Origin of the sequence: Paenibacillus auburnensis (assembly GCF_927798115.1) — a bacterium.
Taxonomy (GTDB): Bacteria; Bacillota; Bacilli; order Paenibacillales; family Paenibacillaceae; genus Paenibacillus_AQ; species Paenibacillus_AQ auburnensis.
In genome coordinates, this window is sequence record NZ_CAKMMG010000001.1 from 1,728,809 (window position 1) to 1,786,479 (window position 57,671).

The 57,671-nt window shown below is 49.8% G+C and carries 53 protein-coding genes, 1 pseudogene, 2 riboswitches and 1 other annotated feature (1 of these 57 cut by a window edge); of the genes and pseudogenes, 11 read left to right on the forward strand and 43 right to left on the reverse strand.

Annotated elements, in window-relative coordinates:
- The 9 genes from rpsA to L6H70_RS08090 form a co-directional block, all read right to left on the reverse strand.
- Positions 1-276, reverse strand: partial view of a 30S ribosomal protein S1 gene (gene rpsA / locus L6H70_RS08050; RefSeq protein WP_236331690.1) — the beginning only. 1,038 nt of this gene lie to the left of the window's left edge; only the first 276 of its 1,314 coding nucleotides appear in the window; its start codon is at positions 274-276; the stop codon falls past the left edge of the window.
- 169 nt (positions 277-445) lie between these two features.
- Positions 446-1,033: a lysophospholipid acyltransferase family protein gene (locus L6H70_RS08055; RefSeq protein ID WP_054941376.1), complete on the reverse strand. Its 588-nt coding sequence runs from the start codon at positions 1,031-1,033 to the stop codon at positions 446-448.
- A complete protein-coding gene (gene cmk / locus L6H70_RS08060; RefSeq protein ID WP_236331693.1) occupies positions 1,030-1,740 on the reverse strand; it encodes a (d)CMP kinase in 711 nt (236 codons plus the stop codon). Before cmk ends, L6H70_RS08055 begins: the two co-directional genes overlap by 4 nt.
- A 186-nt stretch (positions 1,741-1,926) precedes the next feature.
- Positions 1,927-2,580 carry a flagellar brake protein gene (locus L6H70_RS08065; protein ID WP_236331695.1) on the reverse strand — a complete coding sequence of 218 codons (654 nt, stop codon included), beginning with the start codon at positions 2,578-2,580 and terminating at the stop codon, positions 1,927-1,929.
- A 152-nt stretch (positions 2,581-2,732) separates the two neighbouring features.
- Positions 2,733-4,091, reverse strand: a complete 1,359-nt coding sequence (gene ypeB, locus L6H70_RS08070) for a germination protein YpeB (protein ID WP_236331697.1) — start codon at positions 4,089-4,091, stop codon at positions 2,733-2,735.
- A 113-nt stretch (positions 4,092-4,204) separates the two neighbouring features.
- Positions 4,205-4,351, reverse strand: a complete 147-nt coding sequence (locus L6H70_RS08075) for a hypothetical protein (RefSeq protein WP_206100857.1) — start codon at positions 4,349-4,351, stop codon at positions 4,205-4,207.
- A gap of 75 nt (positions 4,352-4,426) precedes the next feature.
- Positions 4,427-5,122 (reverse strand): glutamic-type intramembrane protease PrsW, encoded by a 696-nt coding sequence (prsW, locus tag L6H70_RS08080; protein WP_236331699.1) that lies wholly within the window; start codon positions 5,120-5,122, stop codon positions 4,427-4,429.
- A 123-nt stretch (positions 5,123-5,245) separates the two neighbouring features.
- On the reverse strand, positions 5,246-5,860 hold the full coding sequence (locus L6H70_RS08085) for a genetic competence negative regulator (RefSeq protein ID WP_054941380.1): 615 nt from the start codon (positions 5,858-5,860) through the stop codon (positions 5,246-5,248).
- 220 nt (positions 5,861-6,080) lie between these two features.
- Positions 6,081-6,449, reverse strand: coding sequence for a hypothetical protein (locus tag L6H70_RS08090; RefSeq protein ID WP_236331701.1), 369 nt, complete (start codon positions 6,447-6,449; stop codon positions 6,081-6,083).
- 85 nt (positions 6,450-6,534) lie between these two features.
- On the opposite strand from L6H70_RS08090, the gene L6H70_RS08095 reads away from it, so the two are divergent.
- Positions 6,535-7,479, forward strand: a complete 945-nt coding sequence (locus L6H70_RS08095) for a polysaccharide deacetylase family protein (RefSeq protein ID WP_423802779.1) — start codon at positions 6,535-6,537, stop codon at positions 7,477-7,479.
- A 151-nt stretch (positions 7,480-7,630) separates the two neighbouring features.
- Here the strand turns inward: L6H70_RS08095 and L6H70_RS08100 are convergent, their stop codons facing one another.
- The 3 genes from L6H70_RS08100 to L6H70_RS08110 all read right to left on the reverse strand — a co-directional run bounded on the left by L6H70_RS08100 (position 7,631) and on the right by L6H70_RS08110 (position 9,428).
- Positions 7,631-8,404, reverse strand: coding sequence for a metallophosphoesterase (locus tag L6H70_RS08100; RefSeq protein WP_236331703.1), 774 nt, complete (start codon positions 8,402-8,404; stop codon positions 7,631-7,633).
- Between the two features lie 62 nt (positions 8,405-8,466).
- Positions 8,467-8,838, reverse strand: a complete 372-nt coding sequence (locus L6H70_RS08105; RefSeq protein WP_236331705.1) for a hypothetical protein — start codon at positions 8,836-8,838, stop codon at positions 8,467-8,469.
- On the reverse strand, positions 8,835-9,428 hold the full coding sequence (locus tag L6H70_RS08110) for a CPBP family intramembrane glutamic endopeptidase (protein ID WP_236331707.1): 594 nt from the start codon (positions 9,426-9,428) through the stop codon (positions 8,835-8,837). Before L6H70_RS08110 ends, L6H70_RS08105 begins: the two co-directional genes overlap by 4 nt.
- A 65-nt stretch (positions 9,429-9,493) precedes the next feature.
- Here L6H70_RS08110 and L6H70_RS08115 point away from each other — a divergent pair, with 65 nt between their 5' ends.
- Both L6H70_RS08115 and serA read left to right on the forward strand, forming a co-directional pair.
- Positions 9,494-10,402 (forward strand): hypothetical protein, encoded by a 909-nt coding sequence (locus tag L6H70_RS08115; RefSeq protein ID WP_236331709.1) that lies wholly within the window; start codon positions 9,494-9,496, stop codon positions 10,400-10,402.
- 110 nt (positions 10,403-10,512) lie between these two features.
- Positions 10,513-10,739 (forward strand) — a binding site (T-box leader).
- Positions 10,740-10,981: 242 nt separating this feature from the next.
- A complete protein-coding gene (gene serA / locus L6H70_RS08120; RefSeq protein WP_236331711.1) occupies positions 10,982-12,574 on the forward strand; it encodes a phosphoglycerate dehydrogenase in 1,593 nt (530 codons plus the stop codon).
- A gap of 76 nt (positions 12,575-12,650) precedes the next feature.
- Here the strand turns inward: serA and L6H70_RS08125 are convergent, their stop codons facing one another.
- Positions 12,651-13,496 (reverse strand): SDR family NAD(P)-dependent oxidoreductase, encoded by an 846-nt coding sequence (locus L6H70_RS08125; protein ID WP_236331713.1) that lies wholly within the window; start codon positions 13,494-13,496, stop codon positions 12,651-12,653.
- 143 nt (positions 13,497-13,639) lie between these two features.
- On the opposite strand from L6H70_RS08125, the gene L6H70_RS08130 reads away from it, so the two are divergent.
- The 6 genes from L6H70_RS08130 (at position 13,640) to L6H70_RS08155 (ending at position 20,289) form a co-directional block, all read left to right on the forward strand.
- Positions 13,640-14,611 (forward strand): helix-turn-helix transcriptional regulator, encoded by a 972-nt coding sequence (locus tag L6H70_RS08130; protein WP_236331715.1) that lies wholly within the window; start codon positions 13,640-13,642, stop codon positions 14,609-14,611.
- A 105-nt stretch (positions 14,612-14,716) separates the two neighbouring features.
- Positions 14,717-15,967 carry a methyl-accepting chemotaxis protein gene (locus tag L6H70_RS08135; RefSeq protein WP_236331717.1) on the forward strand — a complete coding sequence of 417 codons (1,251 nt, stop codon included), beginning with the start codon at positions 14,717-14,719 and terminating at the stop codon, positions 15,965-15,967.
- Positions 15,968-16,413: 446 nt separating this feature from the next.
- A riboswitch (cyclic di-GMP riboswitch) is annotated at positions 16,414-16,507 on the forward strand.
- 110 nt (positions 16,508-16,617) lie between these two features.
- On the forward strand, positions 16,618-18,261 hold the full coding sequence (locus L6H70_RS08140) for a thiamine pyrophosphate-binding protein (RefSeq protein ID WP_236331719.1): 1,644 nt from the start codon (positions 16,618-16,620) through the stop codon (positions 18,259-18,261).
- Positions 18,262-18,333: 72 nt separating this feature from the next.
- The gene (locus tag L6H70_RS08145; protein WP_236331721.1) at positions 18,334-18,702 is read left to right on the forward strand and encodes a carboxymuconolactone decarboxylase family protein; all 369 of its coding nucleotides are present in this window, start codon (positions 18,334-18,336) and stop codon (positions 18,700-18,702) included.
- A 214-nt stretch (positions 18,703-18,916) separates the two neighbouring features.
- Positions 18,917-19,261, forward strand: coding sequence for a hypothetical protein (locus tag L6H70_RS08150; protein WP_236331723.1), 345 nt, complete (start codon positions 18,917-18,919; stop codon positions 19,259-19,261).
- A 35-nt stretch (positions 19,262-19,296) separates the two neighbouring features.
- Positions 19,297-20,289, forward strand: coding sequence for a 3-oxoacyl-[acyl-carrier-protein] synthase III C-terminal domain-containing protein (locus L6H70_RS08155; RefSeq protein WP_236331725.1), 993 nt, complete (start codon positions 19,297-19,299; stop codon positions 20,287-20,289).
- A gap of 117 nt (positions 20,290-20,406) precedes the next feature.
- Here L6H70_RS08155 and glpK read toward each other — a convergent pair whose 3' ends face one another.
- From glpK to L6H70_RS08285, 26 genes and pseudogenes are all read right to left on the reverse strand, one after another.
- On the reverse strand, positions 20,407-21,900 hold the full coding sequence (glpK, locus tag L6H70_RS08160) for a glycerol kinase GlpK (protein ID WP_236331727.1): 1,494 nt from the start codon (positions 21,898-21,900) through the stop codon (positions 20,407-20,409).
- A 102-nt stretch (positions 21,901-22,002) separates the two neighbouring features.
- Entirely contained in the window at positions 22,003-23,448 is a 1,446-nt protein-coding gene (locus L6H70_RS08165; protein WP_236331729.1) for an ATP-binding protein, read from the reverse strand.
- Positions 23,449-24,165: a response regulator transcription factor gene (locus tag L6H70_RS08170; protein WP_020427515.1), complete on the reverse strand. Its 717-nt coding sequence runs from the start codon at positions 24,163-24,165 to the stop codon at positions 23,449-23,451.
- Positions 24,166-24,250: 85 nt separating this feature from the next.
- The gene (gene ccsA / locus L6H70_RS08175) at positions 24,251-25,513 is read right to left on the reverse strand and encodes a cytochrome c biogenesis protein CcsA (protein WP_236331730.1); all 1,263 of its coding nucleotides are present in this window, start codon (positions 25,511-25,513) and stop codon (positions 24,251-24,253) included.
- Entirely contained in the window at positions 25,510-27,198 is a 1,689-nt protein-coding gene (resB, locus tag L6H70_RS08180; protein WP_236331732.1) for a cytochrome c biogenesis protein ResB, read from the reverse strand. The genes ccsA and resB overlap by 4 nt, the downstream gene beginning before the upstream one ends.
- The gene (resA, locus tag L6H70_RS08185; RefSeq protein WP_236331734.1) at positions 27,195-27,719 is read right to left on the reverse strand and encodes a thiol-disulfide oxidoreductase ResA; all 525 of its coding nucleotides are present in this window, start codon (positions 27,717-27,719) and stop codon (positions 27,195-27,197) included. Before resA ends, resB begins: the two co-directional genes overlap by 4 nt.
- Before the next feature lie 110 nt (positions 27,720-27,829).
- Positions 27,830-28,588: a pseudouridine synthase gene (locus L6H70_RS08190; RefSeq protein WP_236331736.1), complete on the reverse strand. Its 759-nt coding sequence runs from the start codon at positions 28,586-28,588 to the stop codon at positions 27,830-27,832.
- 20 nt (positions 28,589-28,608) lie between these two features.
- A complete protein-coding gene (locus L6H70_RS08195; RefSeq protein ID WP_236331738.1) occupies positions 28,609-28,953 on the reverse strand; it encodes a peptidoglycan recognition protein family protein in 345 nt (114 codons plus the stop codon).
- Between the two features lie 588 nt (positions 28,954-29,541).
- On the reverse strand, positions 29,542-29,937 hold the full coding sequence (locus L6H70_RS08200; RefSeq protein WP_236331740.1) for a hypothetical protein: 396 nt from the start codon (positions 29,935-29,937) through the stop codon (positions 29,542-29,544).
- 185 nt (positions 29,938-30,122) lie between these two features.
- Positions 30,123-30,397, reverse strand: a pseudogene (locus tag L6H70_RS08205) (HPr family phosphocarrier protein).
- A 33-nt stretch (positions 30,398-30,430) separates the two neighbouring features.
- The gene (locus L6H70_RS08210; RefSeq protein WP_236331742.1) at positions 30,431-32,341 is read right to left on the reverse strand and encodes a beta-glucoside-specific PTS transporter subunit IIABC; all 1,911 of its coding nucleotides are present in this window, start codon (positions 32,339-32,341) and stop codon (positions 30,431-30,433) included.
- A 132-nt stretch (positions 32,342-32,473) separates the two neighbouring features.
- Positions 32,474-33,325 (reverse strand): BglG family transcription antiterminator LicT, encoded by an 852-nt coding sequence (gene licT, locus L6H70_RS08215; protein WP_236331744.1) that lies wholly within the window; start codon positions 33,323-33,325, stop codon positions 32,474-32,476.
- A 167-nt stretch (positions 33,326-33,492) separates the two neighbouring features.
- Positions 33,493-34,950 (reverse strand): glycoside hydrolase family 1 protein, encoded by a 1,458-nt coding sequence (locus tag L6H70_RS08220; protein WP_236331746.1) that lies wholly within the window; start codon positions 34,948-34,950, stop codon positions 33,493-33,495.
- A 238-nt stretch (positions 34,951-35,188) separates the two neighbouring features.
- The gene (locus L6H70_RS08225) at positions 35,189-35,677 is read right to left on the reverse strand and encodes a spore maturation protein (protein WP_236333198.1); all 489 of its coding nucleotides are present in this window, start codon (positions 35,675-35,677) and stop codon (positions 35,189-35,191) included.
- Between the two features lie 52 nt (positions 35,678-35,729).
- Complete coding sequence (locus L6H70_RS08230; RefSeq protein WP_236331748.1) at positions 35,730-36,395, reverse strand: nucleoside recognition domain-containing protein; 666 nt, start codon at positions 36,393-36,395, stop codon at positions 35,730-35,732.
- Between the two features lie 33 nt (positions 36,396-36,428).
- Entirely contained in the window at positions 36,429-37,628 is a 1,200-nt protein-coding gene (locus L6H70_RS08235) for a D-alanyl-D-alanine carboxypeptidase family protein (RefSeq protein WP_236331750.1), read from the reverse strand.
- A 165-nt stretch (positions 37,629-37,793) separates the two neighbouring features.
- Positions 37,794-38,282 carry a GerW family sporulation protein gene (gene ytfJ, locus L6H70_RS08240; protein ID WP_236331752.1) on the reverse strand — a complete coding sequence of 163 codons (489 nt, stop codon included), beginning with the start codon at positions 38,280-38,282 and terminating at the stop codon, positions 37,794-37,796.
- Positions 38,283-38,400: 118 nt separating this feature from the next.
- Positions 38,401-39,087 carry a DUF2953 domain-containing protein gene (locus tag L6H70_RS08245; protein ID WP_236331754.1) on the reverse strand — a complete coding sequence of 229 codons (687 nt, stop codon included), beginning with the start codon at positions 39,085-39,087 and terminating at the stop codon, positions 38,401-38,403.
- A gap of 224 nt (positions 39,088-39,311) precedes the next feature.
- A complete protein-coding gene (gene scpB / locus L6H70_RS08250) occupies positions 39,312-39,914 on the reverse strand; it encodes an SMC-Scp complex subunit ScpB (protein ID WP_206100881.1) in 603 nt (200 codons plus the stop codon).
- Positions 39,883-40,674 (reverse strand): segregation and condensation protein A, encoded by a 792-nt coding sequence (locus L6H70_RS08255; protein WP_206100882.1) that lies wholly within the window; start codon positions 40,672-40,674, stop codon positions 39,883-39,885. Before L6H70_RS08255 ends, scpB begins: the two co-directional genes overlap by 32 nt.
- A 140-nt stretch (positions 40,675-40,814) precedes the next feature.
- A complete protein-coding gene (gene ribH, locus L6H70_RS08260) occupies positions 40,815-41,282 on the reverse strand; it encodes a 6,7-dimethyl-8-ribityllumazine synthase (protein ID WP_054941407.1) in 468 nt (155 codons plus the stop codon).
- Positions 41,283-41,329: 47 nt separating this feature from the next.
- Complete coding sequence (locus L6H70_RS08265) at positions 41,330-42,583, reverse strand: bifunctional 3,4-dihydroxy-2-butanone-4-phosphate synthase/GTP cyclohydrolase II (RefSeq protein WP_236331755.1); 1,254 nt, start codon at positions 42,581-42,583, stop codon at positions 41,330-41,332.
- 60 nt (positions 42,584-42,643) lie between these two features.
- Positions 42,644-43,309: a riboflavin synthase gene (locus tag L6H70_RS08270; RefSeq protein ID WP_236331757.1), complete on the reverse strand. Its 666-nt coding sequence runs from the start codon at positions 43,307-43,309 to the stop codon at positions 42,644-42,646.
- A gap of 211 nt (positions 43,310-43,520) precedes the next feature.
- A complete protein-coding gene (ribD, locus tag L6H70_RS08275; protein ID WP_236331759.1) occupies positions 43,521-44,621 on the reverse strand; it encodes a bifunctional diaminohydroxyphosphoribosylaminopyrimidine deaminase/5-amino-6-(5-phosphoribosylamino)uracil reductase RibD in 1,101 nt (366 codons plus the stop codon).
- Between the two features lie 220 nt (positions 44,622-44,841).
- Positions 44,842-45,012: riboswitch (FMN riboswitch) on the reverse strand.
- Positions 45,013-45,153: 141 nt separating this feature from the next.
- Positions 45,154-45,549, reverse strand: a complete 396-nt coding sequence (gene mscL / locus L6H70_RS08280) for a large conductance mechanosensitive channel protein MscL (RefSeq protein WP_236331762.1) — start codon at positions 45,547-45,549, stop codon at positions 45,154-45,156.
- An 88-nt stretch (positions 45,550-45,637) separates the two neighbouring features.
- Positions 45,638-46,846, reverse strand: a complete 1,209-nt coding sequence (locus L6H70_RS08285) for a helix-turn-helix domain-containing protein (protein ID WP_236331764.1) — start codon at positions 46,844-46,846, stop codon at positions 45,638-45,640.
- 163 nt (positions 46,847-47,009) lie between these two features.
- Between L6H70_RS08285 and L6H70_RS08290 the strand changes: the two genes are divergently transcribed.
- Positions 47,010-48,344, forward strand: coding sequence for an MFS transporter (locus L6H70_RS08290; RefSeq protein WP_236333200.1), 1,335 nt, complete (start codon positions 47,010-47,012; stop codon positions 48,342-48,344).
- 117 nt (positions 48,345-48,461) lie between these two features.
- On the opposite strand, the gene L6H70_RS08295 is transcribed toward L6H70_RS08290, so the two are convergent.
- Positions 48,462-51,929: a collagen binding domain-containing protein gene (locus tag L6H70_RS08295; protein ID WP_236331765.1), complete on the reverse strand. Its 3,468-nt coding sequence runs from the start codon at positions 51,927-51,929 to the stop codon at positions 48,462-48,464.
- A gap of 231 nt (positions 51,930-52,160) precedes the next feature.
- Here L6H70_RS08295 and L6H70_RS08300 point away from each other — a divergent pair, with 231 nt between their 5' ends.
- Positions 52,161-52,916: a YwaF family protein gene (locus L6H70_RS08300; protein ID WP_236331767.1), complete on the forward strand. Its 756-nt coding sequence runs from the start codon at positions 52,161-52,163 to the stop codon at positions 52,914-52,916.
- Between the two features lie 92 nt (positions 52,917-53,008).
- On the opposite strand, the gene L6H70_RS08305 is transcribed toward L6H70_RS08300, so the two are convergent.
- The 3 genes from L6H70_RS08305 to L6H70_RS08315 all read right to left on the reverse strand — a co-directional run bounded on the left by L6H70_RS08305 (position 53,009) and on the right by L6H70_RS08315 (position 56,777).
- Positions 53,009-53,440, reverse strand: a complete 432-nt coding sequence (locus L6H70_RS08305) for a peptidylprolyl isomerase (RefSeq protein WP_054941416.1) — start codon at positions 53,438-53,440, stop codon at positions 53,009-53,011.
- A 145-nt stretch (positions 53,441-53,585) separates the two neighbouring features.
- Positions 53,586-54,920, reverse strand: coding sequence for a diaminopimelate decarboxylase (gene lysA / locus L6H70_RS08310; RefSeq protein WP_236331769.1), 1,335 nt, complete (start codon positions 54,918-54,920; stop codon positions 53,586-53,588).
- A gap of 198 nt (positions 54,921-55,118) precedes the next feature.
- Positions 55,119-56,777 (reverse strand): spore germination protein, encoded by a 1,659-nt coding sequence (locus L6H70_RS08315; protein ID WP_423802811.1) that lies wholly within the window; start codon positions 56,775-56,777, stop codon positions 55,119-55,121.
- Positions 56,778-57,671: the final 894 nt, after the last annotated feature.

Genomic DNA, 57,671 nt, shown 5'->3' on the forward strand with positions numbered 1-57,671 from the left:
GTTGTCCAGCTGTACGGAAGAAAGTTCGCGAATCGGAATCACACCGTCGTATTTATATCCAATGCTTACATAAGCTTGGTTATCTTCGATTTTGACGATTGTTCCTTTCACGGTATCGCCTTTTTTCAGAGAAATGATTTCCAAACCTTCTTGGCTAGTCACTTCTTCTTCATTGCTGGCAACAGGCACAGTGGATTCCACAGTTTCTGTTGCTTCTACGGTTTCGTTGTTCTCAACATTAGCCGCAGCTTCCTGATTTCTTGTTTCTTCAGACATGTGATTACCCTCCTCGATTCAAAACCCCATTTATTTAAACCCGCGTAGCGCAGAGTTCAAAACAATCATTACATGTAATACCACTTGTATTTTTAAGTTAGTATGTTCCAAAAAATAGCGGTTATGCCGTTATTCCTCAGCATTCGTAAAAACTTCAAGGCTAACGGATCTATTTCGTACTGGGCTTGCCGGTCTTACTCATCTCATGGATCCGTCCCATAATTACATCGGTAACTTCTTCAAGAGATTCGCTGCCTGCTCCGGCAAATGAACTGAGATCAATGGGTTCCCCATAAATAACGGTCATTCGGCGGAATGGCTTATAAGAACCGATAATAGCGGCCGGAACAACTGCTGCGCCGCTGCGAAGCGCAAAACTGGCTGCGCCTTTCTTAGCAACACCGGAATCAGAGTTACGTGTTCCTTCCGGAAAAATGCCCATAACATGTCCGCTGCGAAGCGTATTAAGGGCCGTTTTAATGGATTCTTTGCTTACGCCGCCACGTTTGACAGGAAAAGCGCCCAGTTTGTCTATGAGCCAGCCCAGCACCGGAACCTTGAACAGTTCGGCCTTGGCCATATACTTGACCTGACGTTTCAGCTTAATCCCGATGGTCATCGGATCGAGCAGGCTGATATGGTTCGCGCAGAGCAGTACCCCGCCCTCCTTTGGCACATTTTCTTTTCCCACAATCTTGAGCGGGAACAGGATGGCATAAATCAAGCGAAGCAATCCACGGCAAATAACATAAATCATGAATGATTTCTCTCCCCGTTAACATGAGATCTGCAGTGGGAGACAATAGCTTCCACGGCTTGATGGATATCCATATAGGTCGTGTCAAGAAGAATAGCATCCTCTGCACGGCGCAGCGGCGAAATCTCCCGTCCTTCATCAAGACGGTCACGGGCTGCAATATCGTGTTCAAGCTGCTGGAGAGTCACTGTTTCCGCATCTTTCAGTTCCTTGTAACGGCGGAGGGCACGTTCCTCCACACTTGCCGTCATGAAAATCTTCACTTCGGCATCCGGCAGTACGGTCGTACCGATATCGCGGCCGTCCATGACTACCCCTTTGCGGAGTGCCATCTGACGCTGCAGATGACTAAGTCTGGATCTTACACCTTCGAGTTTCGAATACTGCGAGACTTGACCGCTGACCTGAAGACTGCGGATATGGGGGGTTACGTCTTCCCCATTAATGAGCACCTTCTGTACATCTTCCTCCGGAATAAGCTCAATCACCATATCACGGACGAGTTCATCCACCTGTTCATGGGCTTCCGGCGGTATGCCTTCACGGAGCATATACCAGGTAATTGCACGGTACATAGCACCCGTATCAACATAAATGTAAGACAGCTTGCGTGCTACCAATCGGGCTACAGTACTCTTGCCTGCCCCGGCAGGTCCGTCGATGGCGACGTTAATTCTGTCGTTAGTATGTGTCCCCTGCCTATCCAACGGGGCATTCCTCCTCAAACACTCTTTCGTCCGGAAACACGGCAAAGCCGCATATTTCCAGTGACTTACTGATATTATCAAGAAAAAAGCAGGCATTGCCTGCGACTTATAAAATTATACCACAGTTTGGAACACAGTGCAAAACAGCATATGCCTCTAAATGCATACAAACATTCGTTAAAAGGGTCAGCGGTTGCGGAAATCAAACTGCCGTTCAAAGCAATAGCGGATAATTTTTTGCCGTTCAGCATCAGAAATGGACAAGAACTTCAGCATAACTAGACTACGCCCGTTCTCGAGCGGCTTCATCCGCACAATTTCCCCTTCGAAATTTGCATGCTCCATGCTGCCGTTGCGGTAAGGAAGGAGCACCCAGCAGCTGAGCTTGTCGGAAACCGAAAGCTTAACCTTGGCATCGCTGAGAAATGAAGTTCCCCCGCCCCCGATATCATCGGTCCGGACGAGAAAACGGCTGCCTAATGCATCCTTCACAGCGAGCTCGAGCTCAGCGTTAACGCGCAGAAAGCTGCGGCGCTGAATTTTGAAGATGGATTCCACTTCCGGCTTGCGAATCCGGACCATACGAATTACATCTTCTTTAAACCCGATAACATGAGTATTGAAATAATTCTTAATCCCGCCTTCAGTAATAAAATATGCGGAGAGCTCGTCCCCCATAAACAGCTTTTTCAGTCGACCCTTATCTACCTGCATCGGAATTTCAATCAGAAAAGCATCATCTTCCATATCCGCAATTCTGGATCGGTATTCGATCTCCGTTTCCACCGGATCACTGGAAGCTACCTGTATGTATAGATGTTCATTAATTTTGGGATACAAACCTGTCACCGCCACAAAGTTAGTAAGTTGATCTGTTTTTGATTATAGCATGGCCTTTTGACACCGGGTTAGTAAATATTATGAAAGCTCAGAATTTTAAATAAAAAAAGGAGGGGCTCCTCTAAGGAACTGCCCTCCTGCTAATTACACTCTTATTTATCCTGTGCTCCTGAGGAAGTCCGCACCTCTTCCACTGCCTCTTCATTTCCATCCGCAGCATTCAGATAAATCCGGTATTGTGAACCGTTGATTTTGCCCCCGAATTCATACGTAAGAAGCTCCACAGCATCTTCATTTTCAATCCAGGCCAGACGGTGATAGAGCTCTTTGAATTCCGGATTCAAGTGTTTTCTGGCCTCCGCAAGCGATAGGCCGGGTTTGGGGATTTCGCGCTTTTCCTGATGTTCTTTGACAAAGTCGCTTGCCTGGAAACCAGTAGGATCCCCTGTATCCAGTGCAACCCGCACCGTCATTTTCTCCGGATAGATCAGCACACCGTTCTGGCTGCTCACAAAAGTCAGGTTCCCGAGATTATCGTACCGGTCCGCACTGACTGCGGTCATTCCCGGATAACCCTTTTGCTTCAGGAATTCGCCCGCTTTGGCCACTGCCTGTTTCATCGAGACTTTGGCCGGACCAACCTCGCGGTTATCATTATACGAAATCAGCAGACCGCCTTCTCTTGTAAAGTCCATGCTGATCGGCTGCTGATGATCGGGGCTGGATACCATAGCCGTAAATGAAGCCCACTCGGTGCCTTTCCCGTTCTCACGTACATCTACCTTCTCATTACCGCCGATGTCGGCAAACTTCACGGCTTTTGCTTTGATTTCCTCTGCAGTAACCGGCTTGCCCCCGAGTTTCTTCACGGAACGTTTGTCATAGATGCTCGCCACGGACGGTCCCCAATCCAGTTCGGGATAGGCTGCAACCCGTTTGTCCACTGTTTTAAAACCGTCAATAATCGTATTGTCCTCGGCTTTATCCTCAGTCGCGAGCGCCGACTCCACATCCATCCAGCGCAGCTTATTGCCAATAACCTTCTGCTGCACGTCCTGCAAATCCTTGGAAATTTCACCAGAGTTCTTATAGAGCGCCTTGAGGTTCCCCAGTTCGGCTTCTGTCAGCGGCTTTTTCGTGAAGTCACGGACAGCGGCTTTGTAAGAGAAGTTGGCGATCTTCGAAAGAAATTCCTCCGTCTCACTGAACGGCAACAATGTAAGCGGAAGCTGATTGATCTCATTCTGTGCCTCACTGGTTAACCGCCATACATTGACGAGGCCTTTGCGGTGCATTCCGTTTGAGGAAGAGTTCACTGCAAGGGTGTTTCCGAGTTCACCATGAAGCCGCTCCACATGAAAAGAAAGATCATGGAAGGCTCGCTGATACTGATTCTCTGCTTTGATTAGAATTGAGTTTTTCTCCTGGTTCTCCTGATATCCCCAGACCAGCGCTCCTACCAGCAACAATGCGGTAAGCGGGAACATTATGGCACTTAATCTTTTGTACATAGGGCTGCAAGACTCCTTTCGGTAGCTTATTGCCGTTAGTTTGACAATAACTGAGAAGAGTTATGCACCTTACAGGCCCGCAAAAAAAAGAGAATACTTCCAGAGCTTCTGGTTCAGGCCCGTTCTTCAATCTCAAAACCGCTGCTGCTGCTGCACAGGCACTGCTTGAAGCCGGTCTGTATCACTCCGTGCTCCTTGTTCCCTCTTAATATGTAGGTTTCACCACACTGCTTGCAGACAATCCGCACTTTTACACGCAAAAAAGACACCTCTCTCCTCTCTGGAATTCCTTGCTTACGGAACTTTCCGGGTAAGATTAAGTGTGTCCATCTCATTTATAGGTTAACCTCTTCCTCACGCTTCAAAAAACGGAACGGCGAGCGGCTGTTGGCCAGCGCCACCTTTCCCATGCCTCCATACCACAATACAGCCATCAGAGGCACGATAAACCATATCCAGTAATTCGCTGTAGTACTTAGTATAAAGTCATAGATTCCATGCCACAGCCAAGGCAGCAGGAGCGAGACTAGTAGGATTCCCCGCGTTCTGTTCCCTTTCGAGAACTTGGCCCTGCCCATGTGATATCCCATAATAACTCCGAACATCGCATGTCCAGAGACCGGCAGCAATGCTCTCATAAACATTGAACCGATAGAAGCATGGCTGTACCAGGCATACATTATATTTTCAATTGTTGCAAAGCCTAGCGAAATCGCTACGGCATATAGTATTCCATCATATGGCTCGTCAAATTCGGTATGATTGTAAATCATATGGTACAGCACAAACCACTTTAAGCATTCCTCCACACCTGAAGAGATGAGGAAAGAATCGACATAGGGACCTCCGCTCAGCCCCAGCACCATACCTCTCTGGATAATCATAACCGGAAAAACAATCAGCAGGCCGAGCAAAAACACCTTTATGACCATATGCAGCGGTTCTTGATCATACTTATCTTTCAGATAGAAAAAAGTCAGCAGCGCAAGTCCCGGTGCCACTGCCGACGTAATGACCGATAACAAAAGCACCGAATAACCTCCCCGAGCTTATCTCTCCTATCTGTTACCGCAAAATACGGCGGAATTCAGGAAAGTCATATTTCAAAACTAGAGGAAAGGGCCGGGCCGCAGGCCCGGGCTCTCCTCAACCGCTTATTCCTGGCGCTTAAAATGAGTGCACAGTAACTGGATTGCATTCTCAGCCATTACGGTCTTTCCGTATTCATCCAGAACAGCTTCTGTAACAGGGGACGAATCCCCGAACTCCGACAATACGGCCACAATTCCCGTAAGGACATTCTCTTCATATTCCTTCGGATCGAAGTAGAGGTACCATTTATCGTTATAAGAATACAGTTTTCCCTGGGAAGTAATATTGCCGATGAGCACATGAGCCGCTTCAACCAAAACCTCAAAATCGCGGAATGCATACACAATGGAGTCGCTTTGTTCTAGAGTAACTTCCATTTCGTAAATCTCTTCAGGCATTTCTTCTTCCCCGGCTCCACCGTACTGATGGTGATCATATTTCCCCCGGGTCACAATAACGACCATACCTTGCGCGGGCAATGCGAACACTTCCACGGCAAGCGGACCTGTAGCGTCAAAACCAAGTTCACTGTACGCCTGGTCCATCATTTCCGTAAAAAGGTCATGCACCTTGGGAACTTCCTGCCACATATCTTCCTTCTGGATGCCCCGCTCGCTCAGGTCGTCAAAAGTGAGGAAAATCCGTATCTTATCTTGACCTAATCGCTCTATTCTCATGACAGGATCCTCCTTTTGCAAGCTCATTTAGTATTAATGTATGATGAGTCCCGAGTAATGAGCCAAAAATGGTTACTATGTATGTATGTTATCATTTTGGCGCTGTAAATGCACGTAAATAAATATTTTTATGACCCATTTATTCCGGCGGTTTGATAAAAAAAGAATCATTTTGCGGATGGAATCATCCCCAAAATGATTCTGCAATGTTGCTTTGCGGTTACAAACCGGGTATTGCTGTATGAGTTTCTTTAAGAATTTGCTCTACCTCATGTTTTACTTCAGGGTTGCTGCGGATGAAATCCTTCAGCATTTTAAGATTGGATTCCTTGGATTTAATCGCAGACTCCTTGTGGTCGGCATTGCCCGCAGCCTTGTGATCAGCTGTGTCATGGGCGCCGTCCGTTTGGGTGCTGCCGAATCCGGTCATCGCCATACCCATAATTTTGTCCCGTGCCTTCTCCCCTGCCCCCTGCATCTGGCCGCCCGGCTGCAGGAGCGAGGACATCATGGTACTGCGTTTTTTGGACATCATCATACTGGCGGCTGCACCCAGCATCACTCCGCATAGAAATGACGAAGTATTCATATCTCTAACCTCCTTGTATGGTAAAATCATGCTTAGTGTTCGCGGAAAGATTCCGGCTCATACAGCCAAACAACAAGAAAGCGAGATGAAAAAAGTGGGTAAAGCAATATCAGCGCTCCTGCTGGCAACCTTACTGCTGTCTGCTTGCAGCGGCGGGAACAACGGGGACACTACAGGGAGCAGTGTAACGCCATCAGCTACCGCTACCCAGGAAGCCTCAGCAGCACCAGCTGACCAGGATAAGAGCCCTGCAGCACCAAGTCCTTCACCTTCACCTTCTCCGACCTCTGAAGGCACCGGAGGAAATGAAACAGCAGCAACAACAGCTACTTCCGGAACAGGCGCAACAGCCCAGCCCAGTGAAGAACCGGCTGCAGCAGAAGTCCCGCTGCTGTACCATATGAACAAAAATTACGACATTGTCCCAAATGAAGAAGGTACGAATAAAAAAGTGGTTCTGCTTACCTTTGATGACGGTCCTAAGGAAGCGGATATGATTAATTCACTGATCGACACGCTGGATAAACATCAGGCGAAGGCAATCTTTTTCGTGAACGGCTACCGGGTGAAGGAACATCCAGAACTGCTAAAGCTGATCCACGACCGCGGCGGCATTCTAGGCAATCACAGCTGGGATCACATTGTTCTGAAAGATAAATCGTACAACGAAGTAAAGAAACAGATTGAGAATGTGCAGACTATCGTGAAGGAGGTTACCGGTGAATCCCCGGTATTCTTCCGTCCGCCGCACGGTGCAGGCGGGGATGTCGGTAAAAAGGTAGCTGCGGAGAACGGCCTGCTTTATATGACCTGGTCTGTCGGATCGCTGGATTGGGAAATGAAAGAAAAGGAACAGGGAAAAACCGATACACTGATCAAAAATGTGACAGATCAGCTCCATTCCGGCAGCAATATACTGATGCATGAGCTACCATGGACTGTGGAGGCCCTTGATAAGCTGCTTACCACACTGGAAGGTAAAGGATACAGCTTTGTCGACCCGCGAAGCATTGAGCTGAAGATGCGCTAAGCATAAAGTACTTATAGCTGTTCCAAAAAAAGGGATCTCAGGCACTATTGCCCGGGATCCCTTTTTTACGTTTACATTAGTGTATGAACAGAACCCGATGAAAGGGAATACACAATTCATCATGAGCTGTTTAAGCCTCATAGCTCCAAGTTTAGGCCCTGCTCTGTCCTTGACGTAACGTCAGGACATGAATTTCTGCAGGGCTGCGCCAGCGGATCGGGAGATGCGCCGTGCCGAAGCCGCGGCTGATCAGCAGCTTGGCATCGGCTCCTGTTCCGTCTTCCCGGGGAATGCTGTAATTACCGGCATTATATGTACGGTAGAACGGATCGGTATGCATTTGCAGGCCAAACGGCAGAACAACCTGGCCGCCATGAGTATGCCCGGCAAGGACAAGGTCCGCAGGAACGGAGGACTGCTTCGAGAGCCACAGCGGGTCGTGCACGAGGATGATTCTGCAGTAAGGTACAGCAGATAAAGGAGCAAGCGGTAATGGGGCATACTTTCTCTTGCCCCCCTGCTTAGGGAAATCCACACCTGTCAGCAGCAGCTTCTGCCCATTCCGTTCGAGAAAGACGTTCTCATCCATAAGCAGTCTGGCTCCGCTGCCGCGGATAATATTATCTACCAGCGCAACCTTTGCCTTGTAGTCATGATTGCCATGAACGGCATATACAGGAGCAATCGAACACAGTAAGTTCATATTATCAGAAAGTCGGCTTAGCGAATTCCCTTTCTCAGTGATATCGCCGCCCAGGAATACGGCATCGATCTCCCCGCCCAGGGACGCCTGTAAGGCTTTGGGAAGCCGTCTACGGTGGATATCAGTAATAAACAAAATACGGAAGCCATCAAATCCTGGAGGCAAAGCATCCAGGACTATTTCCTCGGCAATAATTCTATGCCTGAAAGCGGCAGCTAACATTATTGATCCAAAAATGCAGAGCGCAAGAACAGCTGCTGCCGCTATAGCTGTCATCCAGGCGGTTACCATAACGTCCTCAGCTCAGGTGCGCCTTCAATTCCCCACCATACAAGTGATGCAAGCAGCAGGACAAATATAAAATATAGCGAGTTGACGAATATTTTACTCAGGCGGATGCGTTCAGAAGGATAGCTCTGGGAGCGGGAAGGCGTATCTTCCGGCTCCTGAGTTGTCTGGCGGTTTCCTGCAGGCTTCGGTGAAGCTGCTGCATATTTCGCTTTTCTGGACAACGTTCCAGTCACCTGTACAGCCGGTTCATTCTGTGCAGTGGCTGATAGGGTTGTACTCATTGCTTTTTCCCTCTTGAGTTGAGGCTGGCCTTTGCCATTATTTTGTTTGCGGCGGGATTTCACCCGGCTTAATTCCTCGCTCATGATTCCCTCCTGTAGCGGATCACTAGCCCTGAGAACAGATCGATCAGGAAATGACATAATATCGGTGCCCACAGGGTTCCGGTATGAATGTAAATATATCCCAGGCCATAACTGCTAAGGAACACCCAGCCGGTGGGAATCCAATGGCGCAAATAACGCACATGAATCACTGCAAACAGAATGCTTGTCCAGTAGGGCCCGAATGCGTACTGGATAGCTCCCCTGAACAACAGCTCCTCGCAAATGGCCACCATGGCTGCGATGATGATGATGTGCCAGAGCGGCCTGCGGCCGAATAAAAGATCATTTATGCCTCCGTCATCCATGCTTTCTTCCGGTACGATATGGGTTAACAAAAAATCCACAATCAGCATAATTCCCGCTAAACCAAGGCCCCAGAGCAGGAATTTGTCGCTGCCGGGAAAATTTAATATGTCAAACGGATTTCTTTTCTGCAATAATATCCATATCAAACCGATAAATAAGGTAAGCCCCTGTGTAATATAGAGATTAAGCAGAAGCAGCTTGTCTGTAAGATGCTGAGGGTCGGCCTTTTTGATTTTGATATCGCCAAATTTGAATTTTTTCATGGTAACCTGCCTGTTCTAAATTGTTTTTACATAAGATAATTTCCCTAGAAGAAGGAGCACTAATTATGAATAGCCGTACCTCCCGCACTCAAATGTTGTATACCTTAAGTTTTCTATTTTTCCTGATTTGCGCATTTGCCGCATTTTTCACGGGAGTGAAGGTTGGAGCTGACAAGACAGAGGCAAAATATTCTCATCTTAACGATGCTGAAGGGGCTGTGGAGGAATTCTCCGGCTCATACCAGCAGCAGGATCTTGTTACTTTCTATCATAACGTATTTTTGCCTTACCGGGAATTCAAGCGGAATTGGAACAATGAAGTAGAAAATCTCGCACGCAGCACGGATGCACGTGAGAACGCTGCAACTCTGAAAAATCTCAGTATCCTCGCGGACAAGCAATATGACAAAGTCAGCAAGGACTCACTGTTCACCAGTTCACCGCTTTTGTTCCAATCTCAGCTTAACATACTTAAAAGCCTGACGCTCTTCTCCCAGGCTTCGAGCAAGGTTACCGCAGGGACATCCGGCGCCGAAACTGCCAAAGTACTGAAGAACGACACGTTTACAGCAAGTGCAATTAAATTCGGGCTGCTCGGTCAAAAAGACTTCTACGATTCCATGCTCAAATGGGGTTCCAAAACGAACAGCAGTATCCCTGCTGAGTCCGGGGAGCTCAAAACGCTGTCCTTCGTAACATGGAAAAAGATGCCTCTCCTGCTCAAGAATTCGACTATCGCGAATATTATGCTGAACCGGAAGATATACGGCGGATACGATCCTCAGGATATTACAGCGAAGATCGATGACATGATCTATTCCGGCACAGCCAGCTCACTGAAACTGAAGGACGTCCAGTCTTCGGTCACCCTGTTAATTTCAACGGGTGCTATACAGGAGCAGGACTTCTTGAAATGGCGGGAACAGTACTATGGCAAAGAAATCATGCCGCAGCTGCCCTTCTTTTACGAGTAGAACCAGCTATTGCATCATAACGAAAAATGAAATTCACTTCAAGGCGGCCCGGCGAATAAGCCTATTGACACATTTGGCATCACCATGTTACATTATGAAAAATTAATCACGCAAAACCGATGAAGGAACAAAGATTCTGGTAGTCTTCAGAGAGCCGGTGGGTGGTGCAAACCGGTGGCGGACAGAATTTTTTAGCGCTCCTGAGATATTGTATCGAACGAATAGTAGGTGCAATCGGATCATCTCCGTTATCAGTGTGGCCTTTGCAGGCCAATGAGGCTGCTTCTTAACAGTTGCAGTGAATTAGGGTGGTACCACGATAACTCTCGTCCCTTACTACGGCAGTAGTATGGGGTTGGGGGTTTTTTTGTTACCCAAATTCATGACTTTTGGTCTAGAAGGCCCACTGTCCGTGTTTCTGGTGTTCCTGCACGCTTTCTCTTTTATGCGACAGCGCGTTACTCTGTTATTTTGACAATGCTTTACAACTGTTATTGAGGAATCTGGTACTGTGGACTGCCTCATGAGGGCATCCTTAGGCATATTAAGCTTTTTAACTTTTAAGGGGGATAAGAAACCATGTTTAAAGTATTAGTATCGGATCCGATCAGTGATTTGGGCATTCAGCAATTGATGGACGCAAACGATGTAGTTGTGGACAAGAAAACAGGACTGAGCGAAGATGAACTGATTGCCATCATTGGCGAATATGACGGTCTGCTTGTCCGCAGCCAGACGACGGTTACAGAGAAAATAATCGCTGCCGGCACCAACCTGAAGGTTATCGGCCGTGCCGGAGTCGGAGTCGACAACATCAAGCTGGAGGCGGCTACGCAGCGCGGTGTCGTGGTCATTAACGCCCCGGACGGAAATACAATTACAACCTGTGAGCATGCATTCGCCATGATGATGGCACTGGCACGCCACATCCCGCAGGCTTATGCCAAGACGATTTCCGGCGTGTGGGATAAAAAGACCTTCCTTGGCGTAGAGCTGCGCGGCAAAACATTAGGTGTACTCGGTATGGGCCGCATCGGCAGCGAAGTAGCTAAACGTGCCAAAGCGTTCGGCATGAACATTCTCGCCTACGATCCGTTCCTGACCCCTGACCGTGCGGAGAAACTGGAAGTAAAACTTGCTTCCGTTGACGACATCGTCCGTGGTGCGGATTTTATTACCGTTCACACTCCGCTCACTGCCGAAACCCGTCATATGATTTCCCGCCCGCAGTTTGAAGTTATGAAAAAGGGAATGCGTATCATTAACTGTGCCCGCGGAGGAGTCATTGATGAAATGGCACTCGTTGAAGCAATCGACAGCGGAATTGTTGCCGGGGCTGCCTTCGACGTATTCGAGAAAGAACCGCCGCAGGCCGATCACCCTTTCCTGTCCCATCCTAAGATCATCGTAACCCCGCATCTCGGTGCCTCAACCGTAGAAGCCCAGGAGAACGTAGCTATCGACGTATCGGAGCAGGTGCTGCACATTCTGCGCAACGAGCCGTTCATCAATGCTGTTAACATTCCGCCGGTTGCACCAAGCGTAATGAATAAGCTCCAGCCATACTTCACCCTCGGCGAGAAGCTTGGCAGCTTTGCTACACAGCTCACTCACGGTGCGATCAGTGAAATCACTGTCGAATATGCCGGAGATCTCTCGGACGTGGATACACAGCCGCTGACCCGTTATATTGTTAAGGGTGTGCTCTCCCGCCACTTCGGCGGTGATGTCAACATTGTCAACTCCATGCATTTGGCTAAAACCCGGGATGTTAACGTAGTTGTTACGAAATCCCCTAAGACCAAAGGCTTCACTAACCTGATTACCGTTACTCTGAAAGCCGATCCGGACGAGGAACGCCTGGTAGCCGGTACCCTGCTGCAGGGATACGGCGAGCGTATCGTGCAAGTGAATAAATTCCCGGTCGACATTGCTCCGGAAGGTCATCAAATTCTGATCTCCCACAACGATAAACCGGGGATTATCGGTCTCGTCGGCACATTGCTGGGTGAAAATGACGTCAATATCGCATCCATGCAGGTGGGACGCAAAATCGTCGGCGGTGCGGCAATTATGCTTCTGACCGTCGACAAGGCAGTGCCGCAGCAGGTCCTGGTTAAGCTGGCCGGATTGCAGGAAATCAACACTGCAGAAGAAGTTATTCTGCTGTAGAATCTTTTAATATCAATAAAAAACGCCCGTTCGGAATGCGGCTGGATTGCCGTCCATTCCAAACGGGCGTTTTTCATTATTCCGGGACGTGAAAGACGGGCACTCTGCGTCCGTCAATATCCGTGAATCCGTATTTCTCCGCCAGCTCCCCAACCTGCTGTGGAATTCCCGTCAATGCCATCTTATCAGCATCGGCGGCCAGGGCCACTACTGCCCGGCCTATATACGCCGTAGATTCACTTGACTTCAGTTCCTCCACCTCTTGCCAACGTGCCTCGTCTGTACCAAGGCTCTCCAGCACCAGCTCGGTCCGCATCCACCCGGGTGACAGCGGAATAACGGCAATTCCGTCCGCAGTGAGTTCAACAGACAATCCGTAAGACATGCGGACCAGCGCATTTTTGGCCAGATCATAATATAAATTACCGATGTATTTATAGCGGTCCCAATAAGTGGTGTGAATTATCAGTCCCCCGCTATCCTGGCTGCTGCGCATTAGCGGAATCGCATAATAGTTAGTCATCAGCTGCGCTCTGACACCAGCATCGAACATATTCCCCCAATGCTCTGTCGGCAGCTCCCAGAACGGTTTGCTGTCGATCGGCAGTTCATTACCGCCCCATACATTGTTGACCAGAATATCGAGTCTGCCCTGCTCTTCAGTGATCTGCCGGACAACACTCTCTGTCTGACTATCCTGAGTGTGGTCACAGCGGATAGCCGCACCCTCACCTCCACTAAGGAGAATCTCATTTATCACACTGTCTACCGTCCCTTTCCGGCGTCCTTCCTGCTGGGCACCGAAACTTCTACCGGTTAGATAGACGTAAGCACCCGCTTTAGCCAGTTCCAATGCGATCCCCCGCCCTGCTCCTCTGCTTGCTCCGGTAACCAGTGCTACTTTTCCCTGCAGATTTGTCATCATTATTGTGCTCCTCTCCTTTTTCAGTCCTTAGTATTGTTTTCCCGCTTTCATTAATTATTGTAACGCTTATATATGACATCAATTGACATATATATGTGGTACACTAAAAAAAAGGGTTTAGAAAAGGAGTGAGTGACTTAATGAGAGCAGACCGCTTATTATCCATAATGCTTCTGCTGCAGAGCCGCGGCAAACTCAGTTCACGTGAGCTAGCACGTACGCTTGAGGTCTCCGAGCGGACCGTTATCCGCGATATGGAGGCGCTCAGTGCCTCCGGAGTCCCAGTGCTGGCAGAAAGGGGACGCGATGGCGGCTGGATGCTTGCTGAAGGCTACAGAACTGCCTTGACCGGAATGAAGCCGAATGAGATCGGCTCTTTGCTTCTGACAGCAGATGCCTCTATCTTAGAAGCGCTGGGAATTCAGGATGATTTCTCTTCTGCTGTCCGCAAACTGGAAGCAGCAGCCAAACCTCAAGACTCTCCGCTCCAATTTCTGAGTCAGCGTATCCATATAGATGGTGCCGGATGGCATCCCTCCGGTGAGTCTTATCCTTTCCTTGCTATGCTGCAGGAAGCTGTCTGGGAGAACCGGAAAGTATCGCTCACCTACAGTAATGGCGATGAAAACAAGGCTAGACTGATTTCCCCGCTCGGACTTGTGGCCAAGCGCGGTGTCTGGTATGTCGTTGCCGAAACCAGCAATGGAATGAGGACCTACCGGGTTTCCAGAATCACCGATGCCGAAATCACCTGTGATACGTTTACCCGTCCGTCAGGATTTGAGCTGGCCCGCTATTGGGAGGAATCCACAGCCTCCTTCAAATCCGCGCTGCCCCGCTACCCTGCCACCTTGCTGATCATGGAAACTGCACTAGCGTCTCTTCAACAGGAGCGGTATGTATCCGTCACAAACATCGAGCCGTCTTCAAGAGCCGGCTGGCTGACAGTCCGTGCCGATTTCCAGACACTGGAATCAGCCTGCAGAATTATATTGTCCTTAGGACAGCAGACTCTGGTTACCGGGCCTCAGGAACTAATTGACAGTTTGATGTCCTGCTTGCGGGAAACCGTTTCCTTATATGAAGAAAGAATGCAATACCCCTTTCTTTAGACATGCTTAATTGATGATTTATGTCAGTTCTTACAATAGACTGATCCCACGTTAATCACCTATAATATTACAATACACACCATATTTTTTAGGGGGAACTTTATTATGAACTGGATGACCAAGCTTCCATTAAAACAGAGAATTGTTGCCGGTTGTTATCTTGTCGCTGCATTATTTGCTGTCCCGGTTTTAATCACAATGGTGATTATGGGCAAAATCATTCTCGGCATCGTGCTCGTTGCTGCACTAGCCGGCCTGACTTATCCTCTTGCGCGCTATGTTGAGAGAACGCTTACATCCTCTTTTGACGACATCTCTAATGTAACTCACACGATTGCAAAAGGTGACTTCACCCTTAGAGCAGACGAAAACGGATCTATGGGAGAGGTCAGCCGTTCCTTTAACACTATGATAGACAAGTTGAAGAAAATTCTGACAGAGGCTTCACAGATCACCCGCCAGGTAATGGACGCCAGCAGAGGCATCGAGGATAAGAACCAGAACCTAAAAATAGTAATGGCACAGGTTGCTTCTTCTTCCAATGAACTAGCCCAGGGTGCGAATGAAATCTCCGTGGATATTGCAGATATGACGGATTCGATCAAGGATATTGAAATCAAAGTCTCCAACTATACAAGCTCCACCAAGGAAATGAATAAACGTTCTATACATACGCTTGAACTGGTCGAAAAAGGCAGGCTGTCTGTTGACACCCAGGCAGAAGGCATGCGCAAAAATATTGAAGCCACTAACAAGGTGGCCAGCACCATCGAGACGCTCTCACAAAATGCCCGCGGCATTTCGATGATTGCTAAGAGCATTACTGAAATCGCCGAACAGACCAATCTGCTGTCGCTAAACGCCTCGATTGAGGCTGCACGTGCGGGTGAACATGGGCGCGGTTTCGCCGTTGTAGCTCAGGAAGTACGAAAGCTCGCGGAAGAGTCCACTTCCTCCACAAAAGAAGTGTTCGGACTGGTCCGCAGCATTGAAGCCGACATCAAGCAGGCAGTGGAGAATATTGCAATCAATGAAGAAGTTGTACAAGTTCAGAATGAGATGATCGTCGAAACGGCACATATTTTCTCGCAAATCGTTCAAAGCGTCCAATACATAACGGAACAAATCTCTGCCTTCTCTGCGGAGAGTGACCTCATGCTGGAAAGTGCACTCAAGATCTCCAGTGCCATTGAAAATATATCCGCGATCACCCAGCAGACGGCAGCCGGCACTGAAGAGGTATCCGCAGCCATGAACGAGCAGATTAACGCCTTGCAGTCCGTAGCCGAAGAGACCGATAAAATGACCCAAGCGGTATTCCAGCTGCAAAAAACCATTCATATTTTCAAATTTTAATTTACTTAATTTCAATGCTGCCGCTTACCTCAAGCGGCAGTTTTTTTGTGTCGTTACCCTCCGCATAATTTGAATTATTCATAGAAGTAACTGCCGATAATGCTTTTGCACTTCTCCTCTGCAGCTCCTTTTCCTTTAAAGAATAACTAGTACTTCTCCATTTAGGTCTTTTCCCCTATTTAATCTAAACCACTTCATTAATTTACAATCGGTATATATAAATAGTACATATAGCCTATTTCTTTTTTTGGTTTTGGAAGCTTCAACCTGTGTTCACTAATTTTTAAAGTAGTGTTTAGCATTTGCATTATAAGACATTTTTTCATTATATAGATTCCGAATAAAGTTCTGCAATTCGTCAATTTCTGATTTTTTCCGCAGAAAATATATTGACAAAGATAGAGTTGAAAATATATTGTAAAGTAAAATTATCCAATGAAAATATAAACAATTATTGGCAAAATTCTCCGAAAGGGAATGACGCAAAGCCATGGATCTACAGTCTCATTTTATCGGGACCAGGACAGCCAGGTTGCCTAAGAGCCGGAACGTTTGAGACCTTTTACGTTCTAAATGACTATTTAAGCAACCGCCTGTACTCTCTGAGTACAGGTTTTCTATTTTCGCAAGATAAATACACAATGGATAGGGTGGAGCTTTTGAAAACAGTCGCAGATTATATGGCTGAGGCACTACGAAACCTCGGTGTAACACATTCCTTTGGTATCATCGGCAAATCTATTTGTCCCGTTGTTCTCAAAATGGTTGATTACGGCATTGAGTTTATTCCAGGAAGACATGAATCAAGCTCCGGATTCGAAGCCGCCGGCTATGCTCTTAAAACCGGTAATCTCGGAGTAGCCTTCGGCACCTCGGGACCCGGCGGAACGAATTTACTTACTGCTGCAGCCCATGCCAAGGCGAATAACCTTCCTGTCCTGTTTATTACCGGACATCAGTCCATAAAGGAGCTAGGTATTCCCCAGTGCCAGGATTCCTCATCCTATCTTGCGGATCTGGCAGAGATGTTCAGACCCGCTACACTATTCAGCAAGCTGGTAGAACGCGGCGATCATTTCAGTACCCTTTTTAATCATGCTGTCTCTATTGCCCTTGGCGGTCAGCGCGGACCGGTTCACTTATGCCTCCCCTTTGATGTCCAGACTGAAAGACTCGAAGAGTGCCGAATTGTGATTCCTGAACGCGAGTCACTAATCAGCATTGCTAATTTCGAGCGGGTAGTTTCCGCCATTAATAAGGCCTCTAATCCCCTTATTATCGCCGGTAAGGGCGTGAACCGTTCCGGTGCCCACCAGGAGCTTGCGCAGCTGGCTGAAACGTTCAATATTCCTGTGGTTACTTCTCCCGGGGGCAAGGGTGCCATTGCCTGGGATCACCCGCTGTATCATGGCCCGGTCGGTGTGGGAGGCTGCAGTCATGGGGATGATCTTCTGAATAGCAGCGACCTGTATATTGTACTTGGCTCACGCCTCAGTGACATGACCATCTGTAATCTTAGGGCGGAGAATCATCCGGCTACCCTGATCCAATTCGATGTCGATCCTACTTATGTCGGTAAAATTCTGAACTCACAGACTATCCCGGTGAGCGGTGATGTACGTGACAATCTGGCTTACTACCTGCAGAAGATCGATAGAGATACTATTAAAAAACATGAAACAAAAGCCGATGTTCATTATGCAGAAGAATTACCAGTACTGCCTAAACTTTCACTTGCTTCGGTAATGAGTACATTTAGTGACTTGATCCCATATAACAGTTCAGTTTTTGTGGATGATGGCAGCCATGGCTTCAATGCCGTGAAATGGTACAACGTGAAAAAACCCGGCAGCTTTATTTTCGATGCTTATTTTGCCTGCATGGGCAATGCCATTGGTATGGCTATAGGAGCTAAAGTTGCTGCGCCGGAAGAAACGGTATTCTGCATTACCGGAGACGGTTGCTTTATGATGCTTGGCGCGGAGATAAACACCGCAGTGTGCAAGAACATTCCGGTTATTTATATCGTGGTCAACAACATGCAGCTGGACATGGCTCTAAAGGGTATGGAAAAAACAACCGGCAGAATCGATGGCACGATCTTCGAAGTTCCGATGGATGCAGTGAAATTCGCCGAATCACTCGGAGCGACCGGCTACAAATGCGAGACAGCTGACCAATTCTCTGCAGCCGTAAATGCTGCGGTAGAATCAAACCGGGTAGCTGTTATTGAGCTGCTGACGGACCGTGATGAAATGCCTCCTACAGCCCACCGTACCTTAAATCTCAACTAACCGGATTCATTGGCACAAATCAAACCTATCCTATTCTTTCGTGATCCAATCAAATTTCAGGAGGTATCTTCTGTGGAAAATACGGTTAACAGCGGTCTAAAACACTTCTCCAATCTGTCCGGCGACTATGGCGCCAAAGCTCTGGCTCCGATTAAAGAGCATTTTCCGGAATTGGCTGAGTACATCATGGGTAATGCCTATGGCGACATTTTTCAGCGCACTACGATCGGTTCTGACTGGAAGGAGATTGCCATCATATCCTCTCTGATCACCATGGGACAGTTTGAGCAATTAGGAGTTCATTATGTAATGGCGCTACGAGTCGGAATGACCGTGGATCAGATCAAGGGGATCTTGCTGCATCTGGTACCGTGCGTCGGTGCTCCAAGAGTCATTTCCGCCTTTAATGTCCTGCTTGCCACACTCGAAGAAATCCAATAAATTGATTTGCGGCATTTTTATGCATGATTCGACTTTTTTCTTGCACAATTGAGAATATTATGGTTATATTAAGGCAAATTATCCCATTACCTAAAGTTTGTTGTCGAAAACCGGCTTAAAACTTCTAGTTTTTGGATATATAAAAGCCGACCAATGATGGCCGGCTCATATTTAGCAGAAGACACACACATTCAATTTAGGGAGAGATGAGCACATGGGTAAATTTATTTTGAAAACCGATTCTGTTAACAAGATCATTAATGTCGAATTAGAAGGTACCTTCTCCAATGAGGACGGCCTTAAATCGATTCAAGCCTATCAGCAGACGGTCAATCCGATCACACCATCTGAATATGCTCTGCAGATCGACTGCAGAAAGCTGAATGTTACTGCTCCAGATGTTGTGCCGCTGCTCGAAGGCTGCTTCATCATGTTCAAAGCAGACGGTTTCGAAAAAGTAAGCCTGACCCTTGAAAACAATCCAATCCTCAAAATGCAGCTCGCCCGTCTTGGCCGCAAAGCAGGACTAGAAAACTTGGAAATCACTTCGATCGTCTAAGAGCATCACTCCACTAACTTTACAGGAGGGCTACCATGGCCGGAATACGTATTAAGGATATTGATATCTATCATCCAAATAAAAAGATTGATAATGACTTTTTCATACAGCATTTTGATGAAAAGGGTATAGATATCCGCGGACTCCTGACAGCTCTGGGCCGTGAGAGCCGCTACAGTATTGACAGCGAGGAAGAGAATTCTCTGACTATGGCTTTTGAGGCAGCAAGCAATGTACTGGACAAGACAGGCCTTACTGGTGCTGACATTGACCTTATCGCTTATGCCAGCCAGACTCCTGAATATATCTTTCCTACGAATTCGCTGATGATTCACCGGCTGATCGGCGGTGCTTCCCATACCATTTGCATCGATAGCAATGCGAACTGCGCCGGAATGACCGCTTCGGTGGAACAGGTAAGCCGCCAGATGATGGCTAACCCGAGAATCCGCCGGGCACTGGTTATCGGCTCGGACCATGTGGCCCCGCATGCCGACAGGAATGATCCTGTCTACTACGCCAACTTCGGAGACGCTGCCGCGGCAGTAATCCTCGAGCGTGATGAGAATTCCGTAGGCTTCATCGATTCCATTTACCAGACAGATACCTGCGTCTACGGTAATTCGATGTTCCCTGCAGAAGGTATGGCGAACCTTGGCCGACGCGGGGTAGGCAAAGGAGAGTTCAACGTAAAGTTCATTCCTTTTGACGATTCCATTTGTGTGGATGCAGCCTCCGAATCTATCAATACACTCCTGAGTGATAACGGGATCGCTCCTGAAACCATTAAAGCGGCATGCTTCTCCCAGTTATCCCTGCCGAATATCCGTGCCGTATCTGACAAAACCGGTATCGGCAGCGACGCAGCCGTCTATATCGGCGATGAATTCGGTTATACTTCGACGAGCAGCCCCTTTGTCGCTCTTCACAAAGCGGTGACTACCGGCAAGATTGAGCGGGGTGACAAGGTTCTTTTCTGGACGGTCGGCGCCGGCTGGCAGAACGTAGCGTTTGTAATGGAATACTAAGCACTTATTCATTGAACTACCAAAAAAGCAACCTGAAGGCTAGCTATCCTACCCTTCAGGTTGCTTTTTGATTAAGTCAAGATAAGACCAGAGTACTGCAATTTCAGTCCAATGCCGCTAACCCCGGCCTTCATGCTTCTCCCAGCCCATCGTCCGTGACACAGCGTCCTTCCAGGCGTCATAGCGGCGTTCCCGCTCTTCTTCACCCATCCGGGGCAAGAAGTCCTTCTCGGCCTTATTGAAGCTCTCCAGCTGTTCCCTAGACCATATCCCTGAGGTAAGCCCTGCCAGCAGTGCAGCCCCGAGCGCTGTCGTCTCTGCGTAGGTCGTGCGGGTCACCTCACTGCCGAGAATATCGGCCTGAAACTGCATCAGCAGGTCGTTGCGTACAGCACCGCCGTCTACACGCAGTCCGGTCAGCGGCATGCCGGCGTCTTTCTCCATGGCGCCGATAACATCACGTGACTGGAAGGCCAGCGATTCCAGAGTCGCCCGGACCAGATGGCCAGCCGTTGTGCCCCGGGTCAGCCCAAACACAGCCCCGCGGGCATACATATCCCAATAAGGGGCCCCAAGGCCGGTAAAGGCAGGCACGACCACAACGCCTTCACTGTCCACTACTTCAGCAGCTTTGTGCTCCGAATCAGACGGCCCTTCAATCAATCCCAGTCCTTCATGCAGCCATTGTACGGCTGCTCCAGCTACAAACACACTGCCTTCCAGCGCATAATACAGTTCATCTCCCATCCCCCAGGCAACAGTCGTTAGCAGACCATGCTTGGAGGCAACGGGTTCAGTTCCTGTGTTCATCAGGATAAAGCAGCCTGTCCCGTATGTGTTTTTGGCACTGCCTGCATCCAGGCAAGTATGACCGAATAATGCAGCCTGCTGATCGCCAAGCACAGAACAGATAGGAATCTCCGCACCGAACCACTGGGCTTCTGCTGTACCGAAATCGCCACCGGACATCCGCACCTCAGGCAGCATGGCGCGGGGAATCCGCAGCTGTTCGATGAGCTGCTCGTCCCATCTACGCTCATGCAGATTGAACAGCATTGTCCGTGAAGCATTCGTCACGTCTGTAGCGTGCACAGCGCCTCCTGTGAGCTTCCAGATAAGCCAACTGTCAATTGTTCCGGCCAGCAGCTCCCCCCGCTCAGCACGCTCCCTGGAACCTGTCACATGATCTAGAATCCAGGCCAGCTTGGTAGCCGAGAAATAGGCATCCACGACCAGACCTGTCTTGCGGGCAATCTCCGCCGCCAGACCTTGACGTTTGATCTCCTCGCACTGCTCTGCTGTACGCCGGTCCTGCCACACGATGGCCGGATAAATCGGCGCTCCTGTGGCCTTGTCCCAAATCAGTGCGGTTTCGCGCTGATTGGTGATGCCGATGCATGATATTTCTTCAGCCGTTATTCCGCTGGCCTGAATCGCATCTCTGGCCGCTGAGAGCTGGCTCTCCCAGATCTGCTCCGGATCATGCTCCACCCAACCGGGGCGGGGAAAGGACTGCTTAATCTCATATTGCCCCTGGGAAACCATTCCCGCCTGCTGATTAAAAAGGATGGCCCGAGAGCTGGTGGTGCCTTGGTCCAATGATAAAATCATGACTAGCTGCCTCCTATAAGTTCCACGATGAACAAGATTAAAGTTGTCCTTTCAACAAAAAGCACCTCTGCAGTCAGAGGCGCCGTCAGTCTTGGTCTGAATTTACTGTTTTTCGACAGGAAGTCTTAGCGTAAAGGTCGTGCCTTCGCCAAGTTTACTGGTGGCAAAAATCTGCCCGTGATGCGACTCGACGATATTTTTAACAATCGCCAGCCCCAGCCCGGTGCCTCCGGATTCTCCGCGTACCCGTGCCTTGTCTGCTTTGTAGAAGCGTTCGAAGATAAAGGGCAGATCCTCCGGATGAATTCCTGCGCCTTCATCCCGGATCGCAATCTCCATATAGCGGCGCCCTTCAATTACCGCAGAGCCGGTGATGATCGAGATATGTTTATCCGCAGGGGTATGCCGGAAGGCGTTATCCAGCAGATTGGTCAAAACCTGTTCCAGCTTATCTACATCTGCCGATTTAAGCAGCAGAGCGCTTTCTGTCTTATGGAGCTCAAGAATGATGTCCCGCTCCTTAGCCCGCACGGAGAATTTACGGTAGATCCGCTCGAGTAGTTCGTCCATATCCACCTGTGTTTTATTCATATCTGTATGCCCTGCTTCCATCCGGGCAAGATCCAGCAGGTCTTTAACCAGCCGGCCCATCCGCAGCGATTCATCGTGAATAACCTGCACAAGCTCACTGCTCTCTTCCGGCGAGGAGGCCATACCGTCCAGCAGTGCTTCGCTGTATCCCTGCATCATCGAAAGCGGTGTGCGGATTTCATGCGAGACATTCGCTACAAAATCACGGAGCATTTTCTCAAGTCTTACTTCTTCCGTAACATCACGCAGCACAGCTACAGCACCACGGAGATTCCCCTCCGAATACAGCGGAGCCATATGCACAGACCACACACCTTGCCGGACATGTACATTGGAGCGCTGGTCTCCTCCCTGGCTCAGTGTACTGAAGAAGAGTGGCCGGAGCGGAACAGGAACTGCTCCTGCAGCTCCGCCATGCGGATCCTGTTCAGCATCGCTTTCTTCCTCAAGGTCCGGCTCCAGATCCCCCCAGGCTTCCAGCAGCTTCTGTCCATGCGGATTCGTGAGTATGATCTGTCCTTCAATATCAAAAGTAATCACGGCGTCGGTCATGCTGCGCAGAACACTGGACAGATGCCCCTTCTCGTGATTGAGACTGCGGATATTCTCCTCCAGCTCTTCAGCCATGTGATTAAAGGAAGTGGCCAGCTGGCCGATTTCGTCGCTGGTCCGAAGTGTCAGCCTTGTGCCGTATTCGCCTCGGCGGATATTGTTGGCCGCTTCAATCACCTGCTGCATGGGCTGGGTAATCTTCGTAAACAGGAACAACGCAAAAAACGTTGTCAATGAAAACCCGATCATACAGGTATACATAAATAAACGCTTGATCGCCCCGGAATTGGCGAAATTGCTATCGATATAAGGCAGCAGGAACAGCCCCAGCGTAATGAGCACGACGGCAACAAGGCAGATGATCGTGACCCACAGCTTGCCGACAAGGCTTCTCCAGAAGTTCACCTATTTAGGTACCTCAAGCTTGTAGCCTACTCCCCATACCGTGGTGATCATTGCTGCCGATTCCGGTGATACTTTATTCAGTTTCTCGCGAAGCCGTTTAACATGCGTGTCCACCGTACGTAAATCTCCGAAAAACTCATAATTCCAGACATCCTTAAGCAGTTCCTCACGGGAGAAAACTTTGTCCGGCGAGATTGCCAAATAATGAAGCAGCTCATATTCCTTCGGAGTCAGACTCACTTCCTGGCCGCCTGCCGTTACGCGGTGCGCATCATGCTCAATAATGAGATGAGGGAACACAATATTGTTGCTGGAATTGCTTTCTTTCGATAAAAATGCTGTAGCCGAAGAGCGGCGCATAATCGCCTTGACCCGGTAAATCACTTCACGCGGACTGAACGGCTTAACCACATAGTCATCTGCACCCATTTCAAAGCCCTGCACCCGGTTAATCTCTTCACCCTTGGCAGTCAGCATCAGGACCGGAGTTGATTTGACGCCTCTGAGTCTCGTCAGCACTTCGATCCCGTCGATACCCGGCAGCATAACATCGAGCAGGATGAGGCCATAATCATTAGCCGTTGCTTTGCGCAAAGCGATTTCGCCATCTTCCGCCTCATCGATTTCGTAGCCTTCTTTTTCAAGATACATTTTCAGCAGGCGGCGAATACGTTCTTCGTCATCCACCACCAGAATTCTATTCAAATGCTCTGCCATTAACAACAACCCCTTCATCAAATACAGTTGAACGTTACCCTAGTACGTACTAGATTCCTGTGCTGCAACTGCGAATACCGTATACTCAGTCTGTCCCCGCATATGAATGAAGTCCTGCGATGACCAGATTTACACCTACAAGGGTAAACATTACAACCAAAAATCCCAATACGGCAAGCCATGCGGATTTGCGTCCCTGCCACCCGCGGGCCAGCCGCAAATGGAGATATGCGCTGTAGAACAGCCAGGTAACAAGCGCCCAGACCTCCTTGGGGTCCCAGCCCCAAAACCGGCCCCAGGCAACCTGAGCCCAGATCATTGCAAAGATCAATGCCCCCAGCGTAAAAATCGGAAAGCCGATGGCAATCGCCCTGTACGTAATTTCATCGAGATCATTCTCGTCAATTCCGTCCAGTACTGGATGAATAGCCTTGCCAAGCGGTTTGCGCACAGCAAGACGAAGAATTCCGTATAGAATAAGACCGGAAAGCAGCGACCATATCACGGTGTTGAACTTTCGTCCGGCATTAACGCCATTCATCCATGAGGGTGCTTCGAACAGCGGCTCATTTATCCCCAGAAACGACTGGAAAACCTCTGTTTCGCTATGGTAAGGTGCCACAATCGGCGGCATTTTATAACTCACTTTCTCTATTGTACTATCTTCCTGCCCGGAGCTGTCAATCGTAACGTTGCTGCGGACAAAAACAGATTCGTAACCGGCACCGCGGAAGGCAAATACACTCCCGAGAAAACCAATTATAACAATGATTGAAAAGAGAGTAAATTCAACCAGCCTCTGCTGCTTGCGGTCACTCCGCTCCTTGCTCTCAAAATTAACAGTGCGCAGCAAGTACATCAGTCCGGCGGCAAAACCGACGGCAAAAAAGGATTCCCCTAGCGCAGCAAGCGTGACGTGGATATTCAGATAGATGGATTTCAATGATGGAATCAGCGGCTGAACCTCTTGCGGAAACACCGCCGCATATGCCATCACTATAATAGAAATAGGAACTGCGAATACCCCAAGAATGATTTTGCGGTAGATGGCAAAGATCACAGTAAAGGCTACCATCACCATCATTGATAGAAAGGTCATGAATTCATACATATTGCTGACGGGAATATGCCCCGAGCCCATCCAACGGGTAATGAAATAAGCGAGATGGCAGAGCAGCCCTATGGAAGAGACCATAAAAGCGATTCTCCCCCAGCGGGCAGTATGCTCCTCCGGCTTTCTGCCGGACCACCGGCGGCCCATGATGGCGATCGTGAACAACATAAATGCACCACTGTATAAAAAGAATGCGGCTATAAAGACGTCACTGCTGAAATCGAGCAGACTCATGCCAGACCTCCCCCGTTGTCCAATGATTTTTCATCGACTATCACGTCTACCTTGTACAGAATAGATACGATCTCACGGCGGAAGCCGAACCAATTCTTGTTAGTGTGCCCTCCAAGGACAAGCTCACCGTTCTCAAGATTCAACCAAATGCGTCTATGCTGCCAGTAAAAGCCCAGCACGAGTCCAAGCATTACGATCCCTGCACCAACCCAGACAAACGGCATCGCCCGGTCTACACGGATATTGAGATAAGATGTAGATTCAGCAAAATCAACATCACTCATGCCCTGCACCTCAAGCTCCAGAAAGCGTCCGCTGCCACCCAGCTTGTCATTGATAGCCTGCTGCTGGAACTGCTCTTTATCCACCTGTTTCGGAAAATAAAAATATTGCTGCCCCTCCGCCGGCAGATCCGGCCCCGTAATGAGGAAGAGGAATGCGGGCGCATTCGGATAAGGCGATTTGGAAACCGGCTGTCCCTCATCATTCAAGCCGAAGTCCATATACTTTTCTTTGAGCGAAAGGGTGTAAGGCCCGGACTGGAATGTGCGCTGCGGGTTCTTCATATCAAGCTTGAATTTGCCATACCCTTCTCCGGTGGCGCTGTTAACGAGCTCCGGCTGCACGGAACGCAGCACAGGGGTCAGGTCATAGTCAAACTGATACGCTTTCAAACCTTTGTAGCTAAGCGGCGAGTTCACCCGGATGTCATGGACGGCAACTTCTGAAAGCTTAGGCTCCTTGGATGGGTCGATACAGTCTGCAGTACATTCATAGAGCACGGCCTTGGTCTCATACAGCTTGGGCAGAACTTTTTTGCCCCGGAACTCCTCAGGCATTTCATCATCCGTATAGAATTCAACGGTGAACTTCTCGTTCTTCAGATAATACGTTGTATCCGGAATCTTCGTAACCTCACCCTGCTGAAAGGCAAGATGCTGGTCCATGTTCAGTCCCGGCAATCCTCTCGCCAGTACAGCGAGCAAAAATATAATCAGACCGATATGTATGACATACGGTCCCCAGCGGCTAAAGCGGTGTTTCTCGGCCAGCAGCGCGCCTCCGTCCGTCTTGACGCGGTAGCCCTTTTTCTTCAGCGGCTCGCTTAGCCGGGCCACCCAGACTTCCGGTTCCTCCTCCACCTTCGTTACCAGCACAACCTTCTGGCGGGTCAGGAACTGGCGGTGCTTGCGGATCTTCTGCCGGGTCAGCGCCTTATACAGCGGAAGGACACGATCGAGACTGCAGATGACCAGTGAAGCGCCAATCATCACAAGCAGTGTTACAAACCACCAGGATTCATAGGTGTGCGAAAGGCCGAGTCTATAATAAATATTCCCGGCTGTTCCGTACGTTTCTTTGTAATAGGTTGAGGCATCAATGTTAAGAAAGGTGCTCTCCTGGGGGAAAATCGTGCCCAGCATGGAACCCAGCAGAGTCAGCACAATCAGGTAAATCGCTATTTTGACAGAAGAGAAAAAGTTCCAGATTAGGTCGATTATCCCCGGGTTCACACGCTGTGAACGGCGGGCGACACCATCGTAGCGCATTTCAAGATTATCGGCTGACTCGCGATCCTTCTCATCCAGCGGTTTGCCGCAGGCTTCACAAAGTACGGTACCTACCGGATTCTGATGGCCGCATTCACATTTGGTATTGCTAACCAGCGGTTCCCGCCTGTTCATGGGTTCACCAGCTTCCCGATTTGCCCGTCAAGCGAATCCAGATCGAGCTGCCCGATATGAATGCTGTCCACTTTGCCCTTAGTATTAATGAAAAAAGTAGTAGGCAAAGGAGAAACGCCATAACTGCGGACAGCGCTGCGCCCGGAGTCCATGACAACCGGGAAATCGATGTCAACCAGCTTGATGAAATTCTCCACCGTCATCTGGTCTTCGCCGACGTTCACTCCAATGACTACAACCCCTTGATCCTTCCACTTCTCCCACTGTGCCTGCAGAGCAGGCATTTCCTTCACGCAAGGCCCGCACCAGGAACCCCAGAAATTAAGAACCACTGACTTGCCCTTATACTCATCAAGCGTATGGGTCAAGCCGTCAAGGCCAAGCAGCTCAAAGGATGGCGCTTTACTGCCTTCCCTGGGCTTTCCGTCTCCCCCGAACACCGAGGAACCGATTGCATAACCTCCAAGCAAAAGTATTACTGAAAGAATTATGATTTGAATCGGCTTTCTCGCTTTGCCCACACGCGAAGCCCCCTTCTGTGACGCAACTCATACTTTAGTTGTCAGGTGTGAACATCCTATGAACATTATACCGAATATTGTCACAGTTTTAGGAGAGGGAATTGTGAACTTTATGTGTCTTTGCGTGTTGTATTTGCTTTTAGCGCACCAGCCTTAGCAATTTGCTGCAGATGGTTAATTTCATCCTTGGTCAGATGGCGGTAAGAGCCGCGCTTAAGATTCTGCAGCAAAATGTCCCCGAAGGAAATCCGTTTCAGCCGGATCACAGGGTGGGCAATTGCTTCGAACATACGGCGTACCTGACGGTTGCGTCCTTCATGAATCGTAATGCTGATGACGGATTCTTTATTCACTTCATCTACATCCTTGTATTCCACTTCCGCCGGAGCGGTCATACCGTCCTCCAGCTTGATGCCCGCCTTAAGCTTGTCCAGGGCTGTTCCGTGCGGTATACCCTTGACCGTGGCCAGATACGTTTTCGGCACGTGATGCTTCGGATGGGTAAGCAGGTTAGCAAACTCTCCGTCATTCGTCAGCAGCAGCAGCCCTTCCGTATCATAATCCAATCGGCCTACAGGATATACGCGCTCGTTGATGCCCTTCAGATAATCTGTTACTACCTTGCGGCCCTTGTCATCAGATGCGCTTGTGATCACGCCTTTGGGCTTGTTGAACATGATGTAGATTTTATTCTCGCCCCGGATCAGCTTACCGGCCACTTTAATAATATCTTGTTCGGGGTCCACCTTCGTGCCAAGCGTAGTTACGAGTTCCCCGTTGACTTCCACTTTACCGGCCAAAATCATTTCTTCACATTTGCGTCTGGACGCAACACCTGCTTGCGCCAAAATTTTCTGTAATCTTTCCATTTTCGACTACTCACCTCAGGTTAATGATAACCATCAGCGGGATAAATCACAAGTTCATTCCATGGAAAAAATACTCCCGGGCACGAATTACTATGCGGTTCAATGAGCAAAGGGGATATTTCATAACGTGCAGCCAGCTCCAAAATGAGCTTGCCTGCAGCAAACAGCTGTTCTTTGCGGCCAGTCAGCTGCGAAGCTTCCTCTTGCTCCCCGTAGTCCCCCTCCAGACAGACATGGATATGGTCCGGGTCTGTTAACAAAGGTCCGGCGTAGATTTCCCCATCCTTGGCCACCCAAAAGTCAAATCCTTTCCCATTAATGGACGGACAGCGGGAATGATGCAGTATGAACCCTTTATATTCCATCGCATGGGCCTCCCTCCGTGTTGCTGCAATAGCATATGATTAGGGAAAAGGCGGGGTGACGGCTGGATTTGCTTTAAAAAATGCGGGGTGGTGGATGGGCTGCTTCGTAACTGCGGGGACTTTTGGACTTCCGGCCGCTGCCCTTCTGCAAATTTCTTGAATTATACCGCTGTTCGCGGTGGAAATCCGCAGACAGCTTATGCTTACGATGCTAGCTTTCCTTCGGAAAGCTTTCAGGCGAACGCTCACGCTCCTCCAGTTCCAAAATCCCCTCCGTTACTTTCGCCCATCCGCTGCGCTTGATGGCAAAAGAAAGCCCTCACCGCGCGAGGGTGAGGCAAAATGGGACAAGCGGTATGGTAGCGCTTGACGGTGCATGCACCCAAGTGGAAAAACTCCAACTAATTCACATTTATTTTGCTCAAAAAAGACTATTAGTTGGAAAAAGTCCGCTTAGTTCCATATCAAACCATCATTTGCAGAGAAACAGAAGGATTTAGAATTCATTCTCCGGTTCTTCCAGACTAATAAAATGGTCAGCCAGCAAAGCGAGAGCAAACGCGGTAAAGTTAATAAACAGACTGACCATTACTCCCAGCCAATCCCGCTGTCCTGTAAAGAGTCTCCTGTCATCGCTGCGGCGAAGCGATTGAACTGGAATAGGTCAAACAGGTAAAGAAGAGAAATTACCGCGCTGAATATACGTCTGTCAGCGAAAAAGCCGAGTCCTGCCGAGAAAGCCACGGCTCCGCAAAAAACATTTATAAAAATCAATTCACCCCGGCTAAGAAACTCCGCGTTAAATAATAACAACAAATAATTCAGTGCTGAAAGCAGCACCCATACTCCTAGGATACAGCCGGCTTTCTTGAGGAGCGATCTTCTGTCAATATCCCATTCCTCCTGCAATACACCTGCGGCATAATTAAACAGGTAATATAAGACCCCTGCATAACAGGCCAGTAAGATAAGAATAAACTGCATACTTATATCCCCTTACCTTTAAAAGTGCTCTGGAACGGGCAATTCAGTGATGACTGATTCCTCACGACAATAACACATTTCCCAAAAACCAGGAATATAGTATTTCACAAAAAAACTGGTGCTCAAATACCCGCTGTAGCAGGCATCCGAACACCAGCAAATAAATATTCCGTGCAGAAATAACCTTATTCCTGAACCTCTCCCAGACCTTCTTTCATCATCACGTCCTGAAGGGCGCTTAGCGCCTCGGCCGCCTGACCGCCTTCGGTGATCAGAATCAGGGTATCGCCGGGCTCCAGTCCGAGCGACAGTACGCCAAGAATCGATTTCAGGGTAACCTTCTTGCCGTTGCCTTCGGCGAAACCTCGGTATCCTTGAATTTTGTAGCTGTATTGACCAGCGCTGTTGCCGGGCGGGCATGAATCCCGTCTTCGTCAATAATTTTGAAAATCCTTTGCATAACATGCACTCTCACTTTCTTCTATAAAATAGTTTAAGCTTCTACAGTATATAGGAGCTCTTGTTCCTTCACAGATGTACGCCCAGAGGACTTAATGGAATCGTACTCTTGAATATTTGTAATAATGACCGGTGTAATGGTGCTATAGCCTGCTTTTTCGATCTCGGCTAGATTGAATTCCATCAGCAGGTCGCCGACAGCTACCTTTGTTCCAGCTGTAACCTTAGGCGAGAAATGTAGTCCTTTCAGCTTCACTGTATCAATACCGATATGAATCAGCATCTCGGCTCCGTTGTCACTGACCAGACCAATGGCATGTCCGCTCTTTGACAAGGAGAACACCGTGCCGCTGACAGGTGAAACTACCCGTCCCTCAGAAGGTTGAACCGCAAAGCCTTTACCCATGATTTCTTCTGAGAATGCAGGGTCATTCACTTCGCTGAGCGGCTTAACTTCACCTGTAATCGGACTGTAGATAACTTCACTAACCTTCTGCGCATGTTCCTCCTTGAGTAAAGCTGTAGGAACGGATGCACTTGCAGAGACAGTTGTGGCAGGAGCTACTGCCGTCTCCACAGCGGCTTCCGGCTCCTCTTCGAAACCCAGGATATAGGTTACCACTGTTGCAACAGCGATACCGATGGCAAACCCGATAAGGGAATAGACAAAGGTTGCACCCAGAACCATTGGAATCCCGGACAAACCTGCCAGACCGCCTATGACATAAGCTTTTACTTTAAACAGACTCAGGAATGCTCCGCCTGCTGCCCCACCAATCAAAGCGGCAATGAACGGCTTTTTGAAACGCATATTCACACCGTACATTGCCGGTTCGGTAATCCCCATCATCGCAGTAACACTTGTGGAGAGTGCGAGTGGTTTAAGTTTGCTGTTCTTCGTTTTCAGATACACACCAAAGGTTGCACCGGCTTGGGCAAAGTTAGCGACCATCATGATTGGAATCATGTAGTCATATCCAAGGCTGGCAATCGAGGCGATCATAATCGGAATCAGCGCATAGTGCATTCCTGTAATGATCAAGAGGGACATCGTACCGCCCAGCAGCAGGCCTGCGAACAAGCCGGTATTGTCAAACAGCCAGGAGATTCCTCCGGTCAGCCCGTTACCAATGATAACTCCCAGCGGACCTACAGCAATCAGGGTTAGTGGCACAATCACGAGCAGTGTAACAGTAGGAACAATGATCAGCTTCAGCGATGCGTGGGTGATTTTATCAACCGCTTTTTCCACATAGGAAGCCAGCCATATTGCAATAACAATCGGAATAACCGACGAGGAATACGTTGCCGCAACAACCGGCAGGCTGGCAAAGGTAATCGGCTCGCCTGAGCCCAGCAAAGTCGTTACTGTCGGATGAAGAATTGCTGCACCGATCGCAGCGGCAATATACATATTACTGCCCAGCTTACGCGCGGCACTGACCGCCAGAATGATCGGCAGGAAGTAGAATGCGCCGTCGCCGATGGCTGAAAGAATGACATAGGTTGAACTGGTGCTGCCCATCCATCCCGCAGCTACCAGCAGGGCAATGATCCCTTTGATCATCCCCGCGCCGGTGATAGCCGGCAGGATGGGAGTGAAAATACCGGAGATGAAATCAAGCACGCTGCTGAGCGGATTCTTTTTCTTCTTGGCACCCGCACCAGCGGAACCTGAGCTTACTTTCCCGTCGGGAGTACCGGACATGTTCTTCACAAGCTCGTTATATACAACAGGAACATCGTTGCCGATGATAATCTGGAACTGGCCCCCGTTAATCATTACACCCATGACCCCTGGTGTCTTCTGCAGCGCGGCTTTGTCTGCCAGCTGATTGTCATTGAGGTTGAAGCGCAGGCGGGTCATACAGTGGGTCACCTGATCAATATTCTTTTCTCCGCCCACCAGCTGCAGTATTTCTTTGGAAAGTGCTGTTTTATCCATGATGATATGCTCCTTCAAATCTGAGTATGTGGTACAAAAAAAACCTAAACACCGAGTAGTGACGCTTACTTGCCGCCAACACTATTCAGCGCTTAGGTTTTGCCTGCTTAGAGTAACAATCCCATATAGCTATTATTCTGTTGTCTGTTCACTACGGACAATCCGTTCAATATGGATCGTCATATACAATATTTCTTCCTTGGATAAATTCCGCTTGTAAATTTTGCGGGTGTAATCTGCAATCTTCACTGCGCAGGCATAAGCCTCAGGATATTGTACACTGACGAGGTCATGCAGGGTATGATCCCCATCCTTGTCATCAATCGGCGTTCCCTGAACAATCCGCTGGGCAAAAAATTTCAGATGCGTCAGAAAGCGATAGTAGCTCAAGGACTCCTCATCCAGTTCAATCAAAAAGCTGCGCCGGACAATATTGAAAATGTCTTTTACAATATTGGTGATGCTTACGGTTTCACGCATTTCCCCGTTCAACTGGGCATTCACCAGATGCATCGCAATGAAAGCGCACTCGTCTTCCGGCAGTGATACACCAAGACGGTCTTCGATAATTTGCAGCGCCTTAAGGCCGATCGAGAATTCTTTGCGGTACATTCTCTTGATCTCCCATAGCAGTGCATTCTTGAGCTGTAGCCCCTGACGGTGACGGTCGATGGCAAAATGGATATGGTCCGTCAGTGAGATATATACGCTGTCATGCAGCTTCTCGCCCAGAACCGTCTCCGCGTAGCGGATCACTTCATCGGAACACTCCACATATTCCATCGGAATATCTGACAGCAGTGTCATCAGCTTTTGTGAGACTTCTTTATTTTCCAGTGAAAATACCTTTTCAATCTTGTCCTCATCAAGAGGATCGCCGGATTGCTTCTTGAAGGCAATTCCCCGTCCCATAATAACCAGTTCATTCTGACCGGCGTCGATTACGGTTACGACATTATTGTTGAGTACCTTCGCAATTTTCATTCCATCACCTTACACCGTCAGAGTAGTAAAAAGGCAAAACCAAAACTGGCACCATAATGCCGGCTTCTGGTTTTGCCTGATAAGTACAGTAACAATCCAGTTAGTTAAACCTTTATAAGCATATTAGCATATTGGCTGTAGAATGACAACGTTATAATGAAAACGGTTTATAATACTTCCCCGTTGGACTCAATGACCTTTTTATACCAGTCAAAGGAATCCTTCTTGCTCCGTTTAAGTGTGCCCTGTCCCTCATCATTCCAATCAACATAAATAAATCCATACCGCTTGGACATTTCAGAAGTGGACATGCTGACCAGGTCAATCGGTCCCCAGGCTGTATAGCCCATCAGTTCTACACCATCCTTGATTGCTTCCCTCATCTGAATAATATGCTGCTTGAGGTAATCAATCCGGTAATCATCGTGGATGGAGCCGTCAGCTTCGACACGGTCGATCGCCCCTAAACCGTTCTCTACAATAAATAATGGTTTCCGGTAACGGTCATACAATGTATTCAAAGTAATGCGCAGGCCGACCGGATCGATCTGCCAGCCCCAGTCGGAAGCCTGCAGATAAGGGTTCCTCACCCCACCGATCAGGTTACCCGCCGTCGCTTCACCTTCTGGTCCTGCCGTTACAGTCAGGGTCATGTAATAGCTGAAGGAGATGAAATCGACGGTGTGGGCGGCCAGAATTTCGTCGTCCCCCGGCTCACGCGCGATGACAATGTTATTTTCGGCAAAATAGCGGTTCATATAGCTTGGATACTCACCACGGGCATGCACATCGGTGAAGAACAGATTCATCTGGTTCTCCAGCTGGCTCTTGCGGACATCTTCAGGGTTGCAGGTATGCGCATAAGATTCCATACGGGCCAGCATGCAGCCGATCTGTAAGCCAGGAATGATCTCGTGGCCCAGCTTAGTTACCAGCGCACTTGCCACAAATTGATGATGCAGCGCCTGATATACGGTCTGCAGCTTGTGTTCCACCTTATCGGACAGGATGCCGCCGCCAGTATACGGGCTGAACAACATCACATTGATTTCGTTGAAGGTCAGCCAGTATTTTACTTTGTTCCGGTAGCGGGTAAAGACAGTTTCGGCGTACTTCACATAATGCTGTATCACTTCGCGGCTGGCCCAGCCGTTATATTTCATAGTCAGGCCAAGCGGCGTTTCATAATGCGACAAGGTTACCAGCGGTTCAATCCCATATTTAAGCAGCTCGTCAAAGACGTTATCGTAAAACTGCAAGCCTGCTTCGTTCGGCTGAGCGTCGTCTCCGTTCGGAAAGATCCGCGCCCAGTTGATAGACATGCGGAAGACCTTGAAGCCCATTTCGGCAAACAGGGCAATATCCTCTTTATAACGATGGTAGAAATCAACGCCTTCACGCTTCGGAAACCGCTCGCTCAGGTCCCCCGCAAGAATCTGCGCAATACGCTCCGAGGAAATTTCCATGGAGTGATCGCCTTGACGCTGGGCTTTAGGAACATAAGCGATCATATCCGCTGTGGACAGACCTTTGCCGTCCTGATCAAATCCACCCTCAAGCTGGTTGGCTGCCGTAGCGCCGCCCCACAAAAAATGGTGAGGAAATCCTGTGTTTGCTGTAGCCATAAAAATAACCTCTTTTCTATAAGTTCATGATGATATATGGCCGAAAAACAAGAAAAACCTAAACCGTTGGAAAATACATTCGAGCTCTTCAAGAAGAAGTCGAATGATTTACCATCAGTTTAGGTTTTGCCTGGCACGGCCAGTAACAATCCATTAAACGATGAATTTAAGGATTATTCAGTTAAAACCATCCTAACACAGCATCTATGAAATTTCAAACAGTAGCTAAAAATATGTTCTAACCAAACGCCAGCATGCATATGGCGATGGCGGCTATGAAGCCGACAATGTCGGAGAACAGGCCGACCTTAAGCGCATACCGTCCGTTACGGATACCTACAGCGCCGAAATAGACGGTTAGCACATACAGGGTAGTGTCGGTACTGCCCTGGATTGTGGAGGCAATCATGCCGATCAGTGAATCCGGCCCGTGGACGCGGATGAGGTCTGTCGTATAGGCAAGCGAGCCGGTGCCGGTCAGCGGGCGGAGCAGGCCTAGCGGCAGCACCTCGGGCGGAACGCCAAGTCCCTGCAGCGCCGGTGCGATGAACCCCATCAGGAAATCCAGTGCACCGGATGCACGGAAGACGCTGATGGCGACCAGCATGCCGACTAGATGCGGGATAATGGCAATGGCGGTCCCGAAGCCGTCCTTGGCCCCTTCTACGAAGGACTCATAAACAGGAACCTTGCGCGTAAAAGCATAAAGCGGAATGAATGTGATCATGACCGGAATTGCCCAGGCCGATATGAGGCTGATTAGCTGAAACAAGCGCAGCTCACCCTTTCATGGAGGAATGCGGGAGGGCCGGCCCCCCTCTGGCTGAATCCCCCGGCCTGATCGCCGGCGGCTTCGGCGGCCTGCGCAGCAGAGTCAGGCGGCGGAACAGCCTGTCCGCCGCAATCGCTGCCAGCGTCGCTACTGCCGTTGCAGCGAGCGTTGTACCGACAATACCGGCCGGTTCAGCCGAGCCATAGTTGAGCCTGATCGCAATCAACGTGGCAGGAATGAGTGTAATGCTGGCAGTGTTCAGCGCCAGCAGGGTGCACATCGCCGGAGTAGCAGTCTCCTTATCAGGGTTCAGCGTCTGCAGCTCCTGCATCGCCTTGATGCCCATAGGTGTTGCTGCATTGCCGAGACCCAGCAGATTTGCACTCATATTTGAGAGTATATAGCCGATAGCCGGATGGCCTTTCGGCACATCCGGAAACAAAAAGCCAACGACCGGGCCGAGCAGGCGGGCGATTTTACGCAGCAGGCCTGCATCCTCCGCCACCCGCATCATCCCCATCCAGAATACCAGTACGCTGATCAGGCCGAAGCTTACGGTAACTCCGCTTTTGGCGCCGTCAAAGACAGCTGCCGTGAACTCATCCATCCGGCCGTTTACGGCAGCGAAGACGAAGCCGATCACGATCATCGCCAGCCAGATTCCATTAATCATGCCGTTCCCCTCCCCTCCGCTATCCGCGTCCTGTTATTTCCCCATTTGCAACAGCGCGCGCAGCGCACTGCCCAGCGCCTGCAGCCAAGTGTCTGCCGGATACTCAGCAGCCCCCGCCGGAGCGTATCGCTTCATATATAAAGATTGCTCCGGAGGAAGCTGCTCCGGTGTATAAACCGGCACCCGGCCGATCTCCTTTCCGCCGAGCTGCAGCACCAGCGCCCCCTTCAACCCAAAGCTGCTGCGGGCTTCAGACCCGCCAGAAGCGGCCGGCTGACCATTCAGAACGAGCTTCGTGACTATCCTGGCTTCTTCACCCTGTCCGAGCGGATAGGCAAACTTCTTTGACGTTACGAAACTATATCCGCTGATGCTTTCCCCGCGTTCAATTAAGGTTTTGAGCGGATAATGGTTAAAGCCGAAATTAAGCAGCGAAGCATGGTCGTTCCAGTCATTGCCATCATTCAGCGTCACTGCCACCAGCTGCTGCCCGTTCCGGGTGGCGGAGCTGACCAGACACCGCAGCGCCTTTTTGGTATAGCCTGTTTTTACTCCATCCGCACCTTCATAGAGACGGAGCATTTTATTTTTGTTAGCCCATTTGTAGTCCCATTTCTCATACGGATTGTCCGCCGTTTTCTCCTGGGTTCTCACAATCTCCTTAAAAACAGGATTATGCAGCGCGTATGCGGTCAACACGGCTAGGTCATTGGCACTGGAATAATGGCCTTCAGCATCCAGCCCGTGCGGATTGGCAAAATGCGTATGGGTCAGTCCAAGCTCCTCCGCCTTGGCATTCATCAAATAGACGAAGCCCTGTTCCGATCCGCCGACATGTTCTGCGATCGCAGTGGCCGCATCATTCCCGGAACGAAGCATCAGACCGTAGAGCATATCCTCCAGCTTCATTTCCTCCCCCTGCTTCAAATACAGTGAGGAGCCCTCCTTGGCAAAAGCATTCTTTCCTACTTTGACCTTGGAATCCAGATCCCCATTCTCTATGGCCACTATGGCAGTCATGATTTTGGTCAGACTGGCGATCAGCATTGGCTCATCTCCCCGGCTGCTGTAAAGAATCCTGCCGGATTCCACATCAATCAGCGCCGCCGCTCTGGCATGAGTTGTGATAGAGATATTCTCCGCATGAACAAGATAAGGTGGAGCCCAAACCACCAGCAGTGTGCACAATATCAAAATTAACGACGACCTAAAGGTTAATGTCTTCATGTTCATCCTCCGGCTTTTATCAGATCTTAGGGTTCCGTAATGAATTATCATCCTATGTTGTACAAGTGTATGCAGCTTGAGGAACAGGTATGTCCTCCGCTTGTACCGTTCACATACAAAAAGGGACACCGCCGCAAAAGGCGATATCCCGATTTTTGTCTGTCCGGACTTCTAATGGGTGGATGAATTCGAAGGTACCGTTTCAGCTTTTACCTCTGTTTTGGTAACTTTAGCACCCACTACTTCCGCCCCTACAGGTGTACCGTTTTGAAACATATTCTGGATTTTGTCGATCAGGTTTGGCGTAGCGTCAATAATTTTCTCGAACAGATGGGTCTGATTATCCAGCGGCACAATATGTACCCCTTCTCTGCCCACTACGAGAAACGCGATTGGACGGATCGAAACACCGCCGCCGCTACCTCCTCCAAAAGGAAGCAATTTGACCCCGCTTCCGCTGCCGTTCACACCAGGGGCATCATCTTCCACCCGGTAGTCACTGCCGCCTGCGGCAAATCCAAACGCCACTTTACTAATCGGCAGAATAACGCTGCCATCCGGTGTTTCCACAGGATCTCCGACAATCGTATTAACATCCACCATACCCTTGATATTTTCCATCGCCGTCTGCATTAGACCTTGGATCGGATGGTCACTCATATTGTTAGCCTCCTTTGAATTCTAGGGACTTCTAATTCTTTCACAGGTGATATCATCCCCCATCGGCACCATTTGTATGTAAGACGTTTCTTCGGAGGAAATTCCAAGCTGAGTGAGCTCAGCGTTTTTGCCTCAAAAGCTTAATCCAACGGGACAAACCGCCCTTAACCTCCGAAATGCGGCGCAGCAGCAGCAAACCGGCAAATAAGACATATGCAACAGACAGCTTCCCGGTACAGACAGCTTCTGTAGAATAGCACAGCTCATCCCGGAAAACCGGCACAACAAACATCCGCGGACGCTGCTGCAGCCGGACAAACTGTGACATCCAGCCCACGAGACTCCATTTTAACCCCCAAAGTGCGCCTGTTGCCGTGGCTGTGTACGCTGCATCACCCAGCGAAAAATCCGTTGACCAGTCGAGTTTGGTAATCTTGACATGGGACAAGAGGCCCTTAAGCCATTTCTTTAAACCCCGGGTTGCCCGCAAAGCCTCTTTTAGATGGTCCGCCCATTCCTGCACCGTTTCTTTATTGATTTGTCCTTCTGTATCAGAATCTTGGCGGACTGGCGCAATCCCGCTCTTTTCGAGCTTTACCTTCACCCCGCGTTCAATCCCTTCAAAAACTAGCTTTGGCAGCTCATAATGGAATTTAATCAGCCCGAACAAGGCTCTAATATCAAATTCCAAGCGATCATCCTTACCGAGTCTGCATAGGCGGAAGTGAAAATGGATAGAGGAAGACAGGGCGAGTACAATCACAAACAACAGCACGGCCAAGGGTATAGCAAGCCATAACGTCACGGATTAACCTCCAAGCAGCCTTTTTATAGGAACACTTGGATTAGTATGGCAAAGTTGGCTGGAAAAAATTCGGGACGATCACAAAATTCCCAAACAAAGTAAAGCCCCGGCTTCAAAGGTTATACGGACACTTTACGGGGAACCGGAAGAAATACAAAAAACCGCTGCTCCCTAAAGGAACAGCGGCAGTAAAATATATAAGTCCTTATTCCGTCAATGCCTGTCTAAGGTTGCTCGACATCGTCGAAGGTTAACTGGCTGTCCAGCTTGTTGAATAGAAGCTGTGTCTCCTCTTCAAGACTGTCGGAAGTATCGAAGCTCGACGGCTCCGGCAGTTCCTTCAGGCTGGCCAGGCCGAAGCTGTCCAGGAATGACTTGGTCGTACCATACAATATAGGGCGGCCAACGGCCTCTGCCCGTCCAACCTCATGAATCAGATCCTTGTTATTCAGCGTATGGATCGCCCGTTCGGACTTCACTCCGCGGATTTCTTCAATCTCCACCCGGGTAATCGGCTGACGGTAAGCCACGATAGCCAGCGTTTCCAGTGCCGCTTGAGACAACGAGGATCTGGAAGGCGAGTACGCCAGGCGCTCAAAATACGGTGCATGGTCAGGCAATGTGGCCAGCCGGTAATTCCCGGCAATCTGCACCACCTGCAGACCGCGTTCCTGTGAAATGTAATCGTCCTTCAGCTCTTCAAGCGCTCTCGTTGCCAGATCCGGGCGCTGCTCGGTAATCTCGGCAATTTGACGGGCTGATAAGCCCTCATCGCCGGATAGGAACAGCAATCCCTCAATAATCGATTTCAGCGTTTTGTAATCCACTGAACTCCTCTCCCCCTCTCCACTCCATTACAATGTCATCAAATAATTTCTCCTGATAGCAAAATATCGCCTTCATTTTCATCAGCTCCAGAATTGCCAGGAAGGTTGTTACGATCTCATGCCGGTCCATGCTCTCATGCAAAAGCGCAGAGAACCGCAGCCTGCCGCCCATCCCTTTGCGCATCAGCGCCTCTGACACATCCCGTATCCGGTCCTTCACTGAAATTTCGTCACGGGTAATCCGCTGATACGACGATCTTCTGGCTGCCTTGCTCAGCGCTTTGCGGAAGGCGGCAATCAGGTCAGACGTATGCAGCCCTTTCAGGGTGTTGTCCACCTGTGTCGGCACAAAAGGCCCTAAATCCTCAGGTTCCTTCGTAAAAATAAGGCTGCGCTCACTCTCCATATCCAGCAGCTGTACGGCAATGCTCTTGATTTTGCGGTATTCAATCAGCCGTTCCACCAGCTCTGCACGCGGATCATAGCCGTCGTCCTCGTAGTAATCGAAATCCTCGATCTCAATGACCGGCGGCTTCGGCAGCAACAGCTTGCTCTTGATGGATAAGAGGGTAGCTGCCATTACGAGAAACTCACTGGTAATATCCAGCTCAAGCTCCTGCATCGTCTGCAGGTATTCCATGTACTGCTCGGTAATCTCGCTGACCGGAATGTCCTGGATGTCGATTTCCGCTTTGTCAATCAAGTGCAAGAGCAGATCGAGCGGACCTTCGAACGTCTCCAGCTTATACAATACAGTCACGCGATTTCCTCCTGCTAAAAAAAGTAAAGTGCAGCGCCGCTAAATGGACGCTACACAAGTAGAAAGATTTTTTATAGACCATGCTTTCTTCTCATACTTATAAATAAGCACGATTAAGGCTGATTCGTCAAGAGGCTGTCTTACTTAAACAGCTTGTTCAGGTTAGCCATCTCGATGGCAGAGGTAGCTGCATCCCAGCCTTTATTACCCGCTTTGGTCCCCGAGCGCTCAATTGCCTGCTCGATATTCTCAGTAGTCACGACACCGAAAATAGTCGGAACGCCTGTTTTAAGATTGATTGCCGCTACGCCTTTGGCAACCTCGTTGCACACATAGTCATAATGTGTTGTAGATCCGCGGATTACTGTGCCGAGGGCAATGACGGCGTCATATTTGCCGCTTTCGGCCATTTTTTGGCAGATCAGTGGGATTTCGAATACGCCCGGAACCCAAGCAACATCCACCTCATCATCGGCAACACCGTGGCGCTTGAATGCGTCCAGGGCACCGGAAAGCAGCTTGCTGGTAATAAATTCATTGAAACGTCCTACAACTACACCATATTTCAAACCCTCAGATACTAAATGTCCTTCAAAATAATTCGGCATTGTGTTCATCAACCCTTCATGTTTAAGTTAGTAGTTTATGGTAAAAGTTAAGCTTTCGAATCCTCATTTTGTTCAATGTTATCAAAAGTCAGCAGATGGCCAAGCTTGGCCTGCTTGGTATGGAGATAATTGGTGTTATCCTTATTCTCCGGCATCTGGATCGGCACGCGCTCAACCACCTCAAGACCATAGCCTTCCAGCCCTTTGATCTTGCGCGGATTGTTGGTCATCAGCTTAATCTGGCGGACGCCTAAATCCTTCAGGATCTGTGCACCGATGCCATAATCCCGCAGATCAGCCGGGAAGCCCAGCTTCAGGTTGGCATCGACAGTGTCCAGCCCTTCTTCCTGCAGCTTGTAAGCCCGCAGTTTATTGATCAGGCCGATACCTCTGCCTTCCTGGCGCATATAGAGCAGCACACCTCTGCCCGCAGCTTCAATCTGGCGCAGCGCGGCTTCAAATTGCGGGCCGCAGTCGCAGCGGTGGGAATGGAAGACATCACCGGTGAGGCATTCGGAATGCACGCGCACCAGTACCGGATCTTCTCCTGAGATGTCGCCTTTGACAAGAGCAACATGCTCCTTGTCGTCCACCTCATTTGTATAGGCAATGGTCTGGAAGTCGCCGAAGTCTGTCGGCAGGTTCACCGATACTTCACGGTTGACCAGGTGCTCCTTCTCATTACGGTAATGGATAAGATCCTTGATGCTGATCAGCTTGAGATCATGTTTCTTCGCAATTTCGACGAGATCCGGCAGACGGGCCATGGTGCCGTCAGCCTTAACGACTTCACAGATGACGCTGGCAGGATAAGCGCCGCACATGCGGGCCAAATCAACAGCAGCCTCGGTGTGGCCGGAGCGGCGGAGTACGCCGCCTTTCTTGGCAATCAGCGGGAACATATGGCCCGGTCTGCGGAAGTCTGACGGTTTGGCATTAGGGTCCATTAATGCTTTGATGGTCATGGAGCGCTCACCGGCGGAAATACCGGTAGTCGTATCAATATGGTCAACCGATACGGTAAAAGCAGTGCCGTGATTGTCGGTATTGTGGGTAACCATCGGCTGCAGATCCAGCTCTTCGGCCCGTTCCGCTGTGATCGGCACACAGACCAGACCGCGGCCCTCCGTGATCATGAAGTTGATGACTTCCGGAGTGGAGCGTTCGGCCAAGGCGATAAAGTCGCCTTCGTTCTCACGATCCTCATCATCGACCACGATAATCACCTTGCCGCGCATCAAATCATAAATGGCATCTTCAATTGAGTCCAAGACGCTGTCTTGCTTGTCATGCTCGCTCATAGTTCTGTCCTCCTGATGACTCTACACTGGCCCGCTGGCCGCTGTAAGCCTATTTCTTATTTATACAAACCCGTTCGCCGCCAGGAAATCATGGCTAATCCGGGAACTGCTCTCTTCTTCCTCAGTGCCTGCTCCCCTGTAATGAAGGAGATGATCGACATATTTGCCGAGCACATCGCATTCAATGTTAATGCTGTCGCCAGGACGTTTATGGTTAAGCACCGTTTCTCCAAGCGTATGGGGAATGATGGAGACGGTGAATGCTGATGAAGTCGTGTTTACCACTGTAAGGCTAATCCCGTCAATTGTAATGGAGCCTTTAGGGATAATATATTTGAACAAGGAATTCTTATCCGGCGTGATCTCGAACACGACTGCATTCTGGTCACGCTTCACACTACGGATCTCCCCCGTACCCTCCACATGACCCTGGACGATATGCCCGCCAAAGCGCCCGCCGGCGGCCATGGCCCGTTCCAGATTCATTTTGCTCCCGCTGCGCAGCTCCTTCAGATTGCTGTTGCGGTAGGTCTGCGGCATAACATCAACGGTAAAAGAATGCTCGCCGATCGAGGTCGCCGTCAGGCAGACACCATTGACGGATACGCTGTCGCCGATTTTCAGATCACTCATAATGAGCGATGCGCCGATATTCAGCACCATCATCTCACCGCCGCTGCTGACGCCGCGCAGCACGCCAACCTCCTCGATTAATCCGGTGAACATGTTATCCCCTCCTAAAAGTTTTGTTAGGATTACTTCTGTGAATATGCTTCGGACAAAACTCGCTTCGGAAGCATACGCCTAGTTTTGTTAGGATTACTACTGTGAATCTGCTTCGTACAAAACTTGCTTCGAAAGCATACGCCTAGTTTTGTTAGGATTACTTCTGTGAATATCTCCGGACAAAACTCGCTTCAGAAGCATCCGCTGCTTCCTAGCGGACTGGAGTCCCGCTGATACAGACATTATCCCCGAGCACTTCGACTTCCAATCCCTCCAGCATGACCGCGTCCTTCATCAGCTCGACGCCGGGGAATTCGAAGGTTCCCGCAGCCTGGCTTCCTCCACCGACAATCTTCGGTGCGAAGAATAACACTACGCGGTCAACCAGCCCGCTCTCCAGCATCGAGCCGTTCAACGTTCCGCCGCCCTCAAGGAGAATGGAGCTGATCTCCATTTCACCAAGCGCAACCATGGCGGCCTGCAGATCGACCCGCGGCCCCGCGCCACTGACGACAACCGTAACGCCTGCTGCCTCAAGCGCAGCCTTATGGGCCGGATCAGCAGCTGCAGTGGTAACAACAATTGTCGGTGCCTGGCCATCAGTGACTACTGCCGATTCAAGCGGAATCCGTAAAGAGGAATCAATCACGATACGGATCGGATGAAGTCCGGGCACTTCCATCCGGGTCGTCAGCGAGGGATTGTCGGCGATAACCGTGTTAACACCAACCATTATTCCCTGGTGACGGTGCCGCAGCGTATGTACAATTTCCCGCGCTTGTCCATTTGAAATCCACTTGCTGTCACCCGTCTTGGTGGCAAGCTTGCCATCCAGTGTGCTTGCACTCTTAAGAGTTACAAACGGCTGTTTCGTTAGTATATACTTGATAAACTTCTCATTCAGCCGTAAGGCGCGGCTGCGAAGCAGCCCCACTTCAACATCAATGCCTGCTTCGCGCAGCATTTGGATGCCCCGTCCCGCAACCTGCGGATTCGGGTCCTCACAGGCAACGACTACCCGCGCAACGCCCTCATCAATCAGCCGCTGGCTGCAGGGCGGTGTCTTGCCGTAATGGCTGCAGGGCTCAAGCGTGACATAAGCGGTGCTGCCCTGTGCCTTACCGGCGGCCATGTTGAGTGCATGGACCTCGGCATGGCCGGTCCCCCGCTGCAGATGTGTCCCCAGGCCGATCACAGCCCCGTCTTTTACGACTACACAACCGACAACCGGATTGATGCCAGTCTGTCCCTGCGCTCTTTCCGCCATATCCAGTGCAAGCGACATGTAAAACTCATCGTTCATGATATCCATGATCTGCCTCCAATCCTTACTTACTTCTTTATTTTATTAGCTAAATGCAGAAAAACCCGTCTCAATCTCCAGGCGGAGTTCAAGACGGGATATACGAGAGTTTACCGGAAATTCTAATAAATTGTGCGTAAATAAGCACCCTCACCTTTTCTTTGTGAAAGTTCGCACATAATATTTTGAAACACGGCTGTACGCCTGCCATCGGGTGGCAGAACGTCGATCTCTCCTTCTTCCATCCAGACTATACTGTCGGTCCCGGAATTGCACCGGGTCCACCGTTCGTTAGAATCATACGACGCGGGTAGCGGACTAAGCACTGTAGTGGCTATGAAAGCCAACTCACAATAACATCACCGCCGGTAGGGAATTACACCCTGCCCTGAAGGATCAAACCAGTATGAAATTAAAAAAACGACTTACTGACTAAAATAAAGTTAGCACTATACGTCAAAAAAAGCAAGCGTATCATTTACGCCTGCTTCATTCTTCGCTTGTCCATAATGAGTTCGGAACACAGTTATGTAACCAGCCTCTAGACTTCCCCCTGCTTGCCCGTTCTCAGCAAATCACGGATTTCCGTCAGCAGGACAATTTCTGGATCTGGGGCAGGTGTCTCTACTACCTCGACCTTTACAGCTTCCTTGCGTTTAAATCGGTTCGCCACCTTGATCACCATAAAGATTGAGAAGGAAATAATAAAGAAATCAATCACACTCTGCAGGAAAACACCGTATTTGACTGTCGCATCCAAATAAGTAAATGTTAGATTTTCCAGGTTCTTCCCACCGCTAATCAAGCCCATCAGCGGCATGATGATGTCTGCAACAAGTGATGAGACAATTTTGCCGAATGCAGCTCCAATGACTACTGCAACGGCCAGGTCGAGCACATTGCCCTTCATGGCAAAGCTTTTAAATTCTTTCCACATATCGTTCCCTCCAATAATTAAATTTTAAATTATTATAGCATCAGTACTGTGGAAGACCAATGATCTCTTCGTTGAAGCATGCTATCTGTTAATTATGCAGCTCCCGGTATGTATCCTCAATGAATTTCCTGTGTACAGAAGGCGGATAATGCTGCACCCGTTCGAATGCAATCTGTGATTGCTGACGCGCCTCTTCCATCTTCCCTTGTCTGGCATAGATTCTGGCTTTATAGGCATACGATGTGAACACACTGGCCCGGTCCAGCGGATGGTAAGCGTGATCCGGCAGCGTAACCTTTGATAACACCGCAAGTGCTTCCTCATCCCTTCCCAGATGATAGAGTGCAGCTCCGGTCACAAGGCAGCCGCTCGATGCATATATGCTTTCCCTGGCCTGAAATTGCTGCCCCATCCGTAACGCCTCCTCGTACCTTCCCTCCGCGTTAGCTTGTCTGATCTCAGCCAATTCAAGAAGCTGCACCGACAGCTCATCCTCTGTAAACTGCACAAACAGCCGCGCCTTATTTAAGTATGTTTTTGCTTCCTCCAGCTTCCCAGACATTTGGGCTAGATTGGACAACACGCGGTATAAATGATCTGTTAAATAATACACTCCTTCTTCCCGTGACAGGGCAACAGCCGCCAGCGCAGCTTCCCGGCTTCCTTCGTAATCACCCAGAGCAGATAAGGAAACACTCTCCGCATAATGGAGGTCGAGCTCGAAGAGAAAATCATTGCCGACTTTTTTGCTGGTATACTCCTCTCTGACCCGAAGAATCAGCTCCAGGCTCTCCTGGTACCGGCTTTGGGTGAACATGAGGGCATAGGCCAGATACTGTACTTTGGCACTTTCCACAAATAAGCCGAACCGCTCGTATATTTCTACCGCCCTGCTAATTGCATCGATCCCTCCGTCTGTTCCCGTATAAAAGCAGGCATTTACATAGAACTCCATCAGACGCGCTGCATCCACGGTCATCGGAAGCTTCCCGTCCATAAGCGGCTTTACTGCAGAAATAATCGCCTGGTAATTTTTTTGCTTGAACTTAGCTTCGATGTCGCGGACCATGCGGGCCAGGTCTAGGCTCTGGCTGTCTTCAAGGAAATAACCGGCATCTACGCCAAGGCGCTTAGCTAATATTTGCAGACTCCGCATGGAAGGCAGTGCATGCCCGTTCTCAATTTGGCTGAGCATACTTTTGGTCATAGCCTCTCCGGCCAGCTCGCTCTGGGTAAGCCCTTTTGCCTTGCGGAGCTGTTTGATTTTATCTCCGATCATCTGTTGAGTTGTTGTCATAGGGTGGCCCATCCTTCTGTCCGTCTTGATCTCAGTATAGCTTAATATAAGGGAGCAAGAAAGAAAGTTAAATTAAATTAAACTTTTTGTTGCGATTTTATGGGATTGAGCATAATATAAGTTTAATATAATTTAACTTTATAAAGAGGTGGATGGTTTGAAGATGAAAAAAGGATATTTCGCCACTCCAAGCAGCCGTAATATGCTCCTCTTCTTTACCGGCAAGCTCGCTTCGATCCTGGGCTCTGGCATGTATACATTCGTGGTGGGATTGTATATTCTGAAACTCACAGGCTCGGGAAGCAGCTTTGCCGTTACCCTGATCTGCGGAATGCTGCCGCGGATTGTGCTTGCGCCCTTCGCCGGTGTGATGGCAGACCGGATGAACCGCCGCATGCTGCTGATATACTCAGACCTTGCGGCTGTCCTGACACTGCTGCTAGCCTTTCTGGCGGTCTCTCTGGGTGGAGGCATGCTGCTGCCCATCTATACCTCACTGGTTCTGCTCTCCGTATGCTCCACCTTCTATGGAATCTCCGTCTCCTCCTCCCTGCTTCAGCTCGTCGATTCCCAGTACATCCAGCGCGCCGGCTCTCTCAACCAGATGGCCGGATCCATTGGCAACCTGCTTGCACCGGTACTTGGGGGCATGCTGTATGCCGTCGTCCCGTTCAAGCTCTTTATGCTGCTGAATGCAGCAGGTTTTACCATTTCAACCCTTATGAGCTGCGGACTCAGGTTCAAACGAGACCCGGAGCTGACAGAATCCGGCGGAGCAGCAGATCCTGCTGCCCTAAGCCATGCAGGGCGGGATCTATCAAATATGATGTCAGAACTGCGCAGCAGTCTTACCGGCGGCATCTCGTATGTATTTAAAAAGCCAGTTATCCGGGCTATCCTTATTATTGTGTTCTGGGTCAATTTTTTTGTGGTAGCGCTCAACGTCGTGCTGCCCTTTGTGGCCGTGGAGCATCTGTCACTCTCATCCGGCCAGTACGGAACCCTGAATGCCATGCTGGCTGCAGGTATGCTTGTGATGTCCCTACTGCTGAGCGTACGCCGCCAAAGCAGCAGCCCTGCCCGCTCCCTGATTCGGGGGCTTACGTCACTCGGACTGCTGTTTATAGCTATGGCACTGCCGCTGATATTCTTCTTCAGCACCGGCTCCGCCTTCATATTCCTGCTTGTACTGATGTTTCTAACCGGCAGTACGGTTATGAATATTAACATCCCGATTCAAGTGTATTTACAGCAGACGGTGGAGGCGGATTACCGCGGAAGGGTGTTTGCCGTCGTCGAGACTGCATCGGGGGCAATTGCACCGGCAGGAATGATCCTGTATGGACTGCTCGTGGACCTGCTTCCAGCTGCATTCCTCCTAACGGCCTCAGGCTTGGCAATTTTACTGGTCACTTTGCTGGGACGAAGAGGCCTTAAGAGCGGCAATGAGCTGGAAGCCAATGAGAACCGGGAAGCTGAGGTACAGCTTCATGCCTGATCAGGCAAGCTGCTGCTTGTGAAGAAAGGATAACAAAAAAATAGCACGCGGCATTATCTGCCGCGTGCTATCAGTTATGCTGTTTATGAGGTTAGCTGAATGGTTGACCGGTAATAGCTAGTTCTGCTTCCGTCTGAATACCCGGTTTAGTACAAAGCCGATTACAATCAGACCAAGTCCTGCCAGATAGATCGGCATTGGACTACTCTCACCCGTCTGTGGCAGCTTGCCGCCGCTCGCCGGATCAGTCACTGTTCCTTTTGGAATATCATCCTCATCGATATCGACTCCACCAAGCGGAATATCATCATCGATAACTGTTTCTCCCGGTGCCGCTGATGGAGCAGCAGGCGGTGTTGACGGTCCTGCCGATACTGGCGGTGTTATCGCCGGTCCGCCAGGGATGGCATTATCATCAATAATCACTCCCGGAATCGGAGAGCTTGTTGGGAAAGGTGTGCCCCCCGGAAGCGCCGGTGATGGTGATGCTGCTGCTGACGTTGTCGGCGCAGGAGTAACCTCTGCCGACGTTGTCGGTGCAGGAGAAACTACCGGCGATGCGGATGCCAATGGAGACTCTGTTGGCGTTGTTGACGCTGTCGGTGCTGCAGTTGGTGTAGCCGTCGGCACTACTGGTGTATTGTACACCGTCAGATTGACGCCAGCGGCAGAACTAATTGTAACAGGATACTCTCTTGTATCTAGGACATATCCGCTCGGGGCTGCAGTCTCAATCAGGACGTAGCTGCCCAGCCAGATATTATTGAATACTGCAGTGCCTGCCGCATCTGTTGTACGGGTGTTGACCAGCACCCGGTCTGTGCCGTTAAGCCGGTAAAGCTCAAACGTAGCACCTTCGAGCACCTTTTGGCTGTTCTGTGCATCCAGCTTTTTGACGGTTAGCATACCTTTAACACCGCTGCCTGTGCCCGAACCGCTGGATACACCAACGATCACTTCTTTGGTCGTATCCTTCTCAATCAGGATGTTATTATTTCCGCTGAATCTCACTTCGTTAACCAGCTTATCGCCAGTATTCGCTACAATCAGTGACTGGTATTCCAGCACATAAGCGGAATCGATAGCCGAAGCAAAGCTTAATTCGAAGCTTTGTTTACCATCAGCATCAGCAATCACTTTCAGGGTATAGTCAGTACCTTTTGTTAATTCAGCACTGCTTTTCGTTACCTCCCCGTTTGCTGCTACAACTGTAGGATAGAGATGGAAGGAGTCCGGCAGCAGTATTTGATTCGTGCTTGGTGTATCTGTGATTTTAGCATCCTTCACATGGGACTGGGTCCGGTTAATGGCGATACTCCAATTCACTTTATCACCATTTTGCTGGCCACTCTTAAATACATACTCACCACCATGCGGAATGTTCACGGAAGCGGTCAAATCTTTGGAAACCTTCTTTGTGCCATCAAACAGCTGTGCTGTATTGACAACATTGCTGTCAATCAGCTGTCCTGCAAGGCTGGTTTTAAAGACAACATAATACGGTTTATTGATGCTGTCAGTAAACACAAACCTATACTCATTGCCGTTATTGACCCGGTAACTATAGGAGTCTGGGGCCAATTCATCCCCTTTGGTATAGTCCCCGTTGGCATTCAGATTCATCTTATACACTTTGAGTGATCCCGGAACCAGTGTCTGCCCGGCTGTCAAAATGTCCGAAACAACAGGCTCTATTACCGCGACACTCGTATAATTGACACCAATCGTCCAGGTTATTTCTTTGGTTGCCGCATCATAAACTCCGGTCTTGAATCCGTTGTTCTTATACTCTGGGCGGGGAACAAACAATCCGTTTGCACTGGCCGTACGCATGCCTTCAATATCCTTCCAGTCGACCTTAGCCGTGTTGACGAAATTGTCGCTCTTCGCGTAGGAACTGCTGAATTTGGTAGTATAACCGATAGTATAAGTACCGGTTATCGTTGATTTAAATATCACCTTAAATCCGGTATTCCATCCGGCATGCGGCGCACTGGATTCATTATAATCCAGCGTGTAAGCCGAGTTATCAAGCACCGCTCCGCTGCTGTTTCGCACAACCAGTGATTCCGGTATGAATTTTAGTCCGCCCTGCGGGAATGTATCAGTCAGTACAACTTCCTTCATTGGATAATTGTCACCATTCACGGTGATCTTCCAGTTTACCGTCTGTTTCGAGTAATCCACTCCGGACAGCGTTTTATAAACAATGGCCGGACGAATCAATTGAGTAGCTGAAGCGCTGTAGGTACTGTCAGAAACTGTGTTGGTAATTGTAGTATCTTTATAAACTCGGCCCTGTGCCTCTGTCTTATACTCAATAAGGTAAGCGGAGGATATGCCGTTCAGGAACTGCAGCTTGAAGCCCGCCTTCTCTACTCCGATAATACCGGTCAGCGTATAATCCACATTCTCCGCCAGAGCCGTACCTTTCGTAGCTTTTCCCGTAGAATCAAGTGTAACCGGGTATACCGTAACTGAGTCGGTTACTAGCCGCTGAGAATCGTCGAATAAATCTGTCAGCACAGCACTCTGCTGCGGGACAACCCTCTTGTTATAATTGTATTCGATCGCCCAAGTGGTAATATGCTTACCCCATTCGTAATTGAGCGCCTTTTTGTTCAGGCTTCCGCCACGCTGTACAGCAACTGTTGCTGATGCGCTGACAGGATCACGTCCGTCTCCGGTAAATGTAGCTGTATTAGTGTAGCTGGCTTCGTCACCTGTAATTCCAGTGGAATAGGCGATCCGGTATGCTCCGTTTAGCACGGAATCTGTGAAACGGACGATCAGCGTGCCCCCGGTTACCTCAGCACTATATTTGCTGGTATCAATCAAGTTACCCTGCAGGACTGTTCCATCCAGCTGTACGTTCAGCTGATAAACAGCGAGGGTAACCGTACTGTCCAACGACAGTCCAGCCGGAATAGGATCAGTAACTACGGCATTCTGGACGGATTCCAGTTTCTTGTTCACATCGACTGTCCAATCGATATGGTCCGCGTTGAAGCCGCTGGACACGCCATTCTTGGCAATAGTTGAACTGACCTCCGGCCTGAAATGCACCGTCACAGTCTGTATGCCTCCCTCAACCGGGAACAGGATCTGCTCGACCGTGCTGCCGTTCAATTGGGTGCGGTCGAATTTCGTATTAACCCGCAGCGTCCCATGGACATTGCCATGATTCTCAATGTAATTATTGAAGGTCATGACCACCTGATGTGTGGATTGGCTGATCGTAAAATCACCGACCTGCCCATCATCCGACACAAGCGCTCCGCTGATATCATTGAACAGCTGGAACTGTCCGGGAAGCTGGAAGGTGAACGTATCTCCGGCTGTGTAGCTGTGTCCGTCCGGAAGTGCCCAGGTATAATCCAAGGTTACCTTGGAATTAACATCATACACACTGTCCGTAACTGTGCTACCGTCCGGCCCGTATACTGCCATGGAAACACTGGTAATGATGTTCGTTTCATGATCTATGGCAGCTGCTTTAACCTGTGACGTGAATCCGATGCCGTAGGCATATTGCACAAAAAGCAAAAGAATCACAATGGCCAGACTTACTTTTTTTCTCATCATTCCCCGGTAGCCCCCGTTTCTGAAATTATTAAAATTCGCCCAAAAGCCAGTTATGTATCTCGGTTATCCGCATCCATCTTATGTCAGATTGCAGAATTCTCTTCCTTTTCTGGTCAGCTTGAGCGTTATATACTTATATCACCGAAGTATAGAACTTTAGAATCAGATTATGTTTAAAATAAAATAATTATTTTCGGGGAATATGTTCAACATCCGGGGGGAGAGAAAATTGTGAATTATACTATCTTTTTTGAGCGGCAGCATGAGACCGATTTCATCATGTTTTCCTTGCCGCATCTCATTGCTCTGGCTTTGGTCGCTCTAGCTTGTCTGCTGCTGTTCGCTTCGCGGACGGCACTCCTTTCGCGACCTTTTCTCCGGGACGCCATCCGTTTTCTGCTGGTCATTGTTCTGCTGGCTTCGGAAGGCGGCCTGCATCTTTGGTACCTATCTCAGGACATTTGGACCATTCAGCATTCACTGCCGCTGGAGCTGTGCGGAATCACACTTCTCTTATCCGCGGTTATGCTGCTTACCCGCAGCCGGCTGCTCTACTCCTTTCTATACTTCGCCGGTATCGGCGGCGCTTTCATCGCACTGCTTACACCTAATCTGGTTTACCCGTTTCCGCATTTCCGCTTCCTGCTGTTTTTTACCGCCCACGGAGCCATCGTGCTGGCCTCCCTGTTCATGACCTGGGCCTATGGCTTCCGGCCGGGCTTACGGTCACTGTTCTTTACCATGGGCTGCCTCAATATGATCGCCGTCTGCGTCTTTGCCGCGGATAAGCTCCTGGACACCAACTACATGTTCCTGGCGCATAAGCCGGATACCTTGTCCGTACTCGATTATTTCGGCCCCTATCCCTACTATCTATTGGTAGAAGAGGTCTTTGCCTTCGTGATCTTCCTGCTGATGTATCTGATCTTTTTCAAACTGCCCGGGTTCCTCAGCTCCCAGCGCAGCCGCAAAAGCCGGAATCGTTAATTCTATAAAAAGACAGCACCCTGCCGGTAAAACCAGCAGGGTGCTGTCTGAAAATAAAAGAGGACGGTTACCCGCCCTCCGGTATATAATCCTTACGCTTCGATGATTTCCACCGAAGTCATTTTGTCGCGTCCCTGGAAGCTGTCAACCAGCTCCATGCCTTGTACGACTTTACCGAATACAGTGTGTACTCCGTCAAGGTGCGGCTGCGGTGCATAGCAGATATAGAACTGGCTTCCGCCTGTGTTTTTGCCGGCATGTGCCATAGCCAGCGTTCCGCGCTCATGCTTGTTAGGGTTGATCTCACAGTTGATGGTGTAACCTGGACCGCCGGAACCTGTACCATTCGGGCATCCGCCTTGAGCTACAAAACCAGGGATAACACGGTGGAATACCAATCCGTTGTAGAAACCGTCTTTAGCCAGCTTCTCAAAGTTGGCTACAGTATTTGGGGCATCCTGTTCGAACAGATCGATCAGCACTACGCCGCCGTTTTCAAGAGTGATTTTCGCTTGCTTTGCCATATGTAAATGACCCCTTTCGAAATAACAGATGTAGAACACTTTTATTAGTTTACTATGAATCCGCGCACAAAGCAAAGCCAGCGGGAGTGTTTCCCGCTGGCTTCATGCATATCTTCATAAACTGCAGTTTTCGGCAGGGCTGTAATTATTTCGTAACAGCCTGCTTGGCAATACGCTCCGGTACAATATCGTTGGCTACGATGTCATGATGGGACTCGCGGCGCACAACCAGATCGCTCTGTCCATTCTGCACGAAGACCACGGCCGGACGGCGAATCCGGTTGTAATTGCTGGCCATCGAGTAATTGTAAGCGCCAGTGCAGGCAACTGCGAGCAGATCTCCGCTCGCAACCTTAGGAAGCTCCACGTCCCAGATCAGCATATCTCCGCTCTCGCAGCATTTGCCGGCAATGGAGACAGTTTCCTCATTGGCTTCCGTAGCACGGTTAGCCAACAGCGCCTCATACTTGGATTCATAGAGTGCAGGGCGCGGATTATCTGTCATACCGCCGTCTACAGCCACATATTTACGGACTCCCGGAATCTCCTTATTCGTTCCCACGGTGTACAGCGTAGTGCCGGCATCACCAACGATGCTGCGGCCCGGCTCTACCCAGATCTGCGGCAGCGAGCTGCCGATTCCGCTGAAATGCGTCTTCACCGCATCCGTGATGGCCGCAACATATTCAGAGACCTGCAGCGGCGTATCGCCTTCCACATAACGGATACCAAAACCGCCGCCGAGGTTGACAACAGGGAAATCAATGTCCAGTTCTTCCTTCACTTTGCGGGTGAAGTCAGCGATCCGTTCAACCGCAAGCTGGAAGCCTTCGGTCTCGAAAATCTGCGAGCCGATGTGCGAATGAACGCCAAGCAGCTGCAGGTTGGCTTGGTCCGCAGCCTGCTGCACCGCAGCATAAGCGGAGCCGTTGCCGATATCAAAGCCGAACTTCGAATCGGTCTGGCCGGTCGAAGCATAGGCATGATGGGCATGGGCTTCAACGCCCGGCGTTACACGCAGCAGCACATTTACGGTCACTTCTTTGCTGGCAGCAATGGCTTGCAGGAGGTTCATCTCCACCAGGTTGTCGACCACGAAGCAGCCGATTCCCGCTTCGATCGCCATTTCAATCTCATCCGGTGTCTTGTTGTTGCCATGGAAGTGAATGCGCTCCGCCGGAAAACCGGCCTGCAGGGCTGTATACAGCTCTCCGTCCGACACTACATCCAGTGACAAGCCCTCTTCATCGGCCAAACGGCACATCGCCATGATTGAAAAGGCTTTGCTGGCGTAGGCCACCTGAAATCCGAGCCCGGAAGCTCTGAAGGCATCCATGTATTCGCGGCAGCGGCGCCGGATTAATTGCTCGTCCATTATATATAGCGGGGTACCATATTCCGCCTTCAGTTCGGTCACATCACATCCGCCGATTTCCAAATGACCGGCATCATTAATTCGGCTCGTCCCGTGTAAAAACATTGTTCAGTCCTCCAATTTCTGTGGAATATCTCGATTCCAACCTGTCTATTATATGTTATTCAGCCCCGCAGAGTTCTAAAATTAGGCAAATTGCTTAAAACTCATTCCTAACGAGGGCTATTTAGTGTATTCAGTATAGCAGACAGAGGGAACGCCATAGAATGGACTAATTTGCAGTTGATTTGTATTTTTGTGCGACTATTGATCATTCTCCTGAACGGGCGGCATCCGGGTATTATCTCTTGTTTTGTTGAAAGAAGGCCTTGTTTTGGCGCTGAGCACAGGCTGCCGTACGAGAATAGCACCGAAGGCTTTTGCATTAAACGGTATAAACGGCCACAAATACGAAGAGTTGTACGACCGGTGCATAGTCAGCAGAACGATGAGCAGTGTAGTCCCGATCATAAACCCCTGCACCTGGAACGCAGCCACCGCGAGCATCAGCCCAAGCCTGACGATCCGGTTAGCCAGCCCCAGCTCATAGCTCGGTGTTGCGAACATCCCGATGGAGGCCACCGCCATATAGAGCACCACTTCATTGACAAAAAGTCCGGTCTGCACAGCGATATCACCCACCAGAATCGCAGCAATCAGACCCATCGCTGAGCCGAGCGGCGTCGGCGTATGCACAGCTGCCATCCGCAGCAGATCGACCCCAAGCTCGACGATCAGGAACTGGGCCAGGAGCGGGATTTTGGCCATTTTCTGGGGTCCGATAAAATCGAGCATGGCCGGTTTCAACTCCGGATGAATAACGAGCAGCATCCATAAAGGGAGCAGAAACATGGAGGCGAATACGCCGATGAACCGTACCCAGCGCAGATAGGTTCCCATGAACGGAGTCTGCCGGTTCTCCTCCGCATGCTGGCAGAGATCAAAAAACGTCGTCGGCAGAACAATGACGCTTGGTGAGGTATCTACAAAGATGACCACCCGGCCTTCCAGCAGATGCGAAGCTACAGTGTCTGGACGCTCTGAATAACGGACCAGCGGATAGGGATTCCACCCTCTGCCCACGATTGCTTCTTCCAGCTGCTTGTCTGCCAGCGGTATGCCGTCGATGTCGATGCTCTTAATCTTGTCAGTGACGGCCTTCACCTGCGTCTTATCCACGATGTCATCAATATACGCCACACAGACATCAGTACGCGTCCGGCGGCCCACCTGGTGCATCTCATATTTCAGTCCGGGGTCGCGGATTCTTCTGCGTACCAGCGCCACGTTGCTAAGTAGGGTCTCCGTAAACCCGTCACGCGCACCGCGCACAACCCGCTCAATGGAGGGCTCATCGGGACTGCGTGAAGGATACGAGCGGGTATCCATAATGATAACCTGTGTCTCCCCTTCAATGAAGAACACGCTCATACCCGACAGCACCTTGTTGACGCTCTCGCTCAGCAGATCGCCTTTTTCCACCTGCACATGGGGAATGTATTCGCTCATGAAGCTGGCGAGCACATCGGCGGAGATATCGTCAGGCGTCAGATAGGTCAGCCGTTTCAGAATTTCGTCAATGATCGTATCCTTGGCGAACCCGCTGATGCAGAGCAGTGCAGCCCTGCGGCCGCCAAAGGACATTTCCCTGAATACGATGTCAAAGGAGGAACCGAGTCCGAGCACCTCTGTAAGCGTTGCTTTCGTATCCTCCAGCCGCTCGGGAATTTTGTCATTTCCCTGCCAGTAGATAATGGACTGCTCAAGGGAATTAGAGTGTTCAGTGTCGCGCTTCTTCTGCTTCGGGTCGGCCTTTTTGGGTTCCTGTGACTGAGCCTGCTTTTTGTCTGTCTTGGACTTTCCGGCCTGATCCTTCTGGCCCCCGGATTCCGCTTCTGCCTGCTGCTTGCCTTGTTTATCCATCTCCGGATCCTCAGCGGATTCTTCCTCCTCAGTTTCCGGATCATCTCCGAACAATCTGGCAAAAAAACCTCTTTTGGCAGGTTCCGGCTCTTCTGTTCCCAGCTCGCTTGACGCCTCTGCATCCTGCGCCTGTCCGTCTGGATCCATATTCTCATCTTGTTCGCTGTCGGCTAATGCTTTATTGTCTGTCTCCGTATTGCCTTCCCCAGTGCTATCAGCACCCTCCGGCTCCTTTGCATCTGCCTCCAAACTTTCTTCAGTATCAGAACTGCCTTGGACCTCCGGCTCCTCTTCCTGCTGCGAATCCGGTCCCTCCTGATCCGGCGTGCCCGCACCATCCGAAACCTGCAAATCATGATCACTATATCCGGTCGCTCCGGCATCCACACCAATATCTGTCCCAAGCTCAGCGGAGGCCTCAGCATCCTGGTTGCCGGATGTTTCAGTCTCAGGGATACCCTCTGTTTCTGAATCGCTGTCTAACAGTGTGAATATATATTCCTTCCCGGACTGTTCGCTGCTCTGTCCACTTGCGGATACCTCGTCAACACCGGATAAATCCGGTTCAGCCTCCCCTTGAGGCGAAGCTGAACGGTCTACCTGCGGCCGGTCCGCTTCCGTGTCTGAACTTCCCGAAGCTTCTGGTCCCGCTTTCTGCTTCGGCTCTTCGTCTTCATGATCCGGTGAACCGTCTCCGGTTGTAGAAAGATCACCTTCTGGAACGGTTTGCCCATGGTCAAGCAGCACGCCCATTTCTTCCGCCGCTTCCGCTTCACCCGGCGGGATGTCAACAGAGCCCTTTTCTCCGGAGTCTGCCTGTTGATCTTTAACGTGATCGTTAACTTCAACGTGATCTCCACTATGAATATACTTCACCACTCTATAACCTCCTCA

Excerpts from the sequence above, each read along its gene's own strand:
- L6H70_RS08210 (WP_236331742.1), bottom strand. The coding sequence starts at position 32,341 with ATGGATAAAACAGCACTTTCCAAAGAAATACTGCAGCTGGTGGGCGGA.
- ytfJ (WP_236331752.1), bottom strand. The coding sequence starts at position 38,282 with ATGAGTGACCATCCGATCCAAGGTCTAATGCAGACGGCGATGGAAAAT.
- L6H70_RS08095 (WP_423802779.1), top strand. The coding sequence starts at position 6,535 with ATGAAAAAAGTGGGTAAAGCAATATCAGCGCTCCTGCTGGCAACCTTA.
- L6H70_RS08270 (WP_236331757.1), bottom strand. The coding sequence starts at position 43,309 with ATGTTCACCGGATTAATCGAGGAGGTTGGCGTGCTGCGCGGCGTCAGC.
- ypeB (WP_236331697.1), bottom strand. The coding sequence starts at position 4,091 with ATGTACAAAAGATTAAGTGCCATAATGTTCCCGCTTACCGCATTGTTG.
- ribD (WP_236331759.1), bottom strand. The coding sequence starts at position 44,621 with ATGGATATCATGAACGATGAGTTTTACATGTCGCTTGCACTGGATATG.
- resB (WP_236331732.1), bottom strand. The coding sequence starts at position 27,198 with ATGAACAGGCGGGAACCGCTGGTTAGCAATACCAAATGTGAATGCGGC.
- L6H70_RS08055 (WP_054941376.1), bottom strand. The coding sequence starts at position 1,033 with ATGATTTATGTTATTTGCCGTGGATTGCTTCGCTTGATTTATGCCATC.
- L6H70_RS08085 (WP_054941380.1), bottom strand. The coding sequence starts at position 5,860 with ATGAGAATAGAGCGATTAGGTCAAGATAAGATACGGATTTTCCTCACT.
- L6H70_RS08235 (WP_236331750.1), bottom strand. The coding sequence starts at position 37,628 with ATGAACATGAAGACATTAACCTTTAGGTCGTCGTTAATTTTGATATTG.
- L6H70_RS08105 (WP_236331705.1), bottom strand. The coding sequence starts at position 8,838 with ATGAGCGAGGAATTAAGCCGGGTGAAATCCCGCCGCAAACAAAATAAT.
- L6H70_RS08115 (WP_236331709.1), top strand. The coding sequence starts at position 9,494 with ATGAATAGCCGTACCTCCCGCACTCAAATGTTGTATACCTTAAGTTTT.
- licT (WP_236331744.1), bottom strand. The coding sequence starts at position 33,325 with ATGAAAATTGCGAAGGTACTCAACAATAATGTCGTAACCGTAATCGAC.
- L6H70_RS08170 (WP_020427515.1), bottom strand. The coding sequence starts at position 24,165 with ATGGCAGAGCATTTGAATAGAATTCTGGTGGTGGATGACGAAGAACGT.
- L6H70_RS08200 (WP_236331740.1), bottom strand. The coding sequence starts at position 29,937 with ATGCAGTTTATTCTTATCTTACTGGCCTGTTATGCAGGGGTCTTATAT.
- L6H70_RS08225 (WP_236333198.1), bottom strand. The coding sequence starts at position 35,677 with ATGATCACATTCATTCCGCTTTATGCTTTTACGCGCAAGGTTCCTGTT.
- L6H70_RS08295 (WP_236331765.1), bottom strand. The coding sequence starts at position 51,929 with ATGATGAGAAAAAAAGTAAGTCTGGCCATTGTGATTCTTTTGCTTTTT.
- L6H70_RS08090 (WP_236331701.1), bottom strand. The coding sequence starts at position 6,449 with ATGAATACTTCGTCATTTCTATGCGGAGTGATGCTGGGTGCAGCCGCC.
- lysA (WP_236331769.1), bottom strand. The coding sequence starts at position 54,920 with ATGTTTTTACACGGGACGAGCCGAATTAATGATGCCGGTCATTTGGAA.
- L6H70_RS08190 (WP_236331736.1), bottom strand. The coding sequence starts at position 28,588 with ATGGAAAGATTACAGAAAATTTTGGCGCAAGCAGGTGTTGCGTCCAGA.
- L6H70_RS08265 (WP_236331755.1), bottom strand. The coding sequence starts at position 42,583 with ATGAGCGAGCATGACAAGCAAGACAGCGTCTTGGACTCAATTGAAGAT.
- L6H70_RS08220 (WP_236331746.1), bottom strand. The coding sequence starts at position 34,950 with ATGGCTACAGCAAACACAGGATTTCCTCACCATTTTTTGTGGGGCGGC.
- L6H70_RS08285 (WP_236331764.1), bottom strand. The coding sequence starts at position 46,846 with ATGACAACAACTCAACAGATGATCGGAGATAAAATCAAACAGCTCCGC.
- mscL (WP_236331762.1), bottom strand. The coding sequence starts at position 45,549 with ATGTGGAAAGAATTTAAAAGCTTTGCCATGAAGGGCAATGTGCTCGAC.
- glpK (WP_236331727.1), bottom strand. The coding sequence starts at position 21,900 with ATGATTTTATCATTGGACCAAGGCACCACCAGCTCTCGGGCCATCCTT.
- L6H70_RS08305 (WP_054941416.1), bottom strand. The coding sequence starts at position 53,440 with ATGGCAAAGCAAGCGAAAATCACTCTTGAAAACGGCGGCGTAGTGCTG.
- ribH (WP_054941407.1), bottom strand. The coding sequence starts at position 41,282 with ATGCCGAATTATTTTGAAGGACATTTAGTATCTGAGGGTTTGAAATAT.
- L6H70_RS08125 (WP_236331713.1), bottom strand. The coding sequence starts at position 13,496 with ATGACAAATCTGCAGGGAAAAGTAGCACTGGTTACCGGAGCAAGCAGA.
- L6H70_RS08135 (WP_236331717.1), top strand. The coding sequence starts at position 14,717 with ATGAACTGGATGACCAAGCTTCCATTAAAACAGAGAATTGTTGCCGGT.
- L6H70_RS08290 (WP_236333200.1), top strand. The coding sequence starts at position 47,010 with ATGAAAAAAGGATATTTCGCCACTCCAAGCAGCCGTAATATGCTCCTC.
- L6H70_RS08155 (WP_236331725.1), top strand. The coding sequence starts at position 19,297 with ATGGCCGGAATACGTATTAAGGATATTGATATCTATCATCCAAATAAA.
- L6H70_RS08315 (WP_423802811.1), bottom strand. The coding sequence starts at position 56,777 with ATGGATAAACAAGGCAAGCAGCAGGCAGAAGCGGAATCCGGGGGCCAG.
- L6H70_RS08100 (WP_236331703.1), bottom strand. The coding sequence starts at position 8,404 with ATGTTAGCTGCCGCTTTCAGGCATAGAATTATTGCCGAGGAAATAGTC.
- serA (WP_236331711.1), top strand. The coding sequence starts at position 10,982 with ATGTTTAAAGTATTAGTATCGGATCCGATCAGTGATTTGGGCATTCAG.
- L6H70_RS08130 (WP_236331715.1), top strand. The coding sequence starts at position 13,640 with ATGAGAGCAGACCGCTTATTATCCATAATGCTTCTGCTGCAGAGCCGC.
- L6H70_RS08150 (WP_236331723.1), top strand. The coding sequence starts at position 18,917 with ATGGGTAAATTTATTTTGAAAACCGATTCTGTTAACAAGATCATTAAT.
- L6H70_RS08230 (WP_236331748.1), bottom strand. The coding sequence starts at position 36,395 with ATGATTAATGGAATCTGGCTGGCGATGATCGTGATCGGCTTCGTCTTC.
- ccsA (WP_236331730.1), bottom strand. The coding sequence starts at position 25,513 with ATGAGTCTGCTCGATTTCAGCAGTGACGTCTTTATAGCCGCATTCTTT.
- L6H70_RS08110 (WP_236331707.1), bottom strand. The coding sequence starts at position 9,428 with ATGAAAAAATTCAAATTTGGCGATATCAAAATCAAAAAGGCCGACCCT.
- L6H70_RS08195 (WP_236331738.1), bottom strand. The coding sequence starts at position 28,953 with ATGGAATATAAAGGGTTCATACTGCATCATTCCCGCTGTCCGTCCATT.